This window comes from Streptomyces sp. CC224B (genome assembly GCF_030010595.1).
Taxonomy (GTDB): domain Bacteria; phylum Actinomycetota; class Actinomycetes; order Streptomycetales; family Streptomycetaceae; genus Streptomyces; species Streptomyces longispororuber.
In genome coordinates this window covers 1-55,819 of sequence record NZ_JASCXL010000036.1, presented here as the reverse complement: position 1 = coordinate 55,819, position 55,819 = coordinate 1, and the positions used below count along the sequence as shown (strand labels likewise).

The window sequence follows — 55,819 nt, the reverse complement described above, 5'->3', positions numbered from 1 at the left end:
CGAACTTCATCTTCACCGCGATCGTCAGGGCCGACGGCGCCACCCTGTGCATGGCCTTCGACCACAGCAACGTCGACTCGTACTCGATCCAGCGCATCCCCGCCGAGATCCACGAGCTCTACGCCGCGGCGCTGCAGGGCCGCACCGTGCCCGTCGCGCCCGTCGCCAGTTACGTCGACTTCTGCGCGAGCGAGCGCACGGACGCCGACCGCGCCGACCCCACGCACCCGGTCGTCGCGCGCTGGCGGGAGTTCATCGGCCGGTGCGGGGGCAGGCTGCCCGGGTTCCCCGTGGACCTCGGGCTCGGCCCCGCCGCCCCGGCCGCCCTCCCCGGACTGTCCCACCCGTCCGCGGGCCCCGCCCCCGGGGACCCGTCCCCCACGGACCCCGCCTCCGCCTCCGGGCCGTGGCCGCGGCCGCGCCTGCCCGCGCAGAAGTTGCTGCACGAGATGGTCGCGGACGACGCCGACGCCGCCGCCTTCGAGGCCTACTGCCGGCCCCACGGCGGGAGCCTCGTCGGCGTCCTCGCGGCCGTCGCCCTCATCACCCGGGAGCTCAGCGGGCTGCGCGTGTACCGCACCGTCGTGCCGTTCCACACCCGGGTCAGGTCCCGGTGGGCCGACTCCATGGGCTGGTACGTGGGCGGGGCGCCGATCGAGGTGCCCGTGGGGCAGGCCGCGGGGTTCGACGACGCGCTGCGCATGGTCCGCGCCGCGCTGCGGGAGGCGCGGCCGCTGGCCCGGATGCCCGTCGCCCGGGTGCTCCCGCTGCTCGGCGCGGACTTCCGGCCCACCTCGCCCGACCTGTACTCGATCGTGTCGTACGTCGACGCGCGCGCCGTCGCGGGCTCGGAGCGGTGGCAGGAGCAGAAGGCGTACGGGCTGATCCGGGTGTCGTACGGCGACCAGGTGTGCGCGTGGGTGACCCGGCTCCACGAGGGGCTCCAGTTCGCCTGCCGGTACCCGGACACCCCGGTGGCGTACGCGAACATGCGGCTGGTCGTCGAGCGGCTGCGGGAGCGGGTCGTGGAGACGGCGCGGGCGGCGGCCGCGACGACCCAGGGCGTGCGCGTCTGAGCCGGGGCCGGTCCGGGAGCCGGGCCCGGGCTCCGGGAGCCGGGCCCGGCTCCCGGTCTCAGTCCGCGCGCAGGGCCCGCCAGATGCGGTCCGGGAGGACCCGGGCCGCCTCGTCGAGGTCGACCTCGTAGGTGCTGGAGAGCCAGCGGTGGGCGGTCTCCGCGACCGGGCCCATGACCAGGACCTCGATGAGGTGCGGGGGCAGCGCGGCCACCTCGCCCGACGCGACGCGCGGGCGCAGCCAGTCGCCGATCGGCGCGAACTTGGCGTCCTTGGCGGCCATGACCTCCTTCGCGTGGGCCGCGAGATAGCTGGAGTAGGCCGAGCCGTGCAGGAAGAGCGCCACGTCGCGGTGGTCGCGGGTGAAGTCCAGATACGCCCGCACCAGGGCGCGGATGCCCGTGCGGGCCGTGCGGGAGCGGGTGACAGCGGCCACCACCGGGTCGCAGAGCTGGTCCACGCAGCGCAGGTAGAGCGCGGCGGCCAGGCCCTCGAAGCTGCCGAAGTGGTGGTACAGGCTGCCGAAGCTGACGCCGCTGGCCGCGGTGACGGCGTTGACCGTGAAGCCCCGCTCGCCGCCGCGCGCGTACACCGCGAGGGCGGTGTCCAGGAGCAGGTCGGCGGTGGCCTCGCCGCGCTGCTGCTTAGGCGACACGGTGCGGCTCCGGCCCGCCCGCGGCGCCGGTGCGGGCGGCTCCGCGTCCGTCCGCCGGCACCGTGTCCGCGACTGTCAGCTTGTCCGCGACCATGCCGTCCAGCGTAGAGCAGGGCAGGGTCCGGAACGGTTCCCTCCGGAGAAAACGCACCGGCGATTTAGAGTCATTTTCTAGAAAGTACCTCCACAACGGGGTGGGCTCGGCCACACTCTTGCCATGACAGGTCCACCACCACCCAGGGCCCACGAGCCCGTCCCCGGCAATCCGTACGTCCGGCCGCCGGCGCCCCCGGCACCCGCGCGGTCGGCGACGGGAGCCGTGGTGTGGATCCTCGTGGCCGCCGTGCTGGCGGCCGTGGGCGCGGGGGTGGGGGCGTACGCCGTCCTGAAGGAGGACGGCGGCGCGCGGTCCGGCGGTTTCCGGGAGCCTGTCACCCGGGAGCCGGGGGCGCCGGCCGGTCCGTCCGGCTCGGGGGAGCGGACGGACCGGCCCGGCGCCGACGGCCGAGCGCCCCGGCACGTCGACGTCAACGCCGGGCGCGAGTCCGGCGAGGCCAGGGGCCGGCTGCACCTGAACGGCACCCGGCTGCCGGGCAGGGGCGCCTCGCTGCACGACCTGTGGGCGGTGGACGGGCTCGTCGTACAGGCCCTGTACGACACGGTCACCGCCTACCGCGTGCGGGACGGCGGGCAGGCCTGGTCCCTGCGGCTGCCCGCCCCGGTGTGCGACACGCCTGTGAACGCCGGGCGCGGCGGCAAGGTCGTCGTCGCGTACACCAACGGGAACGCCACCAACTCCCGCAAGTGCGACCGGCTCCAGCAGATCGACCTGCGGACCGGGGCCAAGGGCTGGCGCCACCGGCTCACCGAACGCGGGGTCGGCGACAGCACCCTGACGGTGCATCTCGCGATCTCCGGCGACACTCTCGCCGTCCATCAGGACAACGTCGCCCACGCGTTCCGCCTGAGCGACGGGAAGCGGATCTTCACCGAGCAGCGGCGGCGGACCGGCTCCTGCCTCCTGGAGGACGTGGCCGGGGGCGAGCGGCTGCTGTTCGTCGACACCTGCGCGCCCGGAGCGCCGAAGGCCCACGACGAGGTGCGGCGCATCGACCCCCGCACCGGCAAGGCAGCGTGGCGGTACCGCACCAAGGTCGGCTGGAACGTGGCCAAGGTGTACTCGGTCGACCCCCTCGTGCTCACCGTGCGCAACAACGAGGAGTACGACAAGTGGGCCGTCGTCGCCCTGGACGGCGAGGGGAAGCAGCGGTCCTGGACACGGCTCGACCGCGGGCCCCACACGTTCGAGATGTGCGCGGGGGCGGGTGACGCCGGGGAAGGCGTACAGAACTGTCCCGGCGGTGTCGTCAACGGGGACACCCTCTACCTCGCCGGTGGACCCGAGGACCGCGCAGCCCTCGGGCCCGACAAGGTCGTCGCCTTCGACCTCGCCACGGGCAGGGCCAAGTGGGCCGCCACCGTCGGGAAGGGGAAGCAGGGGCGGCAGCTCATGCCCGTGCGCGAGGCGGGGCCCGGGAAGCGGGCCGGGGTCGTCGTGTACGTCCGCGCGCAGACCGACCGGCCCGGCCGGACCGTGCGGTTCGGCGCCGCGGGCGGGCGGCCGGAGGTGCTGCTGAAGCACCCGACGCCGGCCCGGGAGTGGGAGACCTTCATGTTCGCCGGGGAGACGCTGTACAGCGGCGGGCGCCTCTTCGTGACGCCGACGCGGCTCGAACCCGACTCGCCGCGCAGGGACGACAAGGACCAGGGGCGGATGCTGTCCGTCGGGCGGTGACGGCTGCCCTTCCCGTATCCGCCGCCGACCTTCCTGGAGACGCCATGACGCAGCCGCCCGCCACGCCCGGACCCGGCCAGGGGGCCGCGGAGGAGGGCCGGTTCGGGCCGCCTCCGCACCTCCCGGAGCAGCCCGCGGGGTTCGGACCGCCGCCACCGCCGCAGCCCGCCGGTTTCGGGCCTCCCGTGCCGCCTCCGCCCGGGGGGTTCGGGCCGCCGGAGCCGCCGGCCCCGCCGCGGCGGGCCGCCCGGCGCCGTACGGCCCTCGTCGTCGCCTCCGTGGCCGCGCTCGCGCTGCTCGCCGGGGGCGGGGCCTGGTACGTGGTGGCCGACGGGGACGGCGGGGACGGGGGCCGCGGGACCTCCGCCAAGAAGCCCGGCCCCGCCTACGCGCAGCCGAAGGAGGTGGTCCCCGCCGACCCGAAGGCCACCTTCACCGGCGGCGCGCCGGTCCCGAAGCTGCCCAAGGGCGAGGACTACTGGCCGGTCAACGGGTCCTGGCTCACGGACGAGGTGTACGCGAAGGCGTCCGTGCAGCGGATCACCGGCCTCGACGCCGGCACCGGCAAGGTGCGCTGGACGCTGGAGAAGCCGGGCCAGTCCTGCGCGGGGTCGCGGGAGATCGGCGCGGGCGGGATCGCGGTGGTGGTCACCGCGCCCACGGTCCACGGCAGCTCCGGCAACCGCGCGCCCTGCACCGAGGTCATGGCCTTCGAGCTCGCGACCGGGAAGAAGCTGTGGACGACGTCCCTGAAGATCGGGTACCAGCGGACGAAGACCGAGTTCAACCAGGTCGTGATCAGCGGGCGGACCGTCGCCGTCGCCGGGCTGTACGGCGGCGCCGCCTTCGACCTGCGCACCGGCGAGCCGCGGTGGAAGCCCCGGGCCGGTGAGACGTGCCAGGACGTCGGGTACGGCGGCGGCGCGCGGCTCGTGGCCGTCCGCCGGTGCGGGGAGTACGGCTCGGAGACGTACCGCGTGCAGGACCTCGACCCCGTGAGCGGCAAGCCCCGGTGGAGCCACAAGCTGCCCGCCGGGGTCACCAACCTCAACGTGATCTCCACCGACCCGGTGGTCGTCGGCCTCGACTCCGGGGAGGTCAGCGGGTCCGGGGCCACCGACGTCTTCGCCCTCGACCGGCGCGGCAGGCTGCGCTCGAAGACCGCGCTGCCCGACCGCAGATACCTGCACGACTGCGGCAGCGCCAGTGTCGTCAACGACTGCCGCGGCATCGTCGTCGGCAACGACAAGCTGTACGTGCCGACCGCGCGCCGCGACGGCTCCAAGCGCTACAGCTCCACGAACGACCTGGTGGCCTTCGCGCTCTCCACCGGCAGGCTCACCGGGCCGCGCGGGAACGCGCACGAGGGCGCGCCGATGTTCCCCATCCGCATGGACGGCGGCAACATCATCGCGTACCGCGACTACGGGGGCGTCGAGGTGGTGACGCTCGACGGGCGGACCATGAAGGAGAAGCGCCTGCTCACCGCCCGGGGGCGGCCCTCCGGGATGCTCGCGGTCTCGTCCGAGACGCTGTACGCGCACGGGCGCCTGTACGTGAGCTCCACCCTGCTGGCCAAGCCGCGGCCGACGGCTCCGAAGGAGATGATGATGTACGCGTACGCCCGGAACGACGACGACCGCTGACCCGGCGGCGGCTTCAGCCGCTGTGGCCGGTTCAGCCGGTTCAGCCGGTTCCGGTGAGGAACTGCGAGCAGCGGTACGGGCCGAAGCGGCGCTCGGCGTTGACAAGGGTGACCTGGACGTCGTCGGGGCGGATGCGGCGCTTCTCGTCCCGCGACGACAGGTACGACTGGGCGCGGGCCAGGGTGCAGACCAACTGGCCGTTGGGCAGGCGGTCGCGGTCGGTGTCGAAGGACGCCGCCGGGGAGCGGTAGGTGACGCGGGTGCCCTCGCCGGACACGTCGATGTCCGCGAGCTCCACGAGGTTGGTGAGGCCGCGCCGCCGCTCGTCGCCGTCCGGGCCCTCGCCGAGCAGCTTGAGGGCACCGCCGAGGTCCTCGATCCCCGGGTTCGGGCGGGACACGCCCCGGAGGCCTCCGCTGTCCACGAAGTAGAGCCGCAGCCCGCGGGTGAGGCCGGTGGCCGGGTCGCCGCCTGCGATCACTCCGGTGGGGCGGACGCCGCAGGCGGTGAGCAGGGCGGTGAGCGCGAGGACGAGGGCGAGGGCGAGGGCAGGTGTGGTGGTGCGGGATCGGGTCACCGGGCCTCCTCCGTGGGCGCCTCGTGTGCCTCGTTCTCCGCGGGTGCCGGGCGCAGCGGCAGGCGCAGGGTGAAGACCGCGCCAGGGCCGCCGGGGCGGTTCGCGGCCTCGATGCTGCCGCCGTGCAGCCGGGCGTTCTCCAGCGCGATGGCCGTGCCGAGGCCGCTGCCCTCGGAGCGGGTGCGGGCGGCCTCGGCCTTGTAGAAGCGGTCGAAGACGTGGGCGAGGGCGTCCGGGGCGAGGCCGGGGCCGTGGTCGGTGACCGTGACCGTGGCGACGCCGCGCGCGGTGGTGAGGGCGACGGTGACGGGCGGGGCGCCGTGGCGGAGCGCGTTGCCGACCAGGTTCGCGACGGTCACGTCGACCCTCCGTACGTCGATCAGGGCGGGCGCGGTGTCCGGGAGTTCGGTGCCCACGCGGTCCGTCCAGCCCCGCAGGTCGAGTGTGGAGCGGATGGTGGCGGCCAGGTCGGCCTCCGTCAGGCGCAGCCGGGCGACCTTGGCGTCGAAGCGGGACATCTCCATCAGGTCGTCGACCAGGCGGGCCAGCTTCGCCGTCTCGGCGCCGACCGTGCGGGCGGCGCGCGCGGCGTCCGGCGGCATGCGGTCGGCCTCCTCGTCGAGGACGGTCGTCACCATCGTCATCGCGGCGAGCGGGGTGCGCAGCTCGTGCGAGACGTCGGCGACGAAGCGGCGGGCCTTCGCCTCCTGGTCGCGCAGCTCGGCGACGGTCGTCTGGAGCGCGTCGGCGGTGGTGTTGAAGTCCCTGGCCAGGTCGGCGAGTTCGTCGCGACCGCGCGGCTCGACGCGGGTGCCGAGGTCGCCCCGGGCGAGGCGGCGCGTGGCGCGGCCGAGGTCGCGTACCGGGCGCAGGACCGTCCGGGCGGCGAGCAGCGCGAGGACGGCGCTGACGCCCAGCACCGGCAGCAGGCCGTCGCGTACGGCGGTCAGCAGGGCGGCGGTGTCGCGCTGTTCGGCGTCCAGCGGCGTGACGGCGAGGCGAGGGCGGTGGCGGTGGCAGTGCTGAGGAGGGCGACGAGGACGAAGGCGACGACGAGGCGGGTGCGCAGCCCGCGCGGGGCGACCCGGGGCCACCGCCTCCCCGGCCGGGGAGCCGGGCGGGCGGCGCGGCTCACAGCGGGCCGAACCGGTAGCCGAAGCCGCGGACCGTCTGGATGAACCGCGGCTTCGACGCCACGTCCTCGATCTTCGCGCGGAGCCGGCCGACGGCCGCGTCCACGATGCGGGAGTCGCCGAGGAAGTCGTGGTCCCACACGCTGCGCAGCAGTTGTTCGCGGGTGAAGACCTGGCCGGGGGAGGCCGACAGCTCCAGGAGCAGGCGCAGTTCGGTGGGCGGCAGGGCGACGGGGGTGCCGTCCTTGGTGACGGTCAGGCCCCCGCGGTCGATGACGAGGCCCGCGTACGCGTCCTGGGCCGCGACGGGCGTGGCGCGGCGCAGGGCGGCGCGGATGCGGGCCTCCAGGACGGGGGCGGTGACGGGCTTGACCACGTAGTCGTCGGCGCCCGCCTCCAGGCCGTCGACGACGTCGGCGTCGTCACCGCGCGCCGTCAGCATGATCACGGGGAGCGTGGAGTGGGACGCGCGGGCCCGGATGCGGCGGCACACCTGGAAGCCGTCGAGACCGGGGAGCATCAGGTCGAGCACGGCGAGGTCCACCGCCGCGCCCGAGGGGCCGTCGAGCAGGGCGAGGGCGGCCTCGCCGGTGCCGGCGACGGAGACCTCGTAGCCGTGGCGGCGCAGCACCAGCTCCATCCCGTCGCGTACGGAGGCGTCGTCCTCGATGAGCAGCACATGCGGCATGCGCTCGATTATGGGTGTGCGTCCGGGCCTTCCGGGCTGGTCAGGGGGGTTCGGCGGGCGGATCCCGCGCATTGTTACGTGTTCATCATGCGGCCATGGACCCCCCATCACGCGGGCCCCCGACGGTGGGCCGCATGAGCGATTCCCCCGTGACATCCGTGGCGACCACGACCTCCTTCACACCGGTGACTCCCCCGTCCCGCGGTGCCGTCCGGCTCCGCGCCGCCGCGCTCGTGGCGGTCCCGCTGCTGGCGCTCGCCGTGGGCTGCGGCGGCTCGGGCTCCGGCTCCGGCTCCGGTGACAGCGGCGGCAAGGACGACCAGGTCGCCTCGGTGCCCGACGCGTCCGGCGAGGACCAGGGCACCGGCGACGGCAAGGGCAGCAAGGACGGCAAGGAGGGCGAGGGCTCCGGCGACAGGACCGGCAAGAGCGCCTTCTACGACGCGCAGATGGAGTACGTCCGCTGCATGCGCACCAAGGCCGGGCTCAAGGACTTCCCCGACCCCAAGCTGAGCGGCTACCTCGACTGGCCGAGGATCGACGAGCTCGTGGACCCGAACGGCGGCGGCGAGGAGTACAAGGGCGGCAAGGACGGCGTCTGCGTGCGGGAGTTGCGCGACGCGATGAACCTGGAGCCGAAGCGGGACGCGCAGCAGGACTACGAGTCGATGCTCGCGCACGCCACGTGCATGCGGGACAAGGGCGTCTCGGCGTTCCGGAATCCGACGATGAGCGGCGGCAACGTCCTGCCCGGCGGCGAGCCCGACCCGGCGTCCCCGAAGATCGACCACGACTCCCCCGCGTACAAGAAGGCGCGCGAGGCCTGCGCCGGCAAGCTGCTCGAAGGCCTGGACGGCATGCAGTGAGACGGCGTACGGGATGGACGGTGGCCGCCGGGGTGGCCGCCGCCGGGGTGGTGGGCGTGGGAGCGCTCGCGTTCGGCGGGGGCCGGGGTTCCGGGGTCAGGGACGAGGGCGGGGGGCCGCCCGCGACCGCCGCGATCGTCCGCACCGACCTGGTGCTCAGCAAGACGGTCGACGGCCGGGTGGACTTCGCCGGGCGCAGGCCCGTGAAGTCGGCGGTGGAGGGCACGGTGACCGTCGCCGCGCGCGAGGGGGCGACGGTGCGGCAGGGCCGGGCGCTGTACGAGCTGGACGACAAGCCGGTGACGCTGCTGTACGGGCAGGTGCCCGCGTTCCGCGAGATGCGCAAGGGCAGCCGGGGCTCGGACGTGCTGCAACTGGAGCGGAACCTGCGGGATCTGGGGTACGGGTCCGGGCTGTACGTCGACCCGCGCTACGACGCCGCGACCGAGGCCGCCGTCAAGCGCTGGCAGCGGTCCCTGAACCGGACGCCGACCGGCCGCGTCGGCAGGGGCGAGGTCGTCTTCCTGCCCGGCCGGATCAAGGTCGTCTCGGCGGACGCGGCCCTCGCCGACCAGGTCGGCCCCGACAAGGCCGTCCTCACCGCCGCCTCGCCGACGCCGGTGGTGCGGGCCGAACTCGAGCAGGCCGACAGCTCGTTGGCCCACCCCGGCACGAAGGCGGAGGTGACGCTGTCCGACGGCAGGAAGGTACGGGGAGAGGTGACGGGGACCGTCCGGCCGGAGGAGACCGAGGACGCGCCGGGCGGCGACGGCATCACCGTGGAGATCGCCCTGCGCGGCGGCACCTCCGCGCTCTCGGCGAAGACGTCGCGGGAGACCGCGAGCGTCACGTTCGTCAGCAAGAGCCGGCGCGGCGTGCTCGCCGTCCCGGTCGAGGCGGTCGTCGCCCTGCGCGGCGAGAACGGCGGCTACGGCCTCCAGCTCGTCCCCGACCGGGGCGAGCCGCGCATGGTGCGCGTCGAGACCGGCATGACCGCCGACGGCACCATCGAGGTCAGCGGGCCGGAACTGCGCGAGGGGCTGCGGGTGGGGGTGGCGGTCCAGTGAGGTGGCGGGTACGCGGGGGTGAGCGTCCGGGGGCGGGCGGGAGCCGGGCCCTGGGCGGGAACCTGACCCCGGGTGAGAGCCAGGCCCCGGGTGGGAACCCGACCCCAGGTGAGAGCCAGGCCCCGGGTGAGAACCCGACCCCAGGTGAGAGCCAGGCCCCGGGTGAGAACGCGACCCCGGGCGGGAGCCCGACCCAGGGCAGGCGCGGGGTCACCCCGGAAGAGCGGGTCGCCGTGGGGGCCCGGCCCGTCCCCGTAGTCGAGCTGTGCCGGGCCACCAAGGTCTACCCGGGCGGCGTCACCGCGCTGCGGGACGTCGACCTCGCCATCGCCGAGGGGGAGTTGGTGGCCGTCGTGGGGCCCTCCGGGTCCGGCAAGTCCACCGCCCTCAACCTCATCGGCACCCTGGACCGGCCCACTTCCGGCACCGTGCGGGTCGCCGGGCACGACGTGGGGGCGCTGACCGACGCCCAGGTCGCGGCGGTGCGCGCCCGCCACATCGGGTTCGTGTTCCAGCACTTCCACCTGGCCCCCGGGCGCGACGCCCTGGACAACGTCGCCGACGGGCTGCTGTACGCGGGCGTGCCCGCGCGGCGGCGCCGGGAGGCCGCGCGGGAGGCGCTGGAGCGGGTGCGGCTCGGGCACCGGCTCCGGCACCGGCCCGGTGAGCTGTCCGGCGGCGAGAAGCAGCGCGTCGCCATCGCCCGCGCCCTGGTCGGCCGGCCCCGGCTGCTGCTCGCCGACGAGCCGACCGGCGCGCTGGACTCCGTGTCCGGGCAGGTGGTGATGGAGCTGCTGCGCGAGCTGAACGCGGCCGGCACCACCGTGTGCGTCATCACGCACGACCACGACATCGCGGACGCGCTGCCGCGCCGCGTCCGGTTCCGGGACGGGGAGGTGGTCGCGTGAGCCCGCCCGGCCACCCGCGGCCCGCCCGCCTCTCCCCCGCCGACGTCCTGCGCGTCGGCGCCGTCGGGCTGCGCGCCCGGCGCGCCCGCGTCGTGCTCTCCTCGCTCGGCATCGCGCTCGGCATCGCCACCATGGTGGCCGTCGTGGGCCTGTCCACGTCCAGCCGCGCCGACCTCATGAGCCGCCTCGACCGGCTCGGTACCAACCTGCTGACCGCCGAGGCGGGCAAGGACCCCCTGGGCAACGAGGTCAAACTGCCCAAGAACGCCGTCGCCATGGTGGAGCGGGTCGGGCCGGTGCGGCAGGCCACCGCCACGGCGAACGTCGACGCCCGCATCCGCCGCAGCGCCGCCGTGCCCGAGGAGCGCGCCGCCGGGGTGACCACGCAGGCGGCGCGCACGGACCTCCTTCAGGCGCTGGGCACCCGGGTCGAGCGGGGCGCCTGGCTGGACCGCGGGCGGGAGCGGCTGCCGGTGACCGTGCTCGGCCGGATCGCCGCCCGGCGGCTCGGCGTCACCGCGCCCGGCGAGAAGATCATGATGGGCGACCGGTACGTGGTGGTCGTCGGCATCCTCGCGCCGGTGGAGCTGGTGCCGACGCTGGACCGGGTCGCGCTGGTCGGCTTCCCCGCCGCCGAACGGTACTTCGGCTTCGACGGCCACCCCACCACCGTCTTCGAACGGTCCGCGGACGCCGCCGTCGACGACGTGCGCGCGGTGCTCGCCCGCACCGTCAACCCCGGCCAGGAGGGCACCGTGACCGTCTCGCGCCCCTCCGACGCGCTCGCCGCCAAGGCCGCCACGGACAAGGGCCTGACCGCGCTGATGCTCGGGCTCGGCGCGGTCGCGCTGCTGGTCGGCGGGGTCGGCGTCGCCAACACCATGGTCATCTCGGTCATCGAACGCCGCGCGGAGATCGGCCTGCGCCGCGCCATCGGTGCCACCCGCGGCCACATCCGGCTCCAGTTCCTCACCGAGTCCCTGCTCCTCACGGCCCTCGGCGGCGTCGCGGGCGCGGGCATCGGCACCCTCGCCACGTACGGCTTCGCCCTCGCGCAGGGCTGGACGCCGGTCGTGCCGCCCTGGTCGCTGGCGGGCGGCCTCGCCGCGACCCTCGTCATCGGCGTCCTCGCGGGCCTCTACCCGGCGGCCCGCGCGGCCCGGCTGCGGCCCGCGGTGGCTCTCAGTACGGGGTGAGGACCGGGTCCGCGTGCTCAAGGAGTGACGCCCCTCCCCCGCGGCGGGCCCGTACCCGCCGCCCCCGGCCCGGCGCGTGCGTCGGATGGATACGCGGCGCCCCTGTGGGCGACCATGTGCGGGGGCGTCCGGGCGGGCGCCCGGACGACAGGCGGGTGCGAAGTGCTGGTCGCGGCGCGACGCGGTGGGAGAGAGGACGGACGGCCGATGCCGCGGCGGACCGAGGAGCACACGCGCACGGACGGCCGAAGACGCCCGCTGGCCCGGGTGCGGGCCGTGCTCCGCCAGGAGTGGCGGAACGTGGGCCTCGCCGCCTGGCGGGAACTGCGGGCCCGGGGCGCCGGGGGCATCGGCCTGGCGCTGTTCGGCACCGTCGCCATGGTCGTCCTGCACGGCCTGGAGCAGATCCCCGACGCCGACCGCGTCGTCCGCCTGCTCGGCGAGGTCCGCGCCGACCAGCCGCTGTGGCAGTCCCTGCTGCGCACGCCCCTGTCGGTGTTCATCCCCACCCGCGACCAGCCCCCGTGGGGCGGCATCCCCCGCCTCGTCCTGGCCTTCGGCCTCGGCCAGCTCCTCCTCGGGTGGCGCCGTACGCTCCTGGTGGCGTACGCGGCCACGCTCGCGGGCACGCTCGCCGCCCGGGTCATGGTGGCCATCGGGCCCGGCCACTGGGCGGGGGTCCCGGCCTCGTACGCCCACTCCGTCGACACGGGGGCCTCGGCCGCCGTGGTGGGGCTGTTCACGTACCTGGCGGTGCGGTTGCGGGCGCCGGTACTGTGCCTGGCGCTGGTGGTGCCGACGGTGGTCGGGTCCTTCCTGAAGCCGAACCTCGCGGGGCGCGAGCACCTGGTGGCGGTGGCCTTGGCGGGGGTCCTGGCCTTTCGCCGGCGGGGCACTTTTCGCTGGCGGGGCGCCTTGGGCAGGGACTGACGCCGCCGCTCCGCGGCGGGTTTCTCCCACCCGCCCACCCGTGACTCCCCGGCTGCGCCCGCCCGGCCCCGGCGCGGAGCGCTGCGGGCGCGTGCGTCCCTTCCGCCGCTACCGCGGCGGGTTTCCCCCACCCGCCCGCCCGGCCCCGGCGCGGAGCGTGCTCCCGGTCTCGGTCAGCGGGGGGCCGCCGGGCTGCGGCGCAGGACCGTGGCCGCCACCAGGAAGGCCGCCGCCAGCAGTCCCGTGCCGACCGCGAAGGCCAGGTGGTAGCCCGAGGTGAGGGCCTCCGGGCGAGGGGTGCCGGTCGCGGTGAGGGACTCGGTGCGGGAGGCGGCCAGGGTCGACAGGACCGCGACCCCGAGGGCCATGCCGATCTGCTGCGTGGTGTTGAACAGCCCCGACGCGAGCCCCGCGTCGTCCTCGCGCGCCCCCGACATCGCCAACGACGTCAGCGCGGGCAGCGCGAGACCGAACCCCGCCGCGAGCAGCATGACCGGCAGCAGGTCGACCCAGTAGTTCGCCCGCACCGGCACCCGCGTCAGCAGCCCGAGCACCCCGAGCAGCAGCACGAGCCCCGCGAGCAGCACAGCGCGCTCGCCGAAGCGCGCGTTCAGCCGGGCCGAGACGCCGAGGGACACCGCGCCGATCACGGCCGCCGCGGGCAGCATGGCGAGCCCGGTCGCGGCGGCCCCGTACCCGAGCACGTTCTGCAGGTAGAGGGCGACGAGCACCTGGAAGGAGAAGAGCGCGGCGACCATGAGGAGCTGGACGACGTTCGCCCCGGTCACCGCCCGCGAGCGGAACATCCGCAGCGGGAGCAGCGGCGTCCGCGCCGTCGCCTGCCGGGCCACGAAGGCGCCGAGCAGCGCCACCGCCAGCGCGCCGAAGCCGAGCGTGTGGACCGACGTCCAGCCGTACCGCTCCACCTTCACCACGCTGTAGATGCCGGTCATCAGCCCCGCCGTCACCAGTACCGCCCCCGCGACGTCGGCCCCGGCGCGCAGCCCGAGCCCCCGGTCGGCGGGCAGCGCGGACAGCGCGAGGAGCAGGACGGCGAGGCCGATGGGCAGGTTGACGAAGAAGATCCAGTGCCAGTTCAGGGCGTCGGTGAGGACCCCGCCGAGCACCTGCCCGAGCGAGGCGCCGGCGGCTCCGGTGAAGCTGAACACCGCGATGGCACGCGCCCGTTCGCGCGGCTCGGTGAAGAGCGTGACGAGGATGCCGAGGCTGACCGCCGAGCTCATGGCCCCGCCGACGCCCTGGAGGAAGCGGGCGGCGATGAGCGTCGCGGGCCCGGTGGCCGCGCCCGCGAGGACCGAGGCGAGCGTGAACACCCCGATGCCCGCGACGAACATCCGCTTCCGCCCGAGGAGGTCCCCGAGCCGCCCGGCGAGCAGCAGCAGGCTGCCGAAGGCGATGAGGTAGGCGTTCACCACCCAACTCAGGCCCGCGGGCGTGAAGTCGAGGTCCCGCTGCATGGCGGGCATGGCGACGGTCACGATGCTGCCGTCCAGAATGATCATCAGCATCCCGGCGGCGATGACCCCGAGGGCGAGGCGCCGCGAGCGGGTCCCCCCGGCCTCCGACGCCCCGGCGGCCTCAGGCGGATCCTCCGCCACGGGGGAGGCGGGGGCGGTCGGTGCGGTGGCGGTCATGGGTCTCTCCTGTCCGGGGGCGGCCGTACGAGCACGGCTCGATCGATGCGCAACGGATGCGCGGAACGCATATGTGGGGACGGGTACGCGGTGCGGATACGCGGAACGACAGCACGGCAGAACGCAACGGAACAGCCCAAACCGGCACGGAGTAGAACGGAACGAACCGGCGCGGACCGGCACGGAAGCGTGGAGCCGATGCGCAGGACCGTAGCAGATAGTTCCGTTGCAGACTATCTATCTCGGGCGTACAGCCGCCCGCTCGGCTACGCTGGCCGCATGACCGCCATGGCGCCCGCCCGCACCGAACCGGACCTGTCCTTCCTGCTCGACCACACCAGCCACGTCCTGCGTACGCAGATGGCGGCGGCGCTCGCCGAGATCGGCCTGACGGCGCGCATGCACTGCGTCCTCGTGCACGCCCTGGAGGAGGAGCGCACCCAGGCGCAGCTCGCCGAGATCGGCGACATGGACAAGACGACGATGGTGGTGACCGTCGACGCGCTGGAGGCGGCCGGGCTCGCCGAGCGCCGCCCGTCGCGCGTGGACCGCAGGGCCCGGGTCATCGCCGTCACCGACGAGGGCGCGAAGGTCGCGGCCCGCAGCCAGGAGATCGTCGACCGGGTGCACGAGCAGGCCCTCGGCGCACTCTCCAAGACGGACCGCGCCGCCCTGCTGCGCGCCCTGAACCGGCTGGTCGAGGGCCATCTGGCGACCCCCGCCGAGAGCCCGCGCCCGGCCCGCAGGCCCCGCCAGCGGGGCTGAACCCGGCCTTCGCGGCGCGCCCGCGCGGTCCCGTACGGTGTGAGTCCGGGGCGCCCCGTCCGGCGCCCCGCGACCGCGACGCCCAACGAGGGGACCACTCATGGCGCTGTTCGGAAACGCCCACACCGTCGACCCGGCCTCGGCGCAGCAGGAGTACGCGCGGCTCATGGGCCACGGCGAGCAGGTGTACGCCGCGTACCGGCTGATACGCGACACGATCCTGCTCACCGACCGGCGCATGATCTTCGTGGACAAGCAGGGGATGACCGGCAAGAAGGTCGAGTACCACTCGGTGCCGTACCGGAGCATCACGCACTTCTCGGTGGAGACCGCTGGCCACTTCGACCTCGACGCCGAGCTCAAGATCTGGATATCCAGCAACCCGGTGCCGATCGAGAAGACCTTCACCAAGGGCGTCGACATCTACGAGGTGCAGGCGATCCTCACGCAGTTCGTGGCGCGCTAGCCGGGCGGCGGCCGCCCCGTGCGCGGCGGACGGTGGCGCCGGGGTACGTTCGTACCGCACCGAAAGCGGAGAAAAGCCGCGAAGTTACAGCTCAGACAGGTACGAGGACCCATCCCATGATCTTCATCACCGTGAAATTCACCGTCCGCCCCGAGCGCAGCGCCGACTGGCTCGACCTCGTGGACGACTTCACGCGTGCCACCCGCGAGGAGCCCGGCAACCTCTTCTTCGAGTGGTCGCGCAGCGTCGACAACCCCCACCAGTTCGTCCTGGTGGAGGCCTTCCGCGACGGCGAGGCGGGCCGTGAGCACGTGGAGTCCGCGCACTTCAAGGCCGCGATGGAGACCATGTCGTACGCCATCGCGAGCACGCCCGAGATCGTCAGCACGGAGATCCCGGGCATGGACGGCTGGGGCGAGATGGGCGAGGTCTCGCCGCGCGAGGCCTGACCGCACACAGCGAGGAGCCCCGGGCCGGTCCACGGCCCGGGGCTCCTCGCTGTGGCATCAACCCTGGGGAAGCCGGTCCAGGAAGCCGTACACCCGGCGGATACGGCCGTCCTCCGCGAGCTCGATCACGTCGAACCCGGCGGCGGGCGCCGAGCCGTCCGCCGTGGAGACCAGCTCCCAGGTGAACCGGGCGATCCCGTGGTGGCCGTCGACCTCGCCGGTGTGGCGGAACTCGAACCCGGGGAACTGCTCGTGCGCACCGGCGATCACCGCGGCGATCGCCTCCGTGCCCGCGACGTCCGCCAGCGGGTCGGTGTACGTACCGTCCTGCGTCCAGGCCGCCTCGACGGCCTTGCGGATGTCGTCGGCGCCCGTGGCGTTCCAGGCCTCGAAGTAACGGGCCACGGCGGTCTCGTGCTGGGGCTGAGCGGGCATGGGATACGCCTCCGTCGGCTGGTGGGACTCACATCGGTCCAACCGAAGCCCGAGAGGAGTGCGCCACCCGGGCTCCGATGACTCAAGAGTGCCGGGAGGGGGGCACCCCACGCGATTACCCGCGAGGTAATGGGCCTTACCCGGCCGCCGCCCGCCTGTTCCTGTTGCGACTGGAACGAACGCTCTATCCGGTGAGTCGTTGGTACGGCGGGACGGGAGGAAGGCGCGCTTCGGTCTACCAATCGGGGCGCCGTACGGTCTTTCCCGCGCGAAGCTCCCACACAGATGCGGGGAGGCGGCGGGCGTGCGCGGTGTTGAGGCGGGTGAGGTGAATGAGGGCTTCGCCGGGAAGGTTCAGGGCTTCGGCGAGCCGGCGCACTGTTGTGTGCGTGGCTCCTCGGGCGAGGGCTGCTTGTTCGAAGTCCCTGATCTGATCCGGCAGGTCGTGCGGGACGGCGGGGTTCGCCTGTTGCCGTCCGCTCAGTTGTTGCGCCTTGACTCGTTCGTAGTCGATCTCGGAGGTGCCGCAGATCGCGCGGCAGCGCTCCTCCACCTCGTCGAGGGTGGTCGTGTCGGCGACGGCTCGGGCGAGACGGTTGGCGGCGTACGCCGCTTGCAGGTCGACGTGGTGGACGGTGGGGCCTTCGTCGGTGAGGGGGACGGGCAGTCCCGCGTCGCGGACCTCGCACAGACCCCGGGCACCCAGGGCTGTGGCGGCGAGGAGGGCGGTCGCTTCGGAGGGGTGCCAGTCGAGGACCGGGGTGATGGCCCGTACGTCGTCGGGAGTGAAGGTCGTGATCGCGGGCCCGAGGCGGGGCCGGAGGGTGTCCGCGGGGAGTTCACCGTCCAGGCCCGGGCCTGCGACCAGGAGGCGGATGTCGGCGGCTGCCTCGGCCCGGACGCAGGCCGCGAGGGTGAGGGCGTCCGTCAGCGGGCTGCGGAGGGTGGGCTCGTCGCCGTGGGCCAGGATGTCGCCGCCGACGTCCAGGAGGTCGATGGTGTCTGGCGTGAAGTGGGCTGCGAGCTCGTCGAGTTGGCGGGTGATGCCTGCCGCCCCGGCGTAAGGGTCGATGAGCGCGAAGGCGTGTGGGAGTTCGGCGGCGAGGCGGGGGAGGGTTGCCGCGTGGGGTGGCTTCGGGGTCGCCGTGCCGGGGACTGCCCATACGTGCGGGGTGAGTCGGCGCAGGCCGGTGAAGTCGGCCGGGGCACGGGGGCCCGGCACCGGGTCGACGATCAGGCGGTCCCAGGAGTAGGTGAGGACCAGGGCCGGTTCGTCGTCGGCCGCGTACAGGGCGCCGTGCAGCATCGCCGCCGCCACCACGTCTCCTCCACCCCCGGCCGCCACGATGAGTCGCTTCACCGGAGCAGCGTAGGCGGACCCCTATGCACCGTGCCTTCAAGTCTGGCTGCTGAGGGATCCCAGCACAGCGCGTTCGGTCGCTGCCGACGATGGGCGGCCTCAAGGAAGGGTGGTGGGTGGGGTTGGCTTCGGGGTGGGGTTGGGTTGGGGCGGTGGACCGGGGGCTCGTCGGGGGCAGGGCCACTGCGGTGGAGCGGGGGCTCGTTTATGGGACCGCTGTCCTCGGGGCCGGGCTCGGTGTGGGCGCGGTGGTCGTGCGGGGTGGGTTGTCCCTCTGGGCGGTGGTCCTCGTCGGCCTGGTGGCCTTCGACCTGTTCGGCGGGGCCGCGGCCAACGCCACCGCCGCGGCCAAGCGGACCTTCCACGCGCCCGGCCGGGCGGCGCGTCACCGCCTCGGCTTCGTCGCCGCGCACGGGCAGCCGTTCCTGCTGGCCCTGGCGGTCCCGGACCTCGGCTGGGCGGCGGCGGCCGTGATCTACGCCCTGGCGCTCGCGGGCGCGGTCGCCGTCACCGCGGCGCCGGGCGCGGTCCGGCGGCCGGTCGCCTTCGCCGTGACGGTCCTCGCCATCGGTGTGACCACCGTCACGGTCTCCGTACCGGACGAACTGGCCTGGCTCGCCCCGGTGCTGTTCGTCAAGCTGCTGCTCGGCCACCTCCTGCCCGAGGAGTCGCGCGGGTGACTTCCACCGCGCGCGCGGGTGTGCTTGCCTGGTGGGCCGATTCCGTTCGCCGAGCCGGGAGTTGCCCGATGCGCAAGCAGTTGGTCGGTGGGGTGCTCGCGGGGGTGCTGCTGCTCGGGGCCTGCGGGGACCCGGGGTCGGACGACGGCGCGGACGCGGGGCGCCCGCCCGCCCCGTCCTCGGACACCTCCGCCGACCCGCCGTCCCAGACCAACCGGCAGCACGCCGAGAGGGAGCCGGACGGCGAGCGGGGCCGCAAGGGGGCGAGCGCGGGCACCGGCCGGCACCGGCCCGGCGGCGGCGCACCCGGCCGCGGCGGGCGCGCCGCCTCGCCCCGGGTGCTCTACCTCGGCGACTCCCTCGCCATGGAGAACCAGGACGTCCTCGGCGAGCTCCTGCGCGACCAGCTCGCCGCCCGCTACACCAGCGCCCCCTACTCGGGCACCACCCTCTGCGACTACCTCGAAGGCACCGGCGAGGACTCCCTCGTACCGGACAAGGACAAGGCGGCGACCCTCGTACGGAAGACGCGGCCGACCTTCGTGGTGCTGCAGTTCTGGGGCAACGCCTGGGGCTACACGCCCTGCATGAAGGGCGTCACGCACGAGCAGGCGCCGGAGAAGTACTACGCGCGGTACGCGGCGGACGCGCGCAGGCTGACCGCGCAGATCGAGGACGCCGCCCGGGACGTGGACGCCCCGCGGCCCACCGTCGTGTGGGTGTCGCAGGGGCCCGACGCGATCACCCCGGACCGGGTGCGGCGCGTCAACGACATCTACCGCCGCCAGGTCGCCGGCACCCGCGACCTGGTGTCCGACGCGGGCCGCGCCGTGAGCCCGGCCGGGGACCGCTACCGGTGGGAGCGGGTGCTGCCCTGCACGGCGTACGAGCGCGCGCACCCCGCGTACTGCACAGAGTCCGGCGGCCGGACCGCACTGCACCGGGACGACGACTTCCTGCACTTCTGCCTGGCGCCGACGACACCGAAGTCACGGCCGTGCCCGGTGCGTTCGCCGGGGATTCGGCGGATCGGGCAGGCGGTGACGGACACCGTGGCCCGCGCCACCGAGCGCCGGTGAGGTTCCCCGCGCACTGCCCCCCCCCGGTCAGCCGCCCGTCAGTGAGACGCCGCCCGGCGTGAGCCGCCGTCGCGCCCCCGCCCCCGGCGGTCAGCGCCGCCACGCGCTGTACGACATCACGTCCCCCGCCCGCACGGCGAGCCCCGGCCGGTCCTCGGTGAACATCACCTCCAGGCCCAGCACAGCCCCCGTCGCCGGGTCGAGGATCAGCATGTGGCGCAGCGCCTCGTCCCGGGACTCGTGGACGTACGCCTGCCCGGTCCGGCCGAGGCGGTCGGTGATCGCGCCCGCGGGCCGCAGGCCCTCGGTGCCGGCGAGGACACCGGCGAGCGCGGCGTTCTCGCGGGCGCCGAGCGTCCAGGTGTCGAGCAGCGGCGGCAGCGAGTCCAGGAGCTGGTCGGGGGTGAGCGGGCCGACGCGGCGGGCGAGGCCGCCGTCGTGGAGGTCCGTCAGGTAGGCGCGCAGCCCGGCGACGGTGCCCGGCGGGCGGGCCCGCGGCGGGGCGTCGGACGGGCCCGGCGGGAGGACGCGCACGCTCACCACGTCGCCGTCGGTCTCGACCCGCTCGGTGCGGCTGCCGTCGGGCCGCCAGCGCACCTCGCGCTCCTCGGGCAGCGTCACGGGCCGCCCGGCGTCCGGGCCGGAGTCCATGGCGAGGCTCCAGGTGCGTACGCGCGTGCCCTTGCGCAGCTCCGGCCCGCCCTCGCGCGCGGCGGTCCGCGCCCGGTCGGCGACCACGGCGAGCGGCACCGCGGCGGCCGCGCGCGGGTGCAGCGCACTCGGTGCCGCCGTGGCGGACGTGGCGCCCAGGTCGGGCAGGACCAGTGCGAGCACGGCCGCGAGCGCGACCACGGCGGCCTCCGCCCACAGCACGACGCGGCGGCGGGCCCGGCGGTGCCTGCTGTGGTGCAGGAGCCGGTCGAGGCCGTGCTCGGCGCGGGCGGTCAGGGGCCTGTCGCGCCAGGGGCCCTCGGTGGCGGAGACCGGGTCGGCCGCGCGCAGCAGCTCCAGCTCGTCGGCCTGGTCGTCAGTCATGGGTGCCGCCTCCCGCTCGTACGTTCATCCGCATCGTGTCGATCTCCGCGCGCAGCCGCCGCCGGGCCCGGTGCAGCCGCATGGCCGCCGCACTCCGGCTGCACCCCAGGGTGACCGCCAGGTCGTCGAGGCCCAGTTCCTCCCAGGTCGTCAGGCGCAGCACCTCCTGGTCGGGCGGGGAGAGCCGGGCGAGGGCCTCGTGCACCCAGGCGCCGGGGCGGTCGGTGTCGGGGCCGGTCACGACCTGGCCGTGCCGGACCGCCTCGTGGAGTCCGACGCGGTGCAGCAGGCGGCGGTAGCGGCCGAGGCCGCGCACCGTGTTGGCCAGGCAGTTGCGGGCGACGCCGTAGAGCCAGGGCAGCGGGTTCTCGGGGAGTTCGGCGCGGCGCCGCCAGGCCGTGGAGAACACCTCCGCCACGACCTCCTCGACCTCGTGCGCCTCCCCCGTGGCGAGTCTGCGCGCCACGAAACGGCTCACCGCCCAGTAGTGCTCGCGGTAGGCGGCCGCGAAGGCTTCGTCCGTGCTCATGAACCGTAGGTGTCCGGCATGGGCCCGATCTTCACAGGAACGGTGTGTGATCTTCCGGGCGGGGCCGGGCGGTGAACCGGGCGGGGGCGCCGGACACGTACGGGGCATGACGTCCCCGCATTCCCCGTCCGCCGGGCCCGGCCCGGCCGCGCGCCCCCGGGGCGCCGCGCAGCTCCGTGCCACCGCGCACCCCCGCGCCGCCGGGCCCGCCCCGGACCCGGACCACCCGGGCCCGGACCACCCGGCCGCGGAGCCCGCGCCGCCCGCGCGACACCGGTGGGTCGCCTGGCTGACGAGTACGGACCACAAGACGATCGGCACGCTGTACCTGGTGACCGCGTTCGCGTTCTTCTGCATCGGCGGTGTGCTCGCGCTGTTCATGCGCGCGGAGCTGGCCCGGCCCGGTACGCAGATCATGTCGAACGAGCAGTTCAACCAGGCGTTCACGATGCACGGCACGATCATGCTGCTGATGTTCGCGACGCCGCTGTTCGCGGGCTTCGCGAACTGGATCATGCCGCTCCAGATCGGCGCCCCCGACGTCGCCTTCCCCCGCCTGAACATGCTGGCCTACTGGCTGTACCTGTTCGGCTCGCTGATCGCCGTGGGGGGTTTCCTCACGCCGGGCGGGGCGGCGGACTTCGGCTGGACCGCGTACGCGCCGATCACGGACGCCGCCCACGCGACGAACATCGGCGCCGACATGTGGATCATGGGTCTGGCCCTCTCCGGCTTCGGCACGATCCTCGGCGCGGTCAACTTCATCACGACCATCGTGTGCCTGCGCGCGCCCGGCATGACGATGTTCCGCATGCCGATCTTCTCCTGGAACGTGCTCCTGACCGGCGTCCTGGTGCTGCTGGCGTTCCCGGTCCTGGCGGCGGCGCTGTTCGCCCTGGAGGCGGACCGGAAGTTCGGCGCGCACATCTTCGACGTGGCGAACGGCGGCGCGCTGCTGTGGCAGCACCTGTTCTGGTTCTTCGGCCACCCCGAGGTCTACATCATCGCCCTGCCGTTCTTCGGCATCATCTCCGAGGTCATTCCGGTGTTCTCGCGCAAGCCGATGTTCGGCTACATGGGCCTGGTGGGCGCGACCATCGCGATCGCGGGCCTTTCGGTGACGGTGTGGGCGCACCACATGTACGCGACCGGCGGCGTGCTGCTGCCGTTCTTCTCCTTCATGACGTTCCTCATCGCGGTGCCGACGGGGGTGAAGTTCTTCAACTGGATCGGCACGATGTGGCGGGGCTCGCTGAGTTTCGAGACCCCGATGCTGTGGGCGGTCGGCTTCCTCATCACCTTCGTGTTCGGCGGTCTGACCGGGGTGCTCCTGGCGTCCCCGCCGATGGACTTCGCCGTGACCGACTCGTACTTCGTGGTGGCCCACTTCCACTACGTCATCTTCGGCACGGTCGTCTTCGCGATGTTCTCCGGATTCCACTTCTGGTGGCCGAAGTTCACCGGCAGGATGCTCGACGAACGGCTCGGGAAAATCACCTTCTGGACGCTGTTCGTGGGCTTCCACGGCACCTTCCTGGTGCAGCACTGGCTGGGCGCGGCGGGAATGCAGCGGCGCGTCCCGGACTACCTGGCCGCGGAGGGCTTCACCGGTCTGAACACCCTTTCCACCGTGTTCTCGTTCCTCCTCGGGATGTCCCTGCTGCCGTTCCTCTACAACGTCTGGAAGACCGCGAAGTACGGCGAGCGCGTCGCCGAGGACGACCCCTGGGGCTACGGCCGCTCCCTGGAGTGGGCCACCTCCTGCCCGCCGCCGCGCCACAACTTCGTCACGCTGCCGCGGATACGCTCCGAGTCCCCGGCGTTCGACCTGCACCACCCGGAGGTGGCCGCGGGCGTGGAGCGGGCAGCGGTCGCGGCCGCGGACCCGGCACCGGCACCGGCACCGGCTTCGGGGAAGGCCGCGCGGTGACCGCCATGGACGACCGGCCGCGCCCGGCCGTCGAGACGGACCTCCTCATCCAGGAGATCGAGGGGCACCTGCTCGTCGAGTCGGCCCGCGCGGAGAGCCGGGCGGCCGCCGCCCGCTTCGGCGACCGCCTCGACTGGCTGACCCGCGCCCAGCGCGAGGAGGTCGAGCGCGTCTACGCCGACGACCACCTGGCCCTGACCCGCGCCACCTGGCGGCACACCGCGCGCCGGTGCCGGGAGCTGCGCGCGGAGTACGAGGCCCGGTACCGGGAGCTGCGCCGCCGCACCCTGGCCGGGGGCCTGCTGGCCGTGGCGTGCGCGCTGGGCACGGCCCTGGCCCTCGCGGCGGTGGTGGCGGGGGTCTGAGGGGCCGGGGCCGTCACAGCGCCCGCGGTCCGAGGCGCCGGAGCCGTCCCAGTACCAGGGGTCCGAGGGACCCGGGCCGTCAGGGCGCCGGGCCGGAGGGGGCGGGCTCTCAGAGCGCCGGGGGTCCGGCCTCGATCCGGCGCAGGACCGGGGCCAGGCGGTCCAGGCCGGGCCCGGTCTGGAGCTGCCGCTCGTCCCACCAGGTGGCCCCCGCGTCCCGCAGGGGCGCGATCAGGTCGCGGGCCGCGTCGGGGTCGGCGGGCGTGGCGCCGCCGAGGACGAGGTCGAAGTCGCCCTCGGCCTCGCGGTGTTCGCGTACGTACGCCATGAGCGCCCGGACCTCGGCCGCGTCGGGGACGGCGCCGTGCCGCGCCGACCGGAAGAGCGGGACCGCGCCGTCCCAGCGGGCGGCCCGGCGCATCGGGGGCCGGGCCGGCCAGAAGCCGCCGATCCACACGGGCGGGCGCGGCTGCTGCGCGGTGGCGGGCAGCAGGGTGACGTCGTGGACCTCGTGGTGGCGGCCCCGGTGGGTGACGGGCCGGCCCGACCAGTAGCGGGCCAGGAGGTCCAGGCCCTCGTCCAGGAGCTCGGCGAGCACCCGCGGCTCGGTGGGCTCGCCGAAGCTCCCGTACTCGTCGTCGACGGGGCCGCCAAGACCCGCCGCGAAGACGACCCGGCCGCCGGACAGGGAGTCCAGGGTCGCGACCTGCCGGGCGAGCTGGTGCGGACGGCGGCGCGGCACCGGGGTGACGAGCGTGCCGAGCCGGATCCGGGAGGTGGCGAGCGCGGCGGCCGTCAGGAGCATCCAGGGGTCCCCGAAGGGCTTGCCCCGCTGCGCGGCCTTGTCGTGGACGACGTGGTCCCAGACGAACAGGCCGTCCCAGCCCGCCTGTTCGGCCGCCGCGGCGACGCGCGCGACCGTCCTCGGGTCGGCGAAATCGCCGAAGTTCGGGATGTTGATCGAGTAGCGCATGCGGTGCAGCGTGACGCGGCCCCCGGGGTGACGACAAGGCACCGGACGAGACGACCGGGCGACCGGCGGCTTCCCGCCGGACCCATGCGACCATCGTCGGTCCCCGCCGGGCCCACGCGGCGACCGGCAGCCTCCCGCCGAGCCCACGCCCTCTCGCCCACGGGCGCCCCCGGTGCGAGAGTTGGGCGTATGGCGACCGAGGACACCCCCGCCGAGACCCTCACGGACATCGCCGTCCGGTACCACCGGGCCGTGGGCGCCGGGGCCACCGGGGACGAACTGGCGGCGTTCTTCACACCCGACGTGGTCCAGCGCGAGCTGCCCAACCTGCTGTTCCCGCGGGGCGCCGTACGCGACCTCACCGGCATCCTGGACGCCGCCGAGGCCGGCCGCGCCACGCTGCGCCGCCAGACGTACGACGTCCGCGACGCGGTCGCCGCGGGCGAGAAGGTGGCCCTGGAGGTGGAGTGGACCGGAGAGCTGGCCGTCCCCCTGGGCGCGCTGCCCGCCGGGCACGTCCTGCGCGCGCGCATCGCCGTGTTCCTCGACTTCCGCGACGGCAGGATCCGTGCCCAGCGGAACTACGACTGCTACGAGCCGCCGGGGTGAGCGGGCCTCACAGCGGCAGGCCGTAGTCCTCGCACTTCGGCCTGAAGTCCGGCTCGTCCGCGCCCAGCGCGTTGACGACGTTCTGCGTGGTCGGGCCGTCCGTGAACAGGCCCACGTGCCCCACCGGGTCCTTCGGGCACTGCTCCTGCACCACGATGTTGCGGACGCGGTCGCCCTTCAGGAAGCCCTGGCTGTAGGGGGTGGAGACGACGTCGTTCCGCGTGGCGATCACCGTGTAGCGCACGCCCGGCACGGTGTCGCCGTCCGCGAACAGGGCCTTCTGGAAGTCGGAGCCCTCCTCCTGGTCCTTGAGCCCCTGGAGGTTCAGGTGGTCGAACGCGCCGTTGACCAGGCCGAGGACGCCCAGCGCGCGGCCCAGGTTCACCAGGCCGCTCAGGGTGGTGCCGTGGTTGGTCGGGGCGAGCGCCACGAGGCGGTCGACCTTCTCCGCCCCGCCGAGGCGCTTGATGTAGTGGTTCGGCATCATGCCGCCCTGCGAGTGCCCGAGGACGTTCACCTTCTTCGCGCCCGTCCGCGCGAGCACCTTGTCCACGAACGCGCTCATCGTCCGGGCGGAACCGGCGACGCCGGTCAGTCCGCCGACCCGGCCGCCGAAGTTGAGCGGGCTGCCCATGCCGTAGTTGAAGGCGAAGACGCAGTGGCCCTCGTTGGCGAGCGTCGGGCCCATCCGGACCCAGTTCGCGCCGAGGTTGACGCCGGTGCCGTGGACGAGGACCACCGGGTTCGGGTGCGCGGCGGTGGGCTCGCAGTCCCAGTCGTTCACGCCGGCCACGGCGTCCGGGCTGGTGAAGAAGTTCGCGACCCCGTCGGCGACGCCGCCGACGGGGTACCGCGGCCGCTCGGCGGCCCCCGCGGGAGCCGTCGCGGCGGTGAGCGCGGTGGCGGTGAGGGCGACGGGCACGACGGCGGCGGCCGCGCGGCGCAGCCGGCGGCGGGGGCGAGGCGGGCGGTGCTGGTGCTGGTGCTGCGGACAGTGCGGGGCGAGTGCTCTGTTCACGGTTCCGGTCCCTTCGGGCAAGCCCTCGCGCGGGCCGAGGGCAGTGAATGAGGGCATGGGCATGACCGTTCACGTTCATGCGGCCATGGGCATGACACATGGAGCACCGGACATCTGAAACGGCACCGCTTCAGATTTGGTTACTTGAAAGTAGGAGCGGGGCGCCGACAACGCAAGGCCCGTGCGCGGGACAATTCCCGTACGGCGGCCCGCAGTTGGCGGACCGCCGGGCGGAGAGGGGTGAGGCCGGTGGAACCCGACGAGGCGCCGGAGCCGGTGCCCGAGCCAGTGCCGGAGGGGACGCGGCGGCCCGCGCGGGCGTACGGGGGCAAGACCGCCGAGCAGCGCCGGGCCGAGCGGCGGCGCCGGTTCCTGGAGGCGGGCGTCGAGCTCTTCGGCGCCGGGCCCGGGGCCTACCGGGCCGCGTCCGTCGCCGCCCTGTGTGCCCGCGCCGGGCTGTCGACGCGCCAGTTCTACGAGGAGTTCCGCAACCTGGAGGACGTGCTCGCCGCCCTGCACCAGCGGGTCCAGCGGGCCGCGCAGACCGCCGTCCTGGGCGCCCTGGCCGAGGTGGCCGAGGGCACCGTGCGCGAGCGCGTCGAGACCGCCTTCCGCGCGTACGCCCGCGTCCTGACCGCCCACCCGCACCTCGTACGGATCGTCTTCGTGGAGGTCACCGGCGTCACCCCAGAGCTGGAGAGGCGGCGCCTGGAGGCCCGCAGGGGCTGGGTCGACCTCCTCGTCGCCGCGCTGGACGAGGCCGCCGAGCGCGGCGAGATCGGCGCCCGCGACTACCGCGTCGCCGCGCTCGGCTTCGTCGGCGCGGTCAACGGCCTGCTGTACGACTGGACCGCCGGGTACGTCGACGCGAGCCTCGACACGATCGTCGACGAGCTGATGCTGCTGTTCATGGGGCTGCTCCAGCCGCCCCCGGCGCGGGAGCCCGGGGCGCCGGACTAGCGGCGGCCCTCCGCCCGGGTGCCGGTGCCCGGCGCGGGCGCGGGCGCGGGGACGGCGGGCTGGACGAGGACGCACGTCAGGTCGTCCGCGAGCGGGGCGGCACCGGTGTGCCGGTCGAGCAGGTCCGCCAGCGCGTGCACGGCCTCGTACGCGGTCGGCGCGGCCAGGGCCGCGTGCACCTCGGCGGTGTCGAGGCGGAACGGCGTCCGCCCGGCGTCGCGCGCCTCGGTGAGGCCGTCCGTGTACAGCAGCAGGCGCTCCCCCGGCGCCAGGTGGACGCGGTGCGGCCGGGGCGCGGGGTGCAGCCCGAGCGGCGGCGACGGCTCGGGCGGTTCCAGGACCCGTAAGCGGCGGCCGGCGCGCAGGGGCGGCGGATGGCCGCAGTTGACGATCAGGGCCTCGCCGGGGCGGAAGTCCACGAGCAGCAGGGTGACGAAGTCCTCCGGCCCCAGCTCGGGCCGGAGCTGCTCGTCGAGGGTGCCGGCCAGGCGCACGGGGTCGGGCTCGGCCGCGGCGGTGCGGCGGAAGGCGGCCAGGACGGCGGCGGCCACGCGCAGCGCCGCCGGGCCGTGGCCCCGGACGTCGGCGAGCAGGAGCCGGGGCCCGCCCGGGGTGAGGACCACGTCGTGGACGTCGCCGCCGAGCCGGGCCCGCGGGTCGGCCGCACGGGTGTGCACGGCGAGGCCGATGTGGCCCACGTGCTCGGGCAGCGGACGGGCCAGCGCGTCCTGGAGCAACTCGGCCAATCGGCTCATGTCGGCGAGCTCGCGCCGGTCGCGTACGCGGGTGTGCGCCGTCGCCACCGCCCAGGCCGCGACTCCGGCGACGCTCAGGAGCAGCGCGACCTCCGGTGCGGACCCGGGCGGCCCGGTGGCCACCGCCACGGCGACGGCCGCGGTCCCCAGGGCCGCCGTCGCCCGCGCCGACAGCCACCGGGCGGCCGGCAGCGGGGCGAGCGCCAGGAGTGCCGAGAACGGCGGGCCCGCGGCGAGCGCGAGCAGGGCGGCGGCGACCGGCCCCAGCACGGCCGCCGCCGCCCGCCCGTGCCGCGCGCCCACCACCGCTGCTCCCCGTCCGTGCCGCGCGCCCACCGCCGCGGTCCCCCGTCCGTGCCGCGTGCCCACAGCCGCTCCCTAACCGTCAGGCGAAGTCCGGATGACGCCCACGCACCCCTTGCGTGCGGGTACTGTGCCACCTCTGGTGACGGTGCGTGGCCGATTCGCCACAGTCCCGTGGTCCGGCCCGCTCCCGCGGGCCGGCGGCGCGCGCCGGGCGGACCGGACCGCCTCGGCGGACACACACAGGGGGCGAACGTGGCGCAGGCCCGCGGCCCGCAGGCGGCCCGCCCGCCCGGCGGGCGGGACTCCGAGCTGATCGGGCGGACGGACGAGCTGGCGGAGCTGGCCGCACGCCTCGGCCGGCACCGCCTGGTCACGCTGACGGGCGTGGGCGGCGTCGGCAAGACCCGGCTGGCGCGCCGGGCCGCCACCGAGCTGCTGCCGCGCTTCGCCGACGGCGTCTGGTGGGTGGACCTGTCCCCGCTCCAGGACGGGGCGATGCTCGCGTACGCGGTCGCCGAGGCGCTGCCGCTGGTGGACCGCACCACCCGGCCCGTCCTCGAGGTGCTCTCGGAGTACGTCGCCGGGCGGCGGCTGCTGCTCGTCCTCGACACCTGCGAGCACGTGGTCCGCGACTGCGCCGAGGCGGCGGCCACCCTGCTGACCGTGGCCCCGGGGCTGCGCGTCCTCGCCACCAGCCGCCGCCCGCTCGGTCTGCCCGTCGAGGACGTCGTCCCCCTCGGCCCGCTGCCCGAGACGGACGCGGTGACGCTGCTCGCCCGGCGCGCGGCGGCGACCGACGCGGGCCTCACCGGCGCGGACGGCGCGGAGGTGGCGGCGCTCTGCCGCCGCCTGGAGGGACTGCCGCTGGCCATCGAACTGGCCGCCGCCCGGCTGCGGGAGATGCCCCCGGCCGAGCTCAACCGGCGCCTCGCGGACCGCTTCGCCGTACTCGGCGAGACCCGGCAGGCGGACTACGAGGCGGACCCGCCCTGGCACCAGGCGCTGCGCACCGCCATCGGCTGGAGCCACCAGCTCTGCACCCCGGACCAACGGCTGCTGTGGGCGCGGCTGTCGGTGTTCGCGGGACACTTCGACGTGGACGCGGCGCGCGCGGTGTGCGCCGACGACCGCCTGCCCGCGGCGGAGGTGCCGCGCCTGCTCGCCTCGCTGGCGCAGGGGTCCATCCTGGAGTGGCAGCCCGCCGGAGCCGGTGAGCGCTACCGGATGCTGGACACCATCCGCGAGTTCGGGGCGTTCTGGCTGCGCGGGCTCGGCGAGGAGCACGAGGTCCGCGGCCGCCACCGCGACCACTACCGGGCGCTGGCCCGCACCGCCGAGGCCGCGTGGTTCGGCCCCGACCAGGTGGCCTGGTACGGCAGGACGGCCGGTGACCACCCCAACTTCCGCGCGGCGCTGGAGTTCTGTCTCGTCCAACAGGACGGCGGCACCGCCCAGGAGCTGAGCGGCACGCTCTGGTTCGTCTGGTTCGCCTGCGGCCTGCCCCGGGAGGGCGGCCACTACCTGGACCGGGCGCTCGCCCTGCCGTCCCGGGGCGGGCACGTCCGCGCGCGGGCCGTGTGGGCCCGCGGCCTCCTCGCCCTCGCCCAGGGCGACGGGGAGACCGCCCAGCACTGCGCGGCCGCCTTCCGCGCGGCCATGGCCGAGACGCCCGCGCGGGACGCCGCGGAGCGGGCGGCCACGGAGTGCGCCGCGGCGCACCTGGAAGGCGGCATCCACGCGGTCCGGGGCCGGGCGGCGGAAGCCGCCGCGGTGCTGGAGGCGGCCCACGGCCCCCCGCCCGCCCACGGCCGCTCCGCCCCGGCCTGGGGGCTCGTCCAGACCGCCCGGGCCTTCGCCTACGTCCACCTGGGCCGGTACGCGCAGGCCGCGGCCGTCGCCGACGTGCTGGGCGCCGAGTGCGCCCGGCGCGGCGACATCTGGCTGCGCGCCTGGGCGGACTACCTCCGGGCGCTGGCCGCGCTCGGCCAGGAGCGGGCGGAGCCGGCCGCGGCCCACGCGCGCGCCGCCATCGCGGGCAAGCGCCGGCTCCGCGACCACCTCGGCATCGCCATGGCCCTGGACGTGCTGGCCTGCGCCACCCTCGCCTGCGGGCGCGCCGCGCAGGCCGCGCACTGCCTGGGCGTCGCCGACCAGCTCTGGGAGACCATCGGCACGGCCCGACTCGGCTCCCCGGACCTCCTCGCCGCGCGCCGCGCCTGCGAGGACTCCATCCGCCGCCGCCTCGGCGACGACGCCTCGGCACGCGCCCTGCGCACCGGCCACACCACGGACGTGGACACGGCTCTCACGGCACTCCTCACGCCTGGTGGCACCGGGGGTTAGGCGGCACGCAACCCCTTGGGGCCGGATTCCGCGGGTGATCCGAAGATTTTACGGAACCACCCGTTTCTCCAGCCTGTTCGCTTTCCCCCCGCCCCAGCTCTCGCGTGATCTCTTTCCTGAGTCTTGCGCCGGGGGAGACGTGGCCTTGATGCTGAAAGCGAGATAGCACATTGCCGGGCCGTAGGACGTGGGGTGGCTCCGCTCCACCAGCCGGACGGCGGTCGGACGGTCTGCAACCGTTCGAAAGTCACGTCGCCGACCGGCTACAACCCTTTGGGGTGGCGTCAATGGGCCGGATTGACGAGTGCGGAGGTGCATGCCGCCAGCTAGCCGTAGCATCACCTTTCCGAGACGAGAAGGGGATGTAATGCCGACCAGCCAGAACCCGCTTTTCCTCCGCCAGCGCCTTCGCGACCGGCTGCGGAAGGCCCGCGAAGCAGCGAACCTGACCCAGCGGCAAGTGGCCGAGGATCTTGACTGGTCCCCGTCAAAGCTGATCCGAATCGAAAACGGAAAGATCGGGGTGAGCGTCACGGACGTGATGGCTCTCCTCACGAAGTACCAGGTGAACGAGGACGACCACGAGGCACTCCTGGAACTCGCGCGCTCCGCCCGCCAGCTCCCGTGGTATTGGCCGTACCGCTCGGTCGCCAGCCCGGAATTCCAGGCCTATCTGGCCTACGAGGGATCGGCCTCCATCGTGCGGGCGTTCGAGCGGAACGTCATGCCGGGCCTGCTGCAGACGGAGGGGTACATGCGCGCGCTGCTGGGCTCATTCTCGGAAGGAGGGGAGATTTCCGGCGACCAGGAGGAGATCGAAGCCCGCATCCAACTGCGCCTGGAACGGCAGCAGCGCGTCCTCACGCCCGAAGCGGGCCAGTTCTTCTTCATCCTGGACGAGGCGGCACTGCGTCGCGTCATCGGCGGAGGGGCCGTCATGCGGCAGCAGTACGAGCAACTGCTCGCGGCGAACAACATGCCGAACGTGACGGTCATGTACGTCCCGTTCAGCGCCGGTATCTATCCGCTGTTCAGGACTCCCTATGCCGTGTTCGAGTTCGAGGGCGGCGACGACGACATCGTCGCCTACCTGGAAACCCCGGACGGCGAGGTGCTGCTCAGCGAACGCACGCCGGGCGGCGGAAAGAAGAAAGAGCCCGCAGACTACCTTGACGCCTTCTGGCAGGTGGAAAGGGGCGTGGCCAAGGAAATCACCGAGGAGTTCCTACTCTCGTGACCCCTTCAACGAGTGGATGAAACACCTCCATGCAGGGATGGAGAATTGTAGATGCCCAGCACTCGTATTCCTGGAGTCCCGGACACGCGGAGACGTACTCAAGTCCACTTCCACGCAAGCATTGGGTTCGCTGTAGGAACTCTTCCGCCACTGGGAACCGACCGCCATCACGCGCCCTCCCTGCTTCGACACCCAGGGGAATTATCAAGGCTTGGCCAGGACTTGCCAAGGGTGCATTTGAGGCAAAGTTCGCGGAAATTCACCACGAAAGGCAAAAGCGGTTGGAAAACGGCAGATATCCGAATAGAAGCACGCTTCAGGCGATAGACGACGCCTGACGACATGGCAAGGGAGCCCGCGGTCCCGCCGGCAAGCAACGACCTTGGGCTCCCTGGGTGAGCATCCAGATCCAGGAAAGGACACTCGAAGTGAAGTCTAGCGACTCCACGGGCACAGTCATCCGTGCCGTGGCGGGCAAACACTGGAACCGCTGGGGGCGTTCGGCGGTGGTCAACGTGGCGAAGGGGGCCAGCACGGCGGCGGGTACCGCCCTGTTCTCCTTCGTGGTGTGGTGGTTACAGCGCCGGTAGCGGGGACGGCCGCCGCGGTCGGGACCGGCGCTCGGCGGCGCCCGTCCGCGGCGGTGCCCGTCCGCGGCGGCGCTCCCACTGGCCGGACGACGGAACGGAGTGCGCGGTGACCCCTGAGGAGCTGGTGGCCCGGTACGGGCTCGAACCCCTGGTCTTCGAAGGCGGGCGGTTCCGCCGGACCTGGGCGGGCCCGCCGGACGCGACCGGGCGGCCCGCGGGCTCCGCCATCATCATGCTGCTCACCTCCGAGCCCGGCGACTTCTCGGCCCTGCACCGCCTCCCCACCGACGAGGTCTGGCACTTCTACCGGGGCGACCCGCTGGAACTGCTCCTGCTGCGTCCGGACGGCGGCGACGAACTCCGCCTGCTCGGCGCCGGGCACGAGTTCCAGGTCGTCGTACCGGCCGGGACGTGGATGGGCGCCCGGGTCCGGGACGGCGGCGCCTGGTCGCTGTTCGGCACCACCATGGCGCCCGGGTTCATGGAGCAGGACTACGAGGGCGGGGACCCGGCCGCGCTGGCCGCCGCGTACCCGCGGCAGGCCACTCGCATCAGGGAGCTGTGCCGTGACTGACCCCGCAGCGGTGCCCGGCCCCGAAGCCGCGACCGGCCCCCGAGCCGTGCCCGACCCCGGACTGCCGTCCCTGGCGGGGCGCGCCGCCCTCGTCACCGGCGCCAGCGGGCTCATCGGCGGCGGCATCGCGCGGCAGTTCGCGCGGGCCGGCGCGGCCGTCGTCCTGCACTGCCACCAACGGGCCGACCGCGCCCGGGAGCTGGCCGAGGAGATCGGCAAGGCGGGCGGCCACGCCGTCGTCGTACCGGCCGATCTGAGCGAGGAGCGGGAGTGCCGCCGGCTCGTGGCGGCCGCGCACGACTGGCGCGGGCGGCTCGACGCGCTCGTCAACAACGCCGGGATCCAGCCCGTGCAGCCCCTGCGCGGCATGGCGGCGGCGGACTGGCGGCTGCTCCAGGAGGCCAACGTCACGAGCGCGTTCGCCTGTACGCAGGCCGCCGCCGAGGTGATGGCCGGGCAGGACGGGGGCGGCAGCGTCACGCACATCGCGTCGGTGGAGGGGCACCGGCCCGCGCCGGGGCACGCGCACTACGGGGTGTCGAAGGCCGCGCTCATCATGTTCGCGCGGGCGGCGGCCGTGGAGTACGGGCCGCTCGGGGTGCGGGTGAACAGCGTCTCCCCGGGCCTCGTCGACCGGCCAGGGCTCGCGGAGGACTGGCCGGAGGGCGTGGAGCGGTGGACGCGCGCCGCCCCGCTGGAGCGCCTCGGGCGGCCGGAGGACATCGGCGCGGCGTGCGTCTTCCTCGCCTCGGCCGCGGCGAGCTGGATCACCGGGACGGACCTGGTGGTGGACGGCGGGGTGAGCGCGCGGCCCTCCTGGTGACGCGAGCGGGACGCGCGGGCTACGCAGAGCGCACGGGACGCGCGGGACACACGGGACAAGAGCCGACAGCCGACAGCCGACAGCCGGAAGCCGGCAACCGAAAGCCGACAGCCAACAGCCGAAAGGCAAGGAACACGAAAAACCGCCGGACGGGCTGGAGGGGATCCAGCCCGTCCGGCGTCTTGCGGAGGGGCCCCTCAGGGGGAGAGGGGAGATAGGGGCGGGGCCCCTCCGAAGGCGGTGTCCGGGGCGTGCGCCCGGAAGGTCAGGCGACCGGCGTCGGCTCCTTGGGCTTGTCCTCGGCCGGGACCTCGTCCGCGGGCCGGGGCCGCATCAGGAAGAGGGAGAGGGCCGCGGCCACCAGGACACCCGTGGCGCCCACGACGAAGCTGGCGGACATCGCGTCGCCGAAGGCGTCCCGGGCGGCGGACGCCAGGGCCTCGTTGCCGGTGCGGGCGGCCTCGGCGAGGGCGTCGACGATGGAGTTGTCGGCGGTGTCCGACGCGGAGTCCGGCATCGAGCGGGAGTAGGTGCTGGAGAGGATGGAACCGAGGACCGCCACACCGAGGGCGGCGCCCGCCTGCTGGACGGTGTCGTTGAGGGCGGAGCCGACACCCGCGTGCTCGGTGGGCACCGCGCCCATCAGGGCCGCCTGCGCGGCCGGCATCGCGAGGCCACCGCCGGCGCCCATCAGGACCATGGCGACGGCGACGACGGCGAAGCCGTCACCGACCTCGAGCGTGGTGAGGGTGAAGAAGCCGGAGGCGATGATCACCAGGCCGGTGGCGACCATGAAACGGTTGCCGAACTTCTGCCCCAGCGTGGCGCCCAGGGTGTTGAAGACCAGCGCCGCGACGGCGAGCGGCGCGAAGGCCCAGCCGGTCTTCGTGGGCGAGTAGTGCAGCACGAACTGGAGGTACTGGGTCAGGACCAGCATCAGTCCGCCGTTGGCGAAGGTCAGCAGGACGATCGAGAAGCTGGCGCCGGTGAAGACCCGGTTGCGGAACAGCATGAGCGGGATCATCGGTTCCTCGATGCGCGTCTCCCACAGGCCGAAGCCGACGAGGCAGACGACGGCGACGATCGCGGCGCCGTAGACCTTCGGGTCGTCGAAGCCGTCCTTGGGCCACTCGATGATCGTCCACACCAGCGCGGCCATACCGGCCATCGACAGGACCATGCCCAGCGGGTCGGCCTTGCGCCAGGGCCCCTTGGACTCGGGCATCAGCGCCAGGGCCGCGAGGATCGCGACGACCGCGATGGGCACGTTGATCAGGAAGACCGAGCCCCACCAGAAGTGCTGGAGCAGGGCGCCGCCGAGCACCGGGCCGCCGACCAGGCCGACCATCGCGACCGCGCTCCAGGCCGCGATGGCCTTGGGCCGCTCCTGCTCGTCGAAGACGGTGATGAGGATCGACAGGGTGCTCGGCATGATCAGCGCGCCGCCCACACCCATCAGGATGCGGCCCGCGATGAGCTGCTCGGGGTCGTTCGCGACGGTGGCCAGGAGGGAGGCCCCGCCGAAGAGGAACAGGCCGATGATCATGATCTTGCGGCGGCCGAACCGGTCCGAGAGGGAGCCGGACGTCAGCAGCAGGCCCGCGAAGACCAGCATGTAGGAGTCGAGGATCCACTGGATGTCGGACGCGGTCGCCTCGATGTCCTGGGCGATGGGCGGGACCGCGACGGTCAGGACCATGTTGTCCACGACCAGGACGAGGGTGCTCAGACAGAGCACGATCAGAATCCACCAGCGGCGCGGATCGCGTGCCGTGGCCGCGTCGCCCGCTTCCTTCCCTTGCTGTCCGAGCCCGTCCATCGGGTCCTCCTCAGTACGCCGTTCGCTTACTCCGAACACTGTACGTACGCCGCACACTGTTCGCAACCGCCGAACGACGTGCGTGGCTGAGTTAGGGTGAGGTCAACAGGGGAGTGCAGAGAAGGGTGGCCGCATGCGCACTGAGAAGCCGACCTCGATGTCCGTCTGGACCCGGCCGAGCCGACAGCGCCGCGAGCAGCCCGCGCTCAGCCGCGAGCAGATCGTGGCCGAGGCGCTCGCCCTGCTCGACGCCGAGGGCCTGGAGGCCCTGAGCATGCGCAAGCTGGGCACCCGGCTGAACGCGGGTGCCACCAGCCTCTACACGCATGTCTCCAACAAGGACGAGATCATCGAGCTCGTCGTCGACCGGGTGTACGGCGAGATCGACGTGCCGGTGCCCGCCTCCGCCTCCCACGAGGACTGGCGCGCCGCCGCCCTGGGCTTCGGCGAGAACGTCCGCGAGGTGCTGCTGCGGCACATCTGGATCGCCTCCGTCCTCGGCGAGCTGGGCATGGCCAACCTGGGGCCGAACATGATGCGCCTCACCGAGGACATGCTCGCCCTCTTCGAGACCCGCGGGTTCGACCTGGAGTCCTGCGACATCGCCGTCAAGACCATCTGGGGCTACGTCATCGGCATCGCCACCACCGAGGCCGCCTACCTGACCACGCTCGCGCGCAGCGGGCGCGACGAGCAGGCCTGGATGGAGACGGTCCGGCCCGCGGTGGAGACGGCCGTGCGGCCCTACCCGCGGGTCCGGGCGATGTACGAGCTGGAGCCGCGGCGGGACGTGCAGGACGCCCGGCAGGGCTACTTCCAGGTGGGCCTGAACTGCATCCTCGACGGCCTGGAGGCGCGCCTCCCCGGCTGACCCGGTCATCCGGGCCCTCCGCACGGACCGCTCCCCCGCCGGGGCGCCCCGGCGCCGACACCGCCCCGGCGGCGGCTCAGAAGGTCGCGGGGCCGCCGTGGGCGTCCAGCGCGTCGTGCACGGCCTGGACGAAGGCCCGCGTGGCGGCGGTCGGCGCGCCGCTGCGCCGGATCAGGGCCACCTCCGCCGGGGGCAGGTCCCGTACCGGTACGAAGACGACGTCCGGGCGGGAGTAGTACGTCTCGACGGAGGCGATGACCGGCGAGACGCCCTGGCCGGTGGCGACGAGGGTCATCATCTCCTGGAACGTGGCCACCGCCTGGCCCCGCCGGATCTCGCGGCCGCTCGGCGTGCGGGGCGGGACGTGGAAGTCCCACCAGTAGGCCGGGGCGCTGTTGACGACGCCGAAGCAGGTCTCGCCCGCCAGGTCCTCCCAGGACAGCGACGCGCGGCCCGCCAGGCGGTGGCCGGCCGGCACCGCGAGCGCCCGGGGCTCCCTGATGACCACCGGCCCGACCGTCAGGTCCGGCTCGCGCACCGGCAGGCAGGTGAACAGGACGTCGACCTCGCCGGAGCGCAGCGGCCCGAGCGGGTCCTGGAACTGGGTCTCGCGCATGCGGATCTCGCACCGCGGGCAGCGCTCCCGGAAAAGCTTGAGGATCGGCTGGGTGAGGGAGCCCGCACCGGTGCCGAGGAAGCCCACGCCCAGCTCTCCGGAGACGCCGCGCGCCGCGTCCCTGGCGCGGGCGACGGCCTCCTCCATGCGCCGGTGCAGCGGCGCCAGGTCCTCGTAGAGCTGGCGGCCGAGCGGCGCGAGGCGCACCACGCGGCTGGTGCGTTCGAAGAGCGGCGCGCCGATCTTGCGCTCCAGCTTCTTCACGGTCTGGCTGACGCGCGCCTGCGAGACGAGCAGCCGCTCCGCCGTGCGGCCGAAGTGCAGCTCCTCGGCGAGCGTCAAAAAGGTCTCCAGCTCCTGTCGTTCCATCCCGGCCACCCCGGCTCCCCCCATGGCTGTGCGCCGCTGCCGCCCCCGACCCTGCGAAGCCGCTGCCCCTGCGAAGCCGCTGACCTGCATCGATAAGTCCCGGGGCGGGGATCGTTTCACGGATCGCCGTTGATCGGCCAGCGGCGTGGGCGGATCGTGGGACGTGCCCGGCCACTCCGGCCGGGCAGCCCTTCCGACCCGCCAACTCCCAAGGATGCGCCATGCCTTCGCACACCCGGCAGTCCACCGCCCGCAAGTCCGTCGTCCTGGCCGCCGCGCTGGCCCTCACCGCGGGCCTCGCCGTCACCGCCGCCCGGGCCGACGGCGGCGAACGCCCCGCCACGAACGAGCGCGCCGCCGCGCCATGGACGGCCGCCTGGACGGCATCACCCCAACGCCCCAGCATCGGCTTCAAGCCCAACTGGTCCGAGGCCGGGTTCGACAACCACACCCTGCGTCAAGTGGTCCGGGTGACCGAGGGCGGCGACAGAGCCCGCGTCCGGCTCTCCAACGCCTACGGCGCGTCCCCGCTGCACATCGAGGCCGCCACCGTCGCGCGCACCGACGGCACCAAGGGCGCCGCCGTCGAGAAGGGCTCCCTGCGCCACCTGACCTTCGGCGGGAAGCGCTCCGTCACCGTCCCGGCCGGGAAGCAGCTCTCCAGCGACGCGGCCGACCTGGGCCTGGACCGCTTCGACTCCGTGACCGTCACACTGCGGCTGACCCGCACCACCGGGCCCGCCACCTTCCACGCCCAGTCGTTCGCCACCAGCTACCGCGCCCAGGGCGACCACGTCGCCGACACCGGCGGCGCCGCCTTCGGCGAGTCCACCGAGTCCTGGTACTACCTCGCGGGCGTCGACGTACGCGGTGACGAGCGGCCCGAGCGCGACGCCGTCGTCCTCTTCGGCGACTCCATCACCGACGGCTTCGCGTCCTCCACCGACCGCAACCGCCGCTGGTCCGACGCCCTGGCCGAGCGCCTCGCGAAGGCGGGCACGCCCCGGCCCGTCGTCAACGCGGGCATCGGCGGCAACATGGTGCTCAACGACTCGGCGTGGTTCGGCGACAAGAGCGCCACCCGCTTCGCCCGGGACGTCACGAACCTGCCCAACGCCGGGACCGTCGTCATCCTCGAAGGCCTCAACGACATCGGCTTCAGCGAGACCGACAAGCCGACGTACAAGCCCGCGCCGGTGGTCAGCGCCGAGGAACTGATCAACGGCCACCGGAAGTTGATCCGCGCCGCCCGCGCCAAGGGCCTGAAGGTCGTCGGCGCCACCCTGCTGCCGCTCGGCGGCTCCGACCACTACGGCAAGCACGCCGCCGCCGTCAGCGACGCCTTCAACACCTGGGTGCGCACCTCCGGCGAGTACGACGCGTACGTCGACTTCGACAAGGCCCTCGCCGACCCCGAGGACCCCGAGCGCATCCGGCCCGCGTATGACAGCGGGGACCACCTGCACCCCAACGACGCCGGCTACCGCGCCATGGCCCGCGCCGTCGACCTGGGCGCGCTCTGACCGGCACACCCCCGGCCCGCCCGCCCCGGCAGGGGCGGGCGGGTCCTTCGTGTGCGGGTCACTCGTGTGCGGGCCCTTCGTGTGCGGGCCCTTCGTGGCGGGTCCTTCGCGTACGGCTCATTCGTGCGTGGTGAAGTAGTAGTACGTCGCCGCCGCGACGCCCGCCGCGACCGCCGCCCCCACGCCCACCGAGCGCAGCAGGCTCGCCTCGGTGAGGCTGTACAGGAAGCCCACGGACACGCCCGCGAGGGCACCCCAGGCGGGGGCGCGCAGTTCGCGCGGCAGGGCGGGGGCGAGGCGGCGCAGCGCCATGTACAGCGCGCCGAGGACGACGCCCGAGACGATGCCGAGCACGACGTTGCCGACGGTGACGGAGCCGCCCTTGCGGTCGTTGGTCGCCGTCCACAGGCCGTAGACCAGGGCCAGCAGCACGGGTGCCGCGAGGACGTGGGAGAGGGCGCGGGCCCCGGCGTTCCCGTGGGCGCCGCGCGTCCCGTGGGGCCTGTGAATTCTGTGCGGCCTGTGGGATCCGCGGGATCCGGGTGCGGTGACTGCCATGGCGGTTCCTTCCCGCTCAGGAGCAACAACCTCCTCCCAGGAAACACCCGTGCGGGCCGCCGCTCCACCGGAGCGCGGTCCCCCTCCCGGTGGCGGACGATGAGTTTCCGGGCCGCGCCCGGTCTCCCCTCATGACGCACCGCTGCCGACCCGGCGGCAGCGCGCACCGCCACCGGAAGGCGCAGGACATGAGCAGTGAACGACCCCACCGGCGTTCCAGGCCCGACGGCCCGGCCATCGAGACGGCCGGCCTGGTGAAGGAGTTCGGGGACAACCGCGCGGTCGACGGCGTCGACCTCACCGTCCCGGCGGGCACGGTCTACGGCCTCCTCGGGCCGAACGGCGCCGGCAAGACGACCACGGTGAAGATGCTCGCCACGCTGTTGCGCCCGGACGGCGGCGAGGCCCACGTGTTCGGCCACGACGTGGTCCGCGAGGCCGACGCCGTCCGCGCCCGCGTCAGCCTCACCGGGCAGTACGCGTCCGTGGACGAGGACCTCACCGGCACGGAGAACCTGGTCCTGCTCGCCCGGCTCACGGGCCACGGCAGGAAGGCCGCGCACACCCGCGCCGAGCAGCTCCTCACCGCGTTCGGCCTGGGCGAGGCCGCCGGACGGCAGGTGAAGAACTACTCCGGCGGCATGCGGCGCCGCATCGACATCGCCGCGTCCATCCTGAACACCCCGGACCTGCTGTTCCTCGACGAGCCGACCACCGGCCTGGACCCGCGCAGCCGCAACCAGGTCTGGGACATCGTGCGGGCCGTCGTCGCCCAGGGCACCACGGTCCTGCTCACCACGCAGTACCTGGACGAGGCCGACCAGCTCGCGTCGCGCATCGCCGTCATCGACCGGGGCCGGGTCATCGCCGAGGGCACCAAGGGCGAGCTGAAGGCGTCCGTCGGCGCGGGCGCGGTGCACGTGCGGCTGCGGGACGCCGACCGGCGCGAGGAGGCCGCGCGGCTGCTGCGGCTCGCCCTGGACGCGCAGGTGCAGCTCGAACCCGACCCGGTGGCGCTCACCGCCCGCGTCGGCGACGGCGGGGCCCCGGGCGGGGAGGCCGCCGCCGGGGAGGCCGCCGCCGAGAAGGCCGCCCGCGCCCTCGCCGAGCTGGCCCGCGCGGGCATCACCGTCGACAACTTCGCCCTGGGCCAGCCCAGCCTCGACGAGGTCTTCCTCGCCCTCACCGACCAGCCGCTCACCACCCCCGCCACGCCCGCGGGTCCCGCGGGGTCCGCCACCGCGGGCGCGGGCCGCACGGAAGCCGAGGCCGCCCGATGAGCACCGCCGCCCCCACCGAGACCCAGGACCTCGCGCCCGTCCGCGCCGAGTCCCTCGCCGAGCTGCTCGTCTCCACCGAGCGCCCGCGCCGCCCCGGCGCCCTGTCCACGTCCCTGACGTTCGGCTGGCGGGCCGTGCTGAAGATCAAGCACGTGCCGGAGCAGCTCTTCGACGTGACCGCGTTCCCGGTCATGATGGTGCTGATGTACACGTACCTCTTCGGGGGCGCGCTCGCCGGGTCGCCGCGCGAGTACATCCAGTACCTGCTGCCCGGCATCCTCGTGATGTCCGTCGTGATGATCACGATGTACACGGGCGTGTCGGTCAACACCGACATCGAGAAGGGCGTCTTCGACCGCTTCCGCTCGCTGCCGATCTGGCGGCCCTCCGCGATGGTCGGCTACCTGCTCGGTGACGCCCTGCGGTACGCCATGGCGTCCGCCGTGATGCTGGCCGTCGGCCTCGTCCTCGGCTTCCGCCCGGACAGCGCGGTCGGCGTGCTCCTCGGCGTGGTGCTGCTGCTCGTCTTCTCCTTCGCCTTCTCCTGGGTGTGGACGATGTTCGGGCTGCTGCTGCGCACGGAGAAGTCCGTGATGGGCGTCAGCATGATGATGCTGTTCCCGCTGACGTTCCTCAGCGACATCTTCGTCAAGCCCGAGACGATGCCCGGCTGGCTCCAGGCCTTCGTCAACAACAACCCGATCACCCATCTCGCCTCCGCCGTGCGCGGCCTGATGGACGGTGACCGGCCGACCGCGGAGATCGCCTGGACCCTCGGCTGGGCGGGCGTGCTCGTGGCGGTCTTCGGCCCGGTCACGATGCGCCTGTACAGCCGGAAGTAGGCCGCTGCCACCGCCGGCTCCGCCATCCGGAGTCACCCCGGTCGCGCCCCGCGCGGCCGGGGTCTTGCCTGGTGGACGTGGACTCCCGCCCGCGCACCGGCCCCCGCCCGCACACCCCCCGCCCCGCCCTCGCCGCCGCCCGCCCCGCGCTCGCCGCCCTCCTGCTCGTCCTCGCCTGCCTGCTCGCGCCCCTCGGCGCGGTCTCCACGTGGACGGCGTACGAGATCCAGGACACGGACCGGTACGTGGCCACGATGGCGCCGCTGTCGAAGGACCCGGCGGTCCGGGCGGCCGTGGCCGACGCCGTCACCGACGCGGCGGTCGAGGAGATCGACGCCGGTCCGCTGCAGTCCGCCGTCGAGTCCTTCGTACGGGACGCCGTCGGCTCCTTCACCACGACGCGGGCCTACCGCACCGCGTGGGACGCGGCGAACCGCGCCGCGCACGCGGCCGTGGAGGAGGCCCTGAAGAACGACTCCGACAGCGAGGTCACCATCGACCTCGCCCCCCTCACCGAACAGGTCAAGCGCCAACTGGCCGACGACGGCGTGCCCTTCGCCGACCGCATCCCGGTGCGCCACACCGAGGTCACCGTCATGCGGTCGCAGGACCTCGGCGACTACCGGAAGGTGTTCCGCATGCTCCAGGCCGCCGGCGTCTGGCTGCCCGTCGCCGCCGCGGCCTGCGCCGCCGGCGGTGTCCTCCTCGCGGCGCGCCGCCGCCGCGCCGTCCTCGCCACCGCCCTCGGCATCGCGCTGGGGGCCGCCGCGCTCGCCGCCGCCGTCGCGGTGGGCCGCGCCCTCACCCTGGACGACCTGCCGCCGGACGTGTCCCGGGCGGCGGCCGGTGCCGTCTACGACGCGCTGACCGAGAGCCTGCGCGTCACCGCCTGGGTGCTCGTGGGCCTGGGCACCCTGGTGGCGGTGGCGGCCTGGTGGTGGCCGCCGCCGTGGCGGTCCCGGACCGCGCCCGCCGGGGAGCCGGAGGAAACGCCCCCGGTGCCGCGCGCCCCGGCCGGCGAGGAGCGCGGCTGACCCGGCGGGCACGGCGCTCCCGCGGGTACGTGCCGCGCGGCGTGGCCCCGCGCGTCCCCGCGGGCCCGGGCGCACGGGTGCCCGGGCGTACGGGTGCACGGGTGCACGAGCGCACGAGCGCGCCGGGGTAGAGGCGTACCGGCGTACGGGAAACTTTCCGCCCCGCCCCCGCGTCCTTCACAGAGGATCCCGGCAGCGCGCCGTGCGGGCGGGCCGCCCCGTCGACGAAAGGCCGCCCCTTGGAGCACCTGACGGCACCGCCCACCGAGCCGGAGCGGATCGCCGACGACCACGCCGCCGCCCGCCGGCCGATGTCCTGGCGCGTCGCCGCCTGGACGGCGGGCCTGCTGCTCGCCGGGGTGAGCGCCGTGCTCGGCTGCCGCGCCGCCGACACCGACGCGGTCACGCCCGTGCCCCAGCTCCTCGCCTTCCTGCCGTGGCTGCTCGCGCCCGCCGCGGCCGCGCTGCTGCTCGCCGCGTACGGGCGGTGGCGCGTCGGCCTCGTGTGGGCGGTGGCCGTGCTCGGCGGGCTCGCCTGGTTCACGGAGCCGTACGGGAAGGTCGTGGAGCCGGACGGGCGGCCGGTCGCCGACCTGCGGGTGCTCGCCTCGAACGTCGAGTTCGGGCGCGGCGCGCCCGGCCTCGTCAAGGCCGTCCGGGAGCGGAAGCCGGACCTCGTCTTCGTGTCCGAGTGCGACCGGGCCTGCCAGGACCTGCTGCGCGCGCGGCTGCCGGAGTCCGCCTACCCCTACCGCGTGGCCGCCGGCGGGGACGGGGCCGACGGGTCCGTCATCCTCGCCAACGTGCCGCTGGAGCGGGCCGCGGGGGTGCGGGGCACCCTCGGCATGCCGGGGGCGGTCGCCGACGTCAAGGGCGTCCGGGTCCGGCTCCAGCTCGCCCACCCCATGCCGCCCACCGCCGGGGACGTCGACCGGTGGCGGCGCGAGCTGGGCGCCCTGCGGGACTACGCCGCCGCGGGCGACGGGCAGCCCACCGTCCTGGCCGGGGACTTCAACGCCACGCAGGACCACGCGGCGTTCCGGGGCATCCTCGACGAGGGGCTCCGCGACGCGGCGCGCGTGGCCGGGTCCTCCCGTACGCCCACCTGGCCGACGGCCCTGCCCCGGCCGTTCGGGGCACAGATCGACCACGTGCTGGCTTCGCCGGACTTCGGGGCGCGGGACGTGCGCTTCGTGGAGATCGGCAACACGGACCACCGCGCGGTCCAACTGGACCTCACCCTGCACCGCCCCTGACTCCCCGCAGGACTCTTCCCCCACCCACCCGCCCTCCATCGGCCTGGCGGCCTCGTCCTCAAACGCCGGACGGGCTGAAAGCGTCCGCGAGTCGAGGACATCTCAGCCCGTCCGGCGTTTGAGGACGAGGCGCGGAGCGCCAAAGAAAGGGGGAAAGGGGCGAAGCCCCAGACGAGAAGGGCGGGGGCCCGGGGGCGGCAGCCCTCGGTTTCGGGGAGGGGCGGGCCTGGGGCGCACCGCGAGGGCCAGCCCCAGACGATCACCCCGGCGATAATGGGCATATGCGCCGTCGAGCCCCATTGGCCTCCCTCGCCCCACCCCCCTGGCTCGTCAGGTCGCTCAGACCGCAACCGGCCCCCGTCCCCTGGGCCGCGGCCGCCCGCGCCGCCGTCGCCATGTCCCTGCCCCTGGCCATCGGCACCGCGGCGGGCCACCCGGCGTACGGGGCGCTCGCCAGCATGGGCGCGCTGTCCGGCGTCATCGGCGACACCGCCGACGCCTACCGCATGCGGATCCTGAACATCGCCGTCCCCCAGCTCTTCGGGGCCGTCGGCGTCACCCTGGGCTCCCTCGTCCACGGCCACGCCGTGACCGCGGTCGCCGCGGTCACACTCGTCGCCCTGGTCTCCGGGATGATGTCGACCATCGGCGCCGTGGCCTCCGTCTCCGGCCTGCTGCTCCTGCTCAACGCGGTCATCGGCGCCGGGCTCCCGCTGCCCGGCGCGTGGTGGCTCGCGCCGGTCCTGATGACCGGCGGCGGCCTCCTCGTCCTCGCCCTCGCGCTGCTCGCCTGGCCGCTGCGGTCCGGCGTACCGGAGCGGACGGCCGTCGCGACGGCGTACCGGAACGTGGCCGCCCTCCTGGAGGCGGCGGGCGCCGCCCACGCCCGCGAGGACGCCTACGACGAGGCCCGCGCCACCGTCACCGCGTCCCTCAACAAGGCCTACGACCTCGTCCTGGCCCGCCGCGCCCGCGACCGCGGCCGCAGCCCCGACCTGGTCCGCCTCATCGCCGAGCTGAACGCCATCACGCCCGTCGTCGAGGCCGCCCCCGCCGCCCACCGCTACGGCGAGCGGCTCCCGCCCGAACTGCCGCGCGCGGCCCGCCGCCTCGCCGACGCCATCGCCCGCGGACCCGCCCCGGACCCCGTCGACCTGGGCCTCCCCGGCGCGGTGCCCGAGCACTACGGCGCCGCCGCGCGGGCCGTGTACCAGGCGCTGCGGCACGCCGCCGACACCCTCGCCGACCCCGACCCGCTCACCGCCGTGCCCGCCGACGACCGGCTCGGGCGGCCCGCCGCGCTGCGCGTCCGGGCCCGCCGCGCCACCCGCAACGTCATGCTGTCGGGCGCCTCCTGGCGGTACGGCCTGCGGCTCGCCCTGTGCATCGGGATCGCGCAGGCGCTGGTGTCCCTCGTCGACGTGCCGCGCTCGTACTGGGTGGCGCTCACCGTCACCTTCGTCCTCAAGCCGGACTTCGGTTCGGTGTTCTCGCGCGCGGTGCTGCGCGCCCTCGGCACGGCGGCGGGGCTCGTGGTGGCCGCGGCCGTGCTCTCCGCCGTCGACCGCGGCTGGTGGGACGTGCCCGTCGTCCTCGTCCTCGCCGCGCTCATCCCGGCGCTCACCCCGCGCGGCTACGGCTACCAGACCGCCGCCATCACCCCCGTCATCCTGCTGCTCTCCGACGTCCTCAACCACCAGGGCTTCGGGCTCGTCCTGCCCCGGCTCCTGGACAGCCTCATCGGCTGCGCCATCGCGCTCGTCGCGGGCTACCTGCTGTGGCCGGAGAGCTGGCACACCCGGATCGGGCACCGGCTCGCGGACGCGGTCGCCGACACGGCGGAGTACGTGGAGTGCGCGTTCGGCAGCCCCGGCGGCGAGCCCGACCCCGCCGCGCGGGCCCGGATGCGGCGCCGCCTCTACCGGGACCTGTCCGACATCCGTACGGAGTTCCAGCGGGCCCTGAGCGAGCCGCCGCCCATGGGCGCGCGGGCCGCGGCGTGGTGGCCGCTGGTGGTGGCGGTGGAGCGGATCGTCGACGCGACCACCGCGGCGCGGGTGCGGGTACGGCACGGGGCCCCCGCCCCCGAGGGGGCGGAGGCCGGGGAAGTCGTACGGCAGTTGCGGGATCTCGCCGACGGCCTGCGCGAGGTGGAGGTGCTCGTCCCGGTGCCGGTGGAGTTCACCGGCCCCGAGGACAGCGTCCTGGAACCCCTGCGCCAGGAGGTGGCGGCGGCCCGCGCCATCGCGTCCCCGCGGGGGTGACCCTCACGGGGACGCGGTGGTGGCGGGAGCGGACCGCCGACCGGGTCAGCGTGCCGCTTCCACCTGCTTCATGGCCTTGGCCAGGCCGTTGGCCCACAGCTGGTTGACCCGGGCCCGCTCGGTGGCGTTCGGCTGGGCGTTCTGGCAGGACGGGCCGGGGCCGCCGCCGGACATCAGCTCGGAGCACGGGCCGCGGTAGTTGTCCGGCAGGCCGAGCACGTGGCCGGTCTCGTGCGCGGTCACCCGCGTCGAGTTGTACTGCTGGTTCTGGCGGTAGTCGAGGAAGATGTAGCCGCGCCCGTGACCGTCGGTGCTCGCGTACGAGCCGCGCGGGTCGTTGCCCTCGCGGTACGAGAAGCTCGCGCCGGTCGTGCCCTCGCGGAGCTGGACGTTGGTGACGGCGGCGTTCCATATGGAGGTGGACGCGGCGATCTGCTGGCGGAAGGACGGGGCGCGCGAGGCGTTGTACGTCACGGTGACGGCCCGGGCGCCGGGGTTCGCGGCCCGCTTCTCGGCGACGGCCTTCACGACGGCCTCGAAGAACGCCTTGTTCGCGGCGGCCTCCTCGGCCGAGCCCGCGTACCGGGCGGCCGACGACTTCGCCGACGTCGAGGTGGTGGCCTTGGCCGTGTCGGACGACGGGGCGGCCGACGCCACGGAGGAGGTGCCGAGCGCGGCGACCGCGAGTCCGAGCGCGGCGGCGACGGAGACATAACGCTTGTGCATGTGGGGGGCTCCCTACTCGTTCGGTGAAAGGTGAACGTTTCGGTTATCCGTGAGTGTCGGGGAGCCGGACCCCGCGCGGATGATGGCAGGTGGCGATAGCGCGCCCCTATCGCCGCGCATCCGGTCACCGCAGGAAGGGGCAACTTCTACGGTTCCATGGGTGTTTGGGAGGCTGGTGTGCTGCCGTAACCCGCTCTACGCTCACGGCCATGGAGCTCGAGGTCAGGCACCTCCGCGCACTGTGCGCCATCGCCGACACCGGCAGCCTGCACAAGGCGGCGCGCCAACTCGGCATGAGCCAGCCCTCGTTGACCACCCAACTGCGCCGCATCGAGCACGCCGTCGGCGGCCCGCTCTTCGTCCGCGAGCGCACCGGCTGCCGGCCGACCCCGCTCGGCCGCACCGTCCTCAGCCGCGCCCGCCCCCTCGTCGTGGAGATGCGGGCCCTGGTCACCGAGGCCCGCGCGGCGGCGGCCCGCGCCGGCGACGGCGAGCCGCGGCTGCGCATCGGCTCCACGGCGAGCCGCGCCATACCGGGCTGGCTGCGCCGGCTCCGCGCCAGCCTGCCCGGCACGGAGACCTCGCTGCAGATGGACGTGTCCGCGAACGCGCTGCTGCGCGCCGTCGCCGACGGCCAGCTCGACGTGGCGTTCGTGCACGAGGTGGAGGGCAGCCCGCTGCGGTTCCCCGACGGCCTCGCCCGCCGCGTCCTCATCGACCGCGAGCCGCAGTTCGTCTCGCTCGCCGCCGACCACCCCGCCGCCCGCCACCCCGTCGTCCGCCTCACCGACCTCGCCGCCGACCGGTGGATGGTGGACCCCACCGTCGACGGGGAGTGGGACGGGCTGCGGCGGGTGCTGACCGCCGCGGGCCTCGACCCGCGCGTCCTGCACGGCGACTACCTCACCGCCGCCACGCTGGTCGCCACCGGCGAGGTCGTCACCTTCTGCCAGCCCACCTCGGTGGCGAGACCCGACATGGCCGTCAGACCCCTGCACGGCGACCCGCTGGGCGTACGCCTGTACGTCGCGGCCCGTACGGAGACCGAGCTGAACGCCGTGTACGGCGACCTGGAGGCCGCCTACTGGGAGGCCGCCGCCGAATCCCCCGCGTACCAGGACTGGCTCCTCGGCACCGGAGCCGCCGGGCCCCCCGCGCCCCGCCCCCCGGCCCCGCCGGGCCCCGTGCCCTCCCCGCTCCCCCCGCCGCCGGACCTCGGCCCCCAGGCCGCCCGCGACCTGCGGCCCACCCCCCTGTGACCCGCGCGCCCGAGGGGCGCCCCGGGCCGGGGCACCCCTCCTGACGTGCTCGGACGCCGATGGCCGTACTCGTCACGTACTCGTCACGTACTCGTCGTCGCCGGTGTCCCGACGTACTCAGACGCCGATGTCGCGGCCGTCGGCGCGCCACACCGACACGACCGCCGGGCGCACGATCTTCCCGGGGCCGTCCGGCCAGCTGCTCGCGGGCTTCTCGACGGACGCGCCGTCGATCTCGCCCGGGTGCTGCACGGCGACGAGCACGCGCCGCTCCTGCACCAGAGGGCCGCAGGTCTCCGCGCCCTTCGGCATCGTCAGGAACTGCTTGAGCTCACCGCGCCGCTCGCCCTTGGTGGCCACGCCGAACAGGCCGTCGTGGGAGCCGAGCTGGTTGCCGTCGGTGGAGATCCACAGGTTGCCGTGCGGGTCGAAGGCCACGTTGTCCGGGCAGGAGATGGGGCTGACCTTGTCCTTCGGGAAGCCCGCGAAGTACGTGGCGGGGTCGTTCGGGTCACCCGCGACGAGGAAGAGGTTCCAGGCGAAGCGGGTGGCCTCGGGCCGGTTGCGGGACTCCGTCAGCTCCAGGACCTGGCCGTGCTTGTTGAGGTTGCGCGGGTTGGCCTCGTCGGCCCCGGCCTTGCCGGGCTTGCCGCGGTCGGTGTTGTTCGTCAGGGCGACGTACACCTTGCCGGAGTGCGGCGACGGCTCGATGTCCTCGGGCCGGTCCATCTTCGTGGCGCCCACCTTGTCACCGGCCAGGCGCGTGAAGACGTACACCTCGTCGGCGGTCATGCCCTCGACGTGGGAGACGGCCTTGCCACCCGCGTACGCCGTGGCCAGCGGGATCCACCGGCCGCTGCCGTCGAACTCGCCGTCCTCGGGCAGCGTGCCCTTGCCGTCGATCTCGTCCGCCGGGGAGTCACCGGTGAACTTGGCGACGTACAGCGTGCCCTCGTCGAGCAGCGTGAGGTTGTGCTCACGGGCCCAGCGCGAGTCGCCCTTGGCCATGCGCTTGCTGCTCACGAACTTGTAGACGTAGTCGAACCGCTCGTCGTCGCCCATGTAGACGACCGGGCGGCCGTCGCGGGTCAGGCTCGGCTGCGCGCCCTCGTGCTTGAAGCGGCCGAGCGCGGTGCGCTTGCGCGGCGTGGAGTCCGGGTCGTACGGGTCGAGTTCGACGACCCAGCCGAAGCGGTGCGGCTCGTTCGGCTCCTTGGTGAGGTCGAAGCGGTCGTCGAACCGCTCCCACTTGCGCTCGGACTCGCCGCCGACGACGCCGTACCGCTTCAGGCGGGCCGCCTGCGTCGGGTCGGTGACCTTGTCCGCGTGGGCGAAGTACTGGTTGAAGTTCTCCTCGCCGTGGAGGGTGGTGCCCCACGGGGTGGTGCCGCCGGAGCAGTTGTTCAGCGTGCCGAGGACGGTGGTGCCGCGCGGGTCGGCCTTCGTACGGACGAACTCGCTGCGCGCGGCCGGGCCGGTGAGGTGGAACTTGGTGGTGGCGGTCAGCCGGCGGTTGAGGCGGTGCCGCGGTACGGGGCGCAGCGCGCCCGTCCTCCGCTCGCCCTCGACGACGACCACGGAGAGCCCGTGCGCGGCCCAGGCGATCTCCACCTGCTCGCGGGTCGGGTTCTTGGGGTCGTAGCCCTTGAACATCAGGACTTCGTCCGTGTACTCGTGGTTCGCGACGAGCACCTGGCGGCCGTGGTCCTCGCCCTCGTGGCGCAGCGGCAGCAGGCTGAGGAAGTCGTTGTTGTACCCGAACTGCCCGGCCTGGGCCTTCGCGGTCTGCTTGTCCGCGTCGAAGGCGGGGGCGCCGCGCAGGATGGGCTCGCCCCAGCGGATCACCACGTTCTGGCGGTAGCCGTCGGGGACGGTGACCTTGTCGGCGGTGTTCGGCGCGACGGGCGTGAAGCGCAGGCCGCGGGCGGCCTTGCGGCCCCGGGGTGTCTGCTTCGCCGGGGCCGCGGCCCCGGCCGCGGCGGCCTCGCCGGCGCCCGGGCCGAGGGCGACGCCGCCCGCGGCCGACGCGGCGACGGTCACCACGGCCGCCGCGCGCATCATCGAACGGCGGCTCAGCGCGCCGGCTATGACGTCGCCGACGTACTCGTTGTCGCTGGTGTTCGGCACCGGGTGGAAGCAGGCGTCGCCGCAGCGGAACCGGCACGTCATGGCCGAGCGGCCGCCGGAGCCGCCCGGGTGCGAGGTGATCAGGGGCAGCAGCTTGCGCACGGGTTTCCTCCAGGGTGGCCGAATCAGTCGCGGTGTGGCTGTTTTCGCTCGTTTTCCGCGGCTCCGGCTGGAGGCTAGGGGCGGTTGCCAGCAGGACGGGGGACTGCGGGTGAACGGAGCGTGAACCGCGCCTGGCCTTACCTGGCCTCACCTGGCCCCTGGGCCTTGACCGGGCCTCGCGGCGCCTGGCCCCTGGGCCTTGAGCAGGCCTGGCCCCCGGCCCTGGGCTGGCCTCCGCGGCGCCTGGCCCCTGGGCCCTGGGCGGGGCTTCGCGTGCTCCCCGCGCGAGCCCGGGGTGCGCCCCGGAGGGCCGGGGTAGGCGGCGGCTACCCTTACGTGTCCCTCGTGGCCCGGGGGCCGGTTGGGGACTCCGTTACGCCGAACTCATATTTAGGGGTGCGCACATGGGCATTCTGGATCGTCTGCGAAGCGTCTTCCGACGCCCTCGACCCGACGCCACGTCCCCCACCCCGGACCCCGCCCCGGACCCCGCCCCCGAGCTGCCCCCGGCCGAGCCCGCCCCGGCCGCCGACTCCGGCTCCGCCACGGCCGAGCCCGCCCCTGCGGCCCGCACCGCGGTCGAGGCCGCTCCCGCCACGCCGACCGCCCCGGCCGAGTCCGCCGCCCCGGCGAAGCCCGCCTCCAAGGCCGAGGCCGCTGCCGCGGACGGGTCCTCCTCGGAGGCTGAGGCCTCCGCGGCGGAAGCGCTCGTGGCTGCCGCCTTCGACAACGTCACGGTCCGCCGCTCCGCGGCGCCCCCCCTCGCCCACCCACCCGCCCATGACGGGGCAGCACACCCCTCAGCCCCCAGCCCCACCCCGGCAGAGCCCACCCCCATACAGGCGCCCCCGGCGGCGGAGCCGCAGGCCGTAGCGCCGCCGGCGGCGGAGGAGCCGCAGACCCCGACGGCCCCCGCTGCGAGCGACCGCCCCGAGCGAAGCCGAGAGCTTGGGGAAGGGCGGGCACAGCCCGAGGTGCCGGGCAACCGTGAGACTGAGCCCACCCCAGCAGGGCCCGCCCCCGCGCAGCCGCCCCTCGCAGAGCAGCCGCAGGTCGCGGAAACCCCCACGGCGGAGCCCGCCCAAGCCGAAGCCGAAGCCCAGACCGCGCCCGAGGCGGAGACCCCGGTCACGGCCGAGCCCGCGGCGGCGGCCAAGCCCGCGGTCAGTCTCGCCAAGGTGAAGAACCGGGCCCCGGGGCTCGCCGCGGCGTACAAGGCGGCGGGCGCGGCCCTGCGGAAGCGGGGGCTCACGGGGACCCGCGCCCAGGTGTACCTCGTCCTTGACCGCTCCGGCTCCATGCGCCCGTACTACAAGGACGGATCGGCCCAGCACCTCGCCGACCGCACCCTCGCCCTCGCCGCCCACCTCGACCCCGCCGCCACCGTCCACGTCGTCTTCTTCTCGACGGACGTCGACGGCACCGGCACCCTCACCCTCACCGACCACGAGAACCGCGTCGAGGAACTGCACGCCGCCTGCGGCCACATGGGCCGCACCAGCTACCACCGCGCCGTCGAGGAGGTCGTGGCCCACTACGAGAAGAGCGGCAGCGACGCCCCCGCCCTGGTGGTCTTCCAGACCGACGGCGCCCCGGACACCAAGGGCCCCGCCACCCAGGCCCTCGCGGACGCCGCCCGGCTCCCGCTGTTCTTCTCCTTCGTCGCCTTCGGCGACGAGGACAGCAAGGCCTTCGACTACCTGCGCCGGCTGACCGCGGAGAACGCCGCCCACCTCCTCGCGGGCCCCGCCCCCAAGGACCTCACCGACAAGCGGCTCTACGAGGGCGTCCTGGCCTCCTGGCACCCGTCGGCGTGAGGTGAGTCGATCTTCGTTCGGCCGTTAGGATTTCGACCATGGCGGCCACTGGATCCGAGAAGCAGGGGGCGAACGACGTGCAGTCGTACTACGTCTCGACCCCCATCTACTACGTCAACGACGCTCCTCACCTGGGCCACGCCTACACGACCGTCGCAGGCGACGTGCTCACGCGCTGGCACCGGCAGCGCGGCGAGAAGGTGTGGTACCTCACCGGCACGGACGAGCACGGTCAGAAGATCATGCGCACGGCCGAGGCGAACGGCGTGACCCCGCAGGAGTGGTGCGACAAGCTCGTCGAGGAGGCCTGGCGCCCCCTCTGGGAGCACCTGGAGATCGCGAACGACGACTTCATCCGCACCACGGAGAAGCGCCACACCGACCGGGTCCAGGAGTTCGTCCAGGACCTGTACGACAAGGGCGAGATCTACAAGGGCGGCTACGAGGGCCCGTACTGCGTGGGCTGCGAGGAGTACAAGCTCCCCGGTGAGCTGCTCGACGGCGAGGGCGCGTACGAGGGCCAGAAGCTCTGCCCGATCCACAAGAAGCCGGTCGAGCTGCTCAGCGAGGAGAACTACTTCTTCAAGCTGAGCGAGTACGGCGAGAAGCTGCTCGCGCACTACGAGGCCAACCCCGGCTTCATCCAGCCCGAGTCGGCGCGCAACGAGGTCGTGAACTTCGTCAAGCAGGGCCTGCAGGACCTGTCGATCTCGCGCTCCACCTTCGACTGGGGCGTGAAGGTGCCCTGGGACGACAAGCACGTCATCTACGTGTGGGTCGACGCGCTCCTGAACTACGCCACGGCCGTCGGGTACAACGAGAACCCTTCGAAGTTCGGTGAGACCTTCCCCGCGAACGTGCACCTCGTCGGCAAGGACATCCTCCGCTTCCACGCGGTCATCTGGCCCGCCATGCTGATGGCGCAGGGCCTGCCGCTGCCCGGGAGGATCGCCGCCAACGGCTGGCTGATGGTCGGCGGCGAGAAGATGTCGAAGTCCAACCTGACGGGCATCAAGCCGCAGGACCTGACCTCGCACTTCGGCGTCGACGCCTACCGCTGGTACTTCCTGCGCGCCATCGCCTTCGGCCAGGACGGCTCCTTCTCCTGGGAGGACTTCACCGCCCGCTACACCAGCGAGCTGGCCAACGACTACGGCAACCTCGCCTCGCGCGTCGCCGCCATGGTCGGCAAGTACTTCGGCGGGAGCCTGCCCGAGGCCACCGCCGCCGGCGCGGCCGAGCGGGCCGTCCAGGAGGGGCTCGCCAAGGCCGTCGCCGAGGCCGACCGGAAGATCGGCGAAGAGCTGGACTTCCAGGGCGGCATCCTCGCGGTCTTCGACTTCGTCAAGCAGGTCAACGGCTACATCACGGAGCAGGAGCCGTGGAAGGTCGCCAAGGACGAGTCGGCCGAGGGCAAGGCGCGCCTCGCGACCATCCTGTACACGGCCGCCGAGTCGCTGCGCGGCGTCGCCGTGCTGCTCAACGCGGTCATGCCGGACACCTCGCAGAAGCTCTGGGACTCCCTGGGGGCCGAGGCGTCGCTCGGCGCCCTCGCCGAGCAGAAGGTCCAGGACGCGGGCGCCTGGGGCCTGCTCCCGGCGGGCTCGACGGTGACCAAGGGCGCGGTCCTCTTCCCGCGCCTCGAGGAGCCGAAGAAGGCCTGACCACCGCTCGCGCAGTCCTCGGAAGGGCCCGGAACATGATGTTCCGGGCCCTTTCCGTGTTCCCGGGACCTTCTCGCGCGTTCGCGGTCAGTCCTGGTACGTCCTGATGAGCCGGGCCAGCTGCCGCCCCGCCGCCAGCAGGGGCTCCTCGCTGCGGTTCACCTGCGCGGTGACCTCCGCGCCCTCCAGGGTGCTGATGACGGTCGTGGCCACCTCGCGCGCGTCGGCCTCGGCGAAACCGCAGCCGAGCAGCTTCTCGGCGACGACGTCCTCCCAGGCGCGCAGGATCTCGCGGCACACCCGCTGGATCTCGGAGTCCGTGCCGAGAGTCTCCAGGGCGGCGGCCGTGACGGGGCAGCCGTCGGTCCAGCCCGACTCCCGCAGCCCGGTCGCCAGGTCGGCCGCGCAGGCCTCGACGGCGGCGGCCGGGTCCTCCGCACGGCGCAGCGCGTCCTTCAGGAGCCAGGAGAACTCCTTCCCGCCGTGCTGGAGCGCGGCCACGGCGACGGCCTCCTTCCCGCCCGGGAAAGCGTGGTAGACGGAGCCGAGCGTGGCCTGGGCCTCCTGGGCGATCTGCTTGATCCCGGTGCCGACGTAGCCCTGCCGCTGGATGAGCCGCGCGGCGACCACGACGATCCGCTCGCGCGTGCTGGGAGGAGCGCTGTACTGACTCATCCCGCCACCTTATCCGCCACTGAGTAGAGCGTTCGTTCTAGAGGCGTGCTACGTTCTACCCGAGCACTGGATAGAGCGTTCGTTCTAGTCGTTCGTTCTAGTTGCTTCGTCCAAGGCCACACCCCTGTCCACCGTCCTGTCCCCATCCATGTCCTGGAGGCACCCATGTCACAGTCCGTCACCGTCATCGGGCTCGGCCCCATGGGCCAGGCGATGGCCGCCGCCTATCTGGACCGCGGCTACGAGGTCACCGTCTGGAACCGCACCCCCTCGCGCGCCGACGCCCTCGTGGAGCGCGGCGCCACGCTCGCCGCCGATCCCGAACAGGCCCTGCTCGCCAACGAGCTGGTGGTCCTCAGCCTCATCGACTACGACGCCATGTACACCGCGTTCCAGGGCGCCGAGCACGCGGTGGCCGGCCGCGTCCTGGTCAACCTCAGCTCCGACACCCCGCAGAAGGCCCGTGAAGCGGCCCGCTGGGTCACGGAGCTCGGCGGCACCCACCTGACCGGCGGCGTCCTGACCCCGCCCTCGGGCATCGGCGGCCCGGACACGTCGACCTTCTACAGCGGCCCGCGCGCGGCGTACGACAAGCACCGCGCCGCCCTTGAGGTGATCACCGGCAAGACCGACTACCGGGGCGAGGACCCGGGCCTCGCCGCCCTCATGTACCAGCTCAACATGGTCATCTTCTGGCCCGCGATGCTCTCGTACTGGCAGGCCGTGGCGCTCGCCGCCTCACACGGCCTGACGGCGGCGGACATCGCCCCGTACGCGGCCGAGAACTTCGCGGGCATGGGCCAGTTCCTCGACTTCTACGCGCCCCGCGTCGACGCCGGGAACCACGCGGGCGACGTGGACCGTATCTCCATGGGCCTGGCCAGCATGGAGCACGTCGTGCACACGAACGAGGACGCGGGCGTCGACGCGGCCTTCCCGCGCGCCGTCCTGGACGCCTTCCGGCGCGGCGCGGACGCCGGGCACGGCGCGGACAGCTTCAGCAGGCTGGTGGAGCTCCTGAAGCAGCCCGCCTGAGCGGCCCCGCGCGGGTGGCTTGATCTCTTCGCTGTGAATGAGCCGTTGATCACTTCGTGAGCGGACTCACTTCGTCTTCACGCCCTCGCACGTAGGCTTCACAGCATGGCCACGAATCCCGCTTCCGAGACGCGGCGCCCCCGGCGCACCGCGGACGAGGTGAACGAGGAGATCCGTGCGCTGTGGCTGCGCTGCGGCGGGCGGCTGAGTACCGAGCAGCGCCGGGAGTACCAACGCCTGGTCACGGAGTGGGCGGCCGCCGAGGCAGCGGGCCAGCCCGAGCCCGAGGGCCACGGCTCACCGACACGGGCGGCCTGAGGCTCCCGCGCACGCATTTTCAGCCCGTCCGGCGTTTGAGGACGAGGCGCGAAGCGCCAAAAAAGGGGGAAAGGGGCGAAGCCCCATATGAACCCGGCGTAGGGGGGGGGGGGGGGGGGCGGGGGCCCGCGCCCCCCCCCCCCCCCGGCCGCGGGCCGGCCCCCCCCCCCCCCCCCCCCCCCGCGACCGGG

General features: G+C 74.1%; 51 protein-coding genes and 2 pseudogenes (1 of these 53 cut by a window edge). 34 read left to right on the top strand and 19 right to left on the bottom strand.

The features are described from left to right. A protein-coding gene (locus QK440_RS16910) for a condensation domain-containing protein (protein WP_282793931.1) crosses the window boundary here: on the top strand, positions 1 to 1,076 show its 3' portion. It extends 442 nt beyond the left edge of the window; only the last 1,076 of its 1,518 coding nucleotides appear in the window; the start codon falls outside the window, past its left edge; it ends in the stop codon at positions 1,074 to 1,076. A 58-nt stretch (positions 1,077 to 1,134) separates the two neighbouring features. Here the strand turns inward: QK440_RS16910 and QK440_RS16905 are convergent, their stop codons facing one another. Then, positions 1,135 to 1,731 carry a TetR/AcrR family transcriptional regulator gene (locus QK440_RS16905; RefSeq protein ID WP_282793930.1) on the bottom strand — a complete coding sequence of 199 codons (597 nt, stop codon included), beginning with the start codon at positions 1,729 to 1,731 and terminating at the stop codon, positions 1,135 to 1,137. Between the two features lie 217 nt (positions 1,732 to 1,948). On the opposite strand from QK440_RS16905, the gene QK440_RS16900 reads away from it, so the two are divergent. Then, the gene (locus QK440_RS16900; protein WP_282793929.1) at positions 1,949 to 3,526 is read left to right on the top strand and encodes a PQQ-binding-like beta-propeller repeat protein; all 1,578 of its coding nucleotides are present in this window, start codon (positions 1,949 to 1,951) and stop codon (positions 3,524 to 3,526) included. A 44-nt stretch (positions 3,527 to 3,570) separates the two neighbouring features. Continuing rightward, the gene (locus QK440_RS16895) at positions 3,571 to 5,172 is read left to right on the top strand and encodes a PQQ-binding-like beta-propeller repeat protein (protein WP_282793928.1); all 1,602 of its coding nucleotides are present in this window, start codon (positions 3,571 to 3,573) and stop codon (positions 5,170 to 5,172) included. 40 nt (positions 5,173 to 5,212) lie between these two features. On the opposite strand, the gene QK440_RS16890 is transcribed toward QK440_RS16895, so the two are convergent. The 3 genes and pseudogenes from QK440_RS16890 to QK440_RS16880 all read right to left on the bottom strand — a co-directional run bounded on the left by QK440_RS16890 (position 5,213) and on the right by QK440_RS16880 (position 7,570). Further along, the gene (locus tag QK440_RS16890; protein WP_282793927.1) at positions 5,213 to 5,749 is read right to left on the bottom strand and encodes a hypothetical protein; all 537 of its coding nucleotides are present in this window, start codon (positions 5,747 to 5,749) and stop codon (positions 5,213 to 5,215) included. Then, a pseudogene (locus tag QK440_RS16885) lies at positions 5,746 to 6,741 on the bottom strand (ATP-binding protein); the annotation flags it as partial. The gene QK440_RS16890 and the pseudogene QK440_RS16885, both read right to left, overlap by 4 nt. 139 nt (positions 6,742 to 6,880) lie before the next feature. Further along, positions 6,881 to 7,570 (bottom strand): response regulator transcription factor, encoded by a 690-nt coding sequence (locus QK440_RS16880; RefSeq protein ID WP_282793926.1) that lies wholly within the window; start codon positions 7,568 to 7,570, stop codon positions 6,881 to 6,883. A 134-nt stretch (positions 7,571 to 7,704) separates the two neighbouring features. Here QK440_RS16880 and QK440_RS16875 point away from each other — a divergent pair, with 134 nt between their 5' ends. The 5 genes from QK440_RS16875 to QK440_RS16855 all read left to right on the top strand — a co-directional run bounded on the left by QK440_RS16875 (position 7,705) and on the right by QK440_RS16855 (position 12,537). Continuing rightward, on the top strand, positions 7,705 to 8,436 hold the full coding sequence (locus QK440_RS16875; RefSeq protein ID WP_282793925.1) for a hypothetical protein: 732 nt from the start codon (positions 7,705 to 7,707) through the stop codon (positions 8,434 to 8,436). Further along, positions 8,433 to 9,503, top strand: a complete 1,071-nt coding sequence (locus tag QK440_RS16870; RefSeq protein WP_282793924.1) for a peptidoglycan-binding domain-containing protein — start codon at positions 8,433 to 8,435, stop codon at positions 9,501 to 9,503. The genes QK440_RS16875 and QK440_RS16870 overlap by 4 nt, the downstream gene beginning before the upstream one ends. A gap of 233 nt (positions 9,504 to 9,736) precedes the next feature. After that, the gene (locus QK440_RS16865) at positions 9,737 to 10,411 is read left to right on the top strand and encodes an ABC transporter ATP-binding protein (RefSeq protein WP_282793923.1); all 675 of its coding nucleotides are present in this window, start codon (positions 9,737 to 9,739) and stop codon (positions 10,409 to 10,411) included. Continuing rightward, positions 10,408 to 11,607 (top strand): ABC transporter permease, encoded by a 1,200-nt coding sequence (locus QK440_RS16860; protein ID WP_282793922.1) that lies wholly within the window; start codon positions 10,408 to 10,410, stop codon positions 11,605 to 11,607. Before QK440_RS16865 ends, QK440_RS16860 begins: the two co-directional genes overlap by 4 nt. Positions 11,608 to 11,814: 207 nt before the next feature. Further along, entirely contained in the window at positions 11,815 to 12,537 is a 723-nt protein-coding gene (locus QK440_RS16855) for a hypothetical protein (protein WP_282793921.1), read from the top strand. A gap of 173 nt (positions 12,538 to 12,710) precedes the next feature. On the opposite strand, the gene QK440_RS16850 is transcribed toward QK440_RS16855, so the two are convergent. Then, positions 12,711 to 14,192, bottom strand: a complete 1,482-nt coding sequence (locus QK440_RS16850) for an MFS transporter (protein WP_282793920.1) — start codon at positions 14,190 to 14,192, stop codon at positions 12,711 to 12,713. Between the two features lie 279 nt (positions 14,193 to 14,471). On the opposite strand from QK440_RS16850, the gene QK440_RS16845 reads away from it, so the two are divergent. From QK440_RS16845 to QK440_RS16835, 3 genes are all read left to right on the top strand, one after another. Then, complete coding sequence (locus tag QK440_RS16845; protein WP_282793919.1) at positions 14,472 to 14,957, top strand: MarR family winged helix-turn-helix transcriptional regulator; 486 nt, start codon at positions 14,472 to 14,474, stop codon at positions 14,955 to 14,957. A 100-nt stretch (positions 14,958 to 15,057) separates the two neighbouring features. Further along, positions 15,058 to 15,423 carry a PH domain-containing protein gene (locus QK440_RS16840; protein ID WP_189731390.1) on the top strand — a complete coding sequence of 122 codons (366 nt, stop codon included), beginning with the start codon at positions 15,058 to 15,060 and terminating at the stop codon, positions 15,421 to 15,423. A gap of 116 nt (positions 15,424 to 15,539) precedes the next feature. Continuing rightward, on the top strand, positions 15,540 to 15,872 hold the full coding sequence (locus QK440_RS16835) for a putative quinol monooxygenase (RefSeq protein WP_282793918.1): 333 nt from the start codon (positions 15,540 to 15,542) through the stop codon (positions 15,870 to 15,872). Positions 15,873 to 15,929: 57 nt separating this feature from the next. Here the strand turns inward: QK440_RS16835 and QK440_RS16830 are convergent, their stop codons facing one another. Then, complete coding sequence (locus QK440_RS16830; RefSeq protein WP_282793917.1) at positions 15,930 to 16,307, bottom strand: nuclear transport factor 2 family protein; 378 nt, start codon at positions 16,305 to 16,307, stop codon at positions 15,930 to 15,932. Positions 16,308 to 16,542: 235 nt separating this feature from the next. After that, positions 16,543 to 17,667 carry a DUF1152 domain-containing protein gene (locus tag QK440_RS16825; RefSeq protein ID WP_282793916.1) on the bottom strand — a complete coding sequence of 375 codons (1,125 nt, stop codon included), beginning with the start codon at positions 17,665 to 17,667 and terminating at the stop codon, positions 16,543 to 16,545. 266 nt (positions 17,668 to 17,933) lie between these two features. On the opposite strand from QK440_RS16825, the gene QK440_RS16820 reads away from it, so the two are divergent. Both QK440_RS16820 and QK440_RS16815 read left to right on the top strand, forming a co-directional pair. Next, the gene (locus QK440_RS16820; RefSeq protein WP_282793915.1) at positions 17,934 to 18,347 is read left to right on the top strand and encodes a hypothetical protein; all 414 of its coding nucleotides are present in this window, start codon (positions 17,934 to 17,936) and stop codon (positions 18,345 to 18,347) included. 68 nt (positions 18,348 to 18,415) lie between these two features. After that, a complete protein-coding gene (locus tag QK440_RS16815) occupies positions 18,416 to 19,426 on the top strand; it encodes an SGNH/GDSL hydrolase family protein (RefSeq protein ID WP_282793914.1) in 1,011 nt (336 codons plus the stop codon). A 90-nt stretch (positions 19,427 to 19,516) separates the two neighbouring features. Here the strand turns inward: QK440_RS16815 and QK440_RS16810 are convergent, their stop codons facing one another. Next, complete coding sequence (locus tag QK440_RS16810; RefSeq protein WP_282793913.1) at positions 19,517 to 20,461, bottom strand: CU044_5270 family protein; 945 nt, start codon at positions 20,459 to 20,461, stop codon at positions 19,517 to 19,519. Next, the gene (locus QK440_RS16805) at positions 20,454 to 20,990 is read right to left on the bottom strand and encodes a sigma-70 family RNA polymerase sigma factor (protein ID WP_282793912.1); all 537 of its coding nucleotides are present in this window, start codon (positions 20,988 to 20,990) and stop codon (positions 20,454 to 20,456) included. Before QK440_RS16805 ends, QK440_RS16810 begins: the two co-directional genes overlap by 8 nt. A gap of 286 nt (positions 20,991 to 21,276) precedes the next feature. Here QK440_RS16805 and ctaD point away from each other — a divergent pair. Together ctaD and QK440_RS16795 are read left to right on the top strand one after the other, a co-directional pair. After that, positions 21,277 to 22,836, top strand: a pseudogene (ctaD, locus tag QK440_RS16800) (cytochrome c oxidase subunit I); the annotation flags it as partial. Between the two features lie 89 nt (positions 22,837 to 22,925). Beyond that, positions 22,926 to 23,285 (top strand): hypothetical protein, encoded by a 360-nt coding sequence (locus tag QK440_RS16795; protein ID WP_282793953.1) that lies wholly within the window; start codon positions 22,926 to 22,928, stop codon positions 23,283 to 23,285. A gap of 109 nt (positions 23,286 to 23,394) precedes the next feature. Here the strand turns inward: QK440_RS16795 and QK440_RS16790 are convergent, their stop codons facing one another. Then, positions 23,395 to 24,258: an LLM class flavin-dependent oxidoreductase gene (locus QK440_RS16790; RefSeq protein WP_282793910.1), complete on the bottom strand. Its 864-nt coding sequence runs from the start codon at positions 24,256 to 24,258 to the stop codon at positions 23,395 to 23,397. Positions 24,259 to 24,447: 189 nt separating this feature from the next. Here QK440_RS16790 and QK440_RS16785 point away from each other — a divergent pair, with 189 nt between their 5' ends. Next, positions 24,448 to 24,867: a nuclear transport factor 2 family protein gene (locus QK440_RS16785; RefSeq protein ID WP_282793909.1), complete on the top strand. Its 420-nt coding sequence runs from the start codon at positions 24,448 to 24,450 to the stop codon at positions 24,865 to 24,867. 7 nt (positions 24,868 to 24,874) lie between these two features. On the opposite strand, the gene QK440_RS16780 is transcribed toward QK440_RS16785, so the two are convergent. Then, complete coding sequence (locus QK440_RS16780) at positions 24,875 to 25,885, bottom strand: alpha/beta fold hydrolase (protein WP_282793908.1); 1,011 nt, start codon at positions 25,883 to 25,885, stop codon at positions 24,875 to 24,877. Positions 25,886 to 26,134: 249 nt separating this feature from the next. On the opposite strand from QK440_RS16780, the gene QK440_RS16775 reads away from it, so the two are divergent. Further along, positions 26,135 to 26,845: a TetR/AcrR family transcriptional regulator gene (locus QK440_RS16775; protein ID WP_282793907.1), complete on the top strand. Its 711-nt coding sequence runs from the start codon at positions 26,135 to 26,137 to the stop codon at positions 26,843 to 26,845. On the opposite strand, the gene QK440_RS16770 is transcribed toward QK440_RS16775, so the two are convergent. Next, a complete protein-coding gene (locus tag QK440_RS16770) occupies positions 26,842 to 27,903 on the bottom strand; it encodes a PP2C family protein-serine/threonine phosphatase (RefSeq protein ID WP_282793906.1) in 1,062 nt (353 codons plus the stop codon). The genes QK440_RS16775 and QK440_RS16770 overlap by 4 nt on opposite strands. A 255-nt stretch (positions 27,904 to 28,158) precedes the next feature. On the opposite strand from QK440_RS16770, the gene QK440_RS16765 reads away from it, so the two are divergent. After that, entirely contained in the window at positions 28,159 to 30,249 is a 2,091-nt protein-coding gene (locus QK440_RS16765; protein ID WP_282793905.1) for an NB-ARC domain-containing protein, read from the top strand. A 367-nt stretch (positions 30,250 to 30,616) separates the two neighbouring features. Then, positions 30,617 to 31,486, top strand: a complete 870-nt coding sequence (locus QK440_RS16760) for a helix-turn-helix transcriptional regulator (RefSeq protein WP_282793904.1) — start codon at positions 30,617 to 30,619, stop codon at positions 31,484 to 31,486. On the opposite strand, the gene QK440_RS16755 is transcribed toward QK440_RS16760, so the two are convergent. Then, entirely contained in the window at positions 31,475 to 31,654 is a 180-nt protein-coding gene (locus QK440_RS16755) for a DUF397 domain-containing protein (RefSeq protein WP_282793952.1), read from the bottom strand. The genes QK440_RS16760 and QK440_RS16755 overlap by 12 nt on opposite strands. Positions 31,655 to 31,881: 227 nt before the next feature. Between QK440_RS16755 and QK440_RS16750 the strand changes: the two genes are divergently transcribed. From QK440_RS16750 to QK440_RS16740, 3 genes are all read left to right on the top strand, one after another. Next, a complete protein-coding gene (locus QK440_RS16750) occupies positions 31,882 to 32,076 on the top strand; it encodes a hypothetical protein (RefSeq protein ID WP_282793903.1) in 195 nt (64 codons plus the stop codon). Positions 32,077 to 32,182: 106 nt separating this feature from the next. Beyond that, positions 32,183 to 32,650, top strand: coding sequence for a cupin domain-containing protein (locus QK440_RS16745; RefSeq protein ID WP_282793902.1), 468 nt, complete (start codon positions 32,183 to 32,185; stop codon positions 32,648 to 32,650). A 46-nt stretch (positions 32,651 to 32,696) separates the two neighbouring features. Then, positions 32,697 to 33,473 (top strand): glucose 1-dehydrogenase, encoded by a 777-nt coding sequence (locus QK440_RS16740; protein WP_282793951.1) that lies wholly within the window; start codon positions 32,697 to 32,699, stop codon positions 33,471 to 33,473. A 265-nt stretch (positions 33,474 to 33,738) separates the two neighbouring features. Here QK440_RS16740 and QK440_RS16735 read toward each other — a convergent pair whose 3' ends face one another. Next, entirely contained in the window at positions 33,739 to 35,292 is a 1,554-nt protein-coding gene (locus QK440_RS16735; protein WP_282793901.1) for an MFS transporter, read from the bottom strand. A gap of 133 nt (positions 35,293 to 35,425) precedes the next feature. Between QK440_RS16735 and QK440_RS16730 the strand changes: the two genes are divergently transcribed. Next, positions 35,426 to 36,163, top strand: a complete 738-nt coding sequence (locus QK440_RS16730; RefSeq protein ID WP_282793900.1) for a TetR/AcrR family transcriptional regulator — start codon at positions 35,426 to 35,428, stop codon at positions 36,161 to 36,163. A 76-nt stretch (positions 36,164 to 36,239) separates the two neighbouring features. Here the strand turns inward: QK440_RS16730 and QK440_RS16725 are convergent, their stop codons facing one another. Next, complete coding sequence (locus QK440_RS16725; protein WP_282793899.1) at positions 36,240 to 37,148, bottom strand: LysR family transcriptional regulator; 909 nt, start codon at positions 37,146 to 37,148, stop codon at positions 36,240 to 36,242. Positions 37,149 to 37,369: 221 nt separating this feature from the next. Between QK440_RS16725 and QK440_RS16720 the strand changes: the two genes are divergently transcribed. Next, positions 37,370 to 38,671: an SGNH/GDSL hydrolase family protein gene (locus QK440_RS16720; RefSeq protein WP_282793898.1), complete on the top strand. Its 1,302-nt coding sequence runs from the start codon at positions 37,370 to 37,372 to the stop codon at positions 38,669 to 38,671. Between the two features lie 117 nt (positions 38,672 to 38,788). On the opposite strand, the gene QK440_RS16715 is transcribed toward QK440_RS16720, so the two are convergent. Next, positions 38,789 to 39,103 carry a hypothetical protein gene (locus QK440_RS16715; RefSeq protein WP_282793897.1) on the bottom strand — a complete coding sequence of 105 codons (315 nt, stop codon included), beginning with the start codon at positions 39,101 to 39,103 and terminating at the stop codon, positions 38,789 to 38,791. A gap of 314 nt (positions 39,104 to 39,417) precedes the next feature. Between QK440_RS16715 and QK440_RS16710 the strand changes: the two genes are divergently transcribed. The 5 genes from QK440_RS16710 (at position 39,418) to QK440_RS16690 (ending at position 45,905) form a co-directional block, all read left to right on the top strand. Beyond that, positions 39,418 to 40,509 (top strand): ATP-binding cassette domain-containing protein, encoded by a 1,092-nt coding sequence (locus QK440_RS16710; RefSeq protein ID WP_282793896.1) that lies wholly within the window; start codon positions 39,418 to 39,420, stop codon positions 40,507 to 40,509. Next, positions 40,506 to 41,351, top strand: coding sequence for an ABC transporter permease (locus tag QK440_RS16705; RefSeq protein WP_282793895.1), 846 nt, complete (start codon positions 40,506 to 40,508; stop codon positions 41,349 to 41,351). The genes QK440_RS16710 and QK440_RS16705 overlap by 4 nt, the downstream gene beginning before the upstream one ends. 77 nt (positions 41,352 to 41,428) lie before the next feature. After that, complete coding sequence (locus QK440_RS16700) at positions 41,429 to 42,385, top strand: hypothetical protein (protein WP_282793894.1); 957 nt, start codon at positions 41,429 to 41,431, stop codon at positions 42,383 to 42,385. 311 nt (positions 42,386 to 42,696) lie between these two features. Further along, positions 42,697 to 43,641, top strand: coding sequence for an endonuclease/exonuclease/phosphatase family protein (locus QK440_RS16695; RefSeq protein WP_282793950.1), 945 nt, complete (start codon positions 42,697 to 42,699; stop codon positions 43,639 to 43,641). A 281-nt stretch (positions 43,642 to 43,922) separates the two neighbouring features. Continuing rightward, a complete protein-coding gene (locus QK440_RS16690) occupies positions 43,923 to 45,905 on the top strand; it encodes an FUSC family protein (protein ID WP_282793893.1) in 1,983 nt (660 codons plus the stop codon). A 45-nt stretch (positions 45,906 to 45,950) separates the two neighbouring features. Here QK440_RS16690 and snpA read toward each other — a convergent pair whose 3' ends face one another. Next, positions 45,951 to 46,631 (bottom strand): snapalysin, encoded by a 681-nt coding sequence (snpA, locus tag QK440_RS16685; RefSeq protein ID WP_282793892.1) that lies wholly within the window; start codon positions 46,629 to 46,631, stop codon positions 45,951 to 45,953. Positions 46,632 to 46,840: 209 nt separating this feature from the next. On the opposite strand from snpA, the gene QK440_RS16680 reads away from it, so the two are divergent. After that, the gene (locus QK440_RS16680; protein ID WP_282793891.1) at positions 46,841 to 47,890 is read left to right on the top strand and encodes a LysR family transcriptional regulator; all 1,050 of its coding nucleotides are present in this window, start codon (positions 46,841 to 46,843) and stop codon (positions 47,888 to 47,890) included. A 117-nt stretch (positions 47,891 to 48,007) separates the two neighbouring features. Here the strand turns inward: QK440_RS16680 and QK440_RS16675 are convergent, their stop codons facing one another. Further along, complete coding sequence (locus QK440_RS16675; protein ID WP_282793890.1) at positions 48,008 to 50,119, bottom strand: PhoX family phosphatase; 2,112 nt, start codon at positions 50,117 to 50,119, stop codon at positions 48,008 to 48,010. A gap of 404 nt (positions 50,120 to 50,523) precedes the next feature. Here QK440_RS16675 and QK440_RS16670 point away from each other — a divergent pair, with 404 nt between their 5' ends. Both QK440_RS16670 and metG read left to right on the top strand, forming a co-directional pair. Beyond that, a complete protein-coding gene (locus QK440_RS16670; protein WP_282793889.1) occupies positions 50,524 to 51,936 on the top strand; it encodes a VWA domain-containing protein in 1,413 nt (470 codons plus the stop codon). A gap of 38 nt (positions 51,937 to 51,974) precedes the next feature. Beyond that, complete coding sequence (metG, locus tag QK440_RS16665) at positions 51,975 to 53,600, top strand: methionine--tRNA ligase (RefSeq protein WP_282793888.1); 1,626 nt, start codon at positions 51,975 to 51,977, stop codon at positions 53,598 to 53,600. Between the two features lie 87 nt (positions 53,601 to 53,687). Here metG and QK440_RS16660 read toward each other — a convergent pair whose 3' ends face one another. Continuing rightward, the gene (locus QK440_RS16660; RefSeq protein WP_282793887.1) at positions 53,688 to 54,275 is read right to left on the bottom strand and encodes a TetR/AcrR family transcriptional regulator; all 588 of its coding nucleotides are present in this window, start codon (positions 54,273 to 54,275) and stop codon (positions 53,688 to 53,690) included. A gap of 165 nt (positions 54,276 to 54,440) precedes the next feature. On the opposite strand from QK440_RS16660, the gene QK440_RS16655 reads away from it, so the two are divergent. Further along, positions 54,441 to 55,310, top strand: coding sequence for an NAD(P)-binding domain-containing protein (locus tag QK440_RS16655; protein ID WP_282793886.1), 870 nt, complete (start codon positions 54,441 to 54,443; stop codon positions 55,308 to 55,310). Positions 55,311 to 55,415: 105 nt separating this feature from the next. Next, positions 55,416 to 55,628, top strand: a complete 213-nt coding sequence (locus tag QK440_RS16650; RefSeq protein ID WP_282793885.1) for a hypothetical protein — start codon at positions 55,416 to 55,418, stop codon at positions 55,626 to 55,628. Positions 55,629 to 55,819 lie beyond the last annotated feature (191 nt).

Coding starts and splice junctions, on each gene's coding strand:
- QK440_RS16900 (WP_282793929.1), top strand. CDS start 1,949: ATGACAGGTCCACCACCACCCAGGGCCCACGAGCCCGTCCCCGGCAAT.
- QK440_RS16895 (WP_282793928.1), top strand. CDS start 3,571: ATGACGCAGCCGCCCGCCACGCCCGGACCCGGCCAGGGGGCCGCGGAG.
- QK440_RS16880 (WP_282793926.1), bottom strand. CDS start 7,570: ATGCCGCATGTGCTGCTCATCGAGGACGACGCCTCCGTACGCGACGGG.
- QK440_RS16875 (WP_282793925.1), top strand. CDS start 7,705: ATGAGCGATTCCCCCGTGACATCCGTGGCGACCACGACCTCCTTCACA.
- QK440_RS16855 (WP_282793921.1), top strand. CDS start 11,815: ATGCCGCGGCGGACCGAGGAGCACACGCGCACGGACGGCCGAAGACGC.
- QK440_RS16850 (WP_282793920.1), bottom strand. CDS start 14,192: ATGACCGCCACCGCACCGACCGCCCCCGCCTCCCCCGTGGCGGAGGAT.
- QK440_RS16845 (WP_282793919.1), top strand. CDS start 14,472: ATGACCGCCATGGCGCCCGCCCGCACCGAACCGGACCTGTCCTTCCTG.
- QK440_RS16840 (WP_189731390.1), top strand. CDS start 15,058: ATGGCGCTGTTCGGAAACGCCCACACCGTCGACCCGGCCTCGGCGCAG.
- QK440_RS16835 (WP_282793918.1), top strand. CDS start 15,540: ATGATCTTCATCACCGTGAAATTCACCGTCCGCCCCGAGCGCAGCGCC.
- QK440_RS16830 (WP_282793917.1), bottom strand. CDS start 16,307: ATGCCCGCTCAGCCCCAGCACGAGACCGCCGTGGCCCGTTACTTCGAG.
- QK440_RS16815 (WP_282793914.1), top strand. CDS start 18,416: ATGCGCAAGCAGTTGGTCGGTGGGGTGCTCGCGGGGGTGCTGCTGCTC.
- QK440_RS16810 (WP_282793913.1), bottom strand. CDS start 20,461: ATGACTGACGACCAGGCCGACGAGCTGGAGCTGCTGCGCGCGGCCGAC.
- QK440_RS16805 (WP_282793912.1), bottom strand. CDS start 20,990: ATGAGCACGGACGAAGCCTTCGCGGCCGCCTACCGCGAGCACTACTGG.
- QK440_RS16795 (WP_282793953.1), top strand. CDS start 22,926: ATGGACGACCGGCCGCGCCCGGCCGTCGAGACGGACCTCCTCATCCAG.
- QK440_RS16790 (WP_282793910.1), bottom strand. CDS start 24,258: ATGCGCTACTCGATCAACATCCCGAACTTCGGCGATTTCGCCGACCCG.
- QK440_RS16785 (WP_282793909.1), top strand. CDS start 24,448: ATGGCGACCGAGGACACCCCCGCCGAGACCCTCACGGACATCGCCGTC.
- QK440_RS16760 (WP_282793904.1), top strand. CDS start 30,617: ATGCCGACCAGCCAGAACCCGCTTTTCCTCCGCCAGCGCCTTCGCGAC.
- QK440_RS16755 (WP_282793952.1), bottom strand. CDS start 31,654: ATGGCGGTCGGTTCCCAGTGGCGGAAGAGTTCCTACAGCGAACCCAAT.
- QK440_RS16735 (WP_282793901.1), bottom strand. CDS start 35,292: ATGGACGGGCTCGGACAGCAAGGGAAGGAAGCGGGCGACGCGGCCACG.
- QK440_RS16730 (WP_282793900.1), top strand. CDS start 35,426: ATGCGCACTGAGAAGCCGACCTCGATGTCCGTCTGGACCCGGCCGAGC.
- QK440_RS16725 (WP_282793899.1), bottom strand. CDS start 37,148: ATGGAACGACAGGAGCTGGAGACCTTTTTGACGCTCGCCGAGGAGCTG.
- QK440_RS16720 (WP_282793898.1), top strand. CDS start 37,370: ATGCCTTCGCACACCCGGCAGTCCACCGCCCGCAAGTCCGTCGTCCTG.
- QK440_RS16710 (WP_282793896.1), top strand. CDS start 39,418: ATGAGCAGTGAACGACCCCACCGGCGTTCCAGGCCCGACGGCCCGGCC.
- QK440_RS16705 (WP_282793895.1), top strand. CDS start 40,506: ATGAGCACCGCCGCCCCCACCGAGACCCAGGACCTCGCGCCCGTCCGC.
- QK440_RS16695 (WP_282793950.1), top strand. CDS start 42,697: ATGTCCTGGCGCGTCGCCGCCTGGACGGCGGGCCTGCTGCTCGCCGGG.
- QK440_RS16690 (WP_282793893.1), top strand. CDS start 43,923: ATGCGCCGTCGAGCCCCATTGGCCTCCCTCGCCCCACCCCCCTGGCTC.
- snpA (WP_282793892.1), bottom strand. CDS start 46,631: ATGCACAAGCGTTATGTCTCCGTCGCCGCCGCGCTCGGACTCGCGGTC.
- QK440_RS16680 (WP_282793891.1), top strand. CDS start 46,841: ATGGAGCTCGAGGTCAGGCACCTCCGCGCACTGTGCGCCATCGCCGAC.
- QK440_RS16670 (WP_282793889.1), top strand. CDS start 50,524: ATGGGCATTCTGGATCGTCTGCGAAGCGTCTTCCGACGCCCTCGACCC.
- metG (WP_282793888.1), top strand. CDS start 51,975: ATGGCGGCCACTGGATCCGAGAAGCAGGGGGCGAACGACGTGCAGTCG.
- QK440_RS16660 (WP_282793887.1), bottom strand. CDS start 54,275: ATGAGTCAGTACAGCGCTCCTCCCAGCACGCGCGAGCGGATCGTCGTG.
- QK440_RS16655 (WP_282793886.1), top strand. CDS start 54,441: ATGTCACAGTCCGTCACCGTCATCGGGCTCGGCCCCATGGGCCAGGCG.
- QK440_RS16650 (WP_282793885.1), top strand. CDS start 55,416: ATGGCCACGAATCCCGCTTCCGAGACGCGGCGCCCCCGGCGCACCGCG.